The sequence below is a fragment of the Streptomyces sp. UC4497 genome (genome assembly GCF_054871485.1).
This window is the reverse complement of record NZ_JBTYHB010000002.1, coordinates 344,945-400,377: the sequence shown is the minus strand read 5'-3', so window position 1 is coordinate 400,377 and position 55,433 is coordinate 344,945. Positions and strand designations below refer to the sequence as shown.

The following is a 55,433-nucleotide window of genomic DNA, read 5'->3' as shown; positions in this document are numbered from 1 at the left end:
GGCTCGGGCATCTGTGCTTCGTCATCGGCGCCCAGTCGATCGTGGCCCGGCAGTCCGCGCCCGAGGACCAGGACCGGAACTTCGGCCACTTCACCATCGGCGCCTCTCTCGGCCAGCTCGTCGGGCCGATCGCCGCCGGAGCCCTGATCGACGGCCACGACATGGTGGGCACGAGCGCGCTCGCGCTCCTCGTGTCGGCGGGCGTCTGCGCGCTGGCCGTGACGTCCCTGTGGCGCATCGAGTCCCGTCGTACGCAGCCGGGTTCGCGTACGAAGGAGGCCTCCAGGGTCCCTGTGCACCGCATCCTGCGCACCCGCGGTGTGCCCGGCGGCATCTTCATCAGCCTCGCCGTCCTGTCGGCCACCGACATCCTCACGGCGTATCTGCCGGTGGTGGGCGAGCACCGGGGGATCGCGCCGTCCGTGGTCGGCGTGCTGCTCAGCCTGCGCGCGGGGGCGACGGTCGCCTGCCGCCTGGTCATGACCCCGCTCATCAACTGGCTCGGCAGGACGGCCCTGATCGCCACCACGTGTCTGCTCGCGGCGGTGCTGTGCGCGGGTATCGCGCTGCCCGTGCCGGTGTGGGGGCTCGGCGTGATGCTGATCGTGCTCGGCTTCTGCCTCGGGGTGGGCCAGCCGCTCTCCATGACCACGGTCGTCCAGGCCGCCCCCGCGGAGGCCCGCTCCACCGCCCTGGCGCTCCGGCTGACCGGCAACCGCCTGGGCCAGGTCGCGGCGCCCGCGTCGGCGGGCCTGATCGCGGGCGTGGCGGGGACGGCGGCGCCGTTCGTGATGCTGGGCGGGCTGCTGTTCGTGGCGGCGGGTCTTGGGGTCAGGGGCGGCTCCGGAGGCCGTCCCGCGCAGGGGAGGGCATGGGCGCCCCGGCTCCGTCGACGCGAGAAGGATCACCAGCGGAACTGACCCCGCACCCGGCACCCACTGGACCCCAGAAACTAGCGACGCTAGTTTGGCTCGGCACGTACGTGACACCCCGCACTCGCTCAGGGAGTTGTGCTCATCATGGTCCGCGCCGCTGTACTGCCCGCCGTCGGCTCCCCGCTGGAGATCGCCGACATCGACCTGCCCGAACCGGGGCCCGGCCAGGTCCGGGTGAGGCTGGCCGCCGCCGGTGTCTGCCACTCCGACCTGTCCCTGACCAACGGCACGATGCGGCTCCCGGTCCCCGCGGTCCTCGGCCACGAGGGCGCGGGCACCGTCGTCTCCGTCGGCGACGGCGTCACGCACGTGGCCCCCGGTGACGGCATCGTCCTCAACTGGGCGCCCTCCTGCGGCAGCTGCCACGCCTGCGCGCTCGGCGAGGTGTGGCTGTGCGCCAACGCCCTCGCGGGCTCCGCCAACATCCACGCGAAGCGCGCGTCCGACGGCAGTGACCTCCACCCCGGCCTGAACGTCGCCGCGTTCGCCGAGGAGACGGTCGTCGCCGCGAACTGCGTCCTGCCGGTGCCGGACGGCGTCCCGCTCATCGACGCGGCCCTGCTCGGCTGCGCCGTGCTCACCGGCTACGGCGCCGTGCACCACTCCGCCCGCGTACGGGAGGGGGAGACCGTCGCCGTGTACGGCGTCGGCGGCGTCGGCCTCGCCACGCTCCAGGCCGCGCGCATCGCGGGCGCCTCGAAGATCATCGCGGTTGACGTCTCCCCGGAGAAGGAGGCGCTGGCGCGCGCGGCGGGCGCCACGGACTACGTGGTGGCCTCCGAGACGACCGCGCGCGAGATCCGCGGGCTCACGGACAAGCAGGGCGTCGACGTGGCGGTGGAGTGCGTCGGCCGCGCCGTCACGATCCGTACCGCCTGGGAGTCCACCCGGCGCGGCGGCCGCACCACCGTCGTCGGCATCGGCGGCAAGGACCAGCAGGTCACCTTCAACGCCCTGGAGATCTTCCACTGGGGCCGCACGCTGTCCGGCTGCGTCTACGGCAACTGCGACCCGGCGCAGGACCTCCCGGTGCTCGCCGAGCACATCCGCGAGGGCCGCCTCGACCTGAGCACGCTCGTGACCGAGCGGATCGCGCTGGACGGGATCCCGGCGGCCTTCGACAACATGGTGGCGGGCAAGGGCGGCCGGGCGTTGGTCGTGTTTTAGCGGTACTCCAGCCGATGAGTTCCCGGCTGGCGGCCGGTCTGTAGGAGGAGAAGCCTGATACAGGCCGGCACCGCGCCGGATCGGGAACCAGGAGGCCCACCATGCCCGCCACCGCTCAGAAGATCCGCCCCTGTCTGTGGTTCGACGGCAAGGCCGAGGAGGCCGTCGACTTCTACATGTCGCTCTTCCCCGGCTCCGACTCCGAGATCCTGGAGGTCCAGCGCTGGGGCAAGGAGGGGCCCGGTGTGCCCGGCTCCGTCCTCACCATGGAGTTCCGGCTCGCGGGCAACGAGTACCAGGCGCTGAACGGCGGCCCCGAGTTCAAGTTCAACGAAGCGGTCTCCCTCTCCGTCGACTGCGCCGACCAGGCGGAGGTCGACCGGCTGTGGGAGCGGATCACGGCGGACGGTGGCGAGGGCGGGCCGTGCGGCTGGTGCAAGGACAAGTTCGGGCTGTCCTGGCAGATCGTTCCGCGCCGGCTCGTGGAACTCCTCGCCGACCCGGACACGGAGCGGGCCTCCCGGGTCATGGCCGCGATGATGAAGATGGGCAAACTGGACGTCGCGGCGCTCGAGTCGGCTTAAATGACCGGGGCTCCGCCAATTAAGCCCCGCTTGTGGACGAGAGCCAGCGGGGTCCGGGGCGGAGCCCCGAGGCCTCGGCCACGGCGCCGCCTGCTCAATCGCCGGGACTCGAACTGGTCAACCGAGGAAACGACCTCGCCGCGACCAAGAACACCAACGTCGTCAGTGCGAACGGCCACGTGAACATGTGGCCGCCCACCGGCGCCGCCAGCGCCCCGAACGCCGGCGCGCACACCGTCGCGGCGACCGCCCCCGCCACGGCATACGGCACCGTACGCCGCGTGGCATCGAGGAACACCCCGCACAGCGCGAGCGCGACCAGCACGGCGTTGTACGCGGACGTACCGTCGGCCAGCTGCGCGGCGGGTTCCCCGAGGGCCCACGCGGTCGCCATGCCCGCAACGTTCCCGAGGCAGGCCACGCCCGCGACCCGCGGCCCGGCCACCAGCAGCCCCGCGAGCACCAGGGCCCCCGCGTACCACTGCGGCATCAGGAAGATCTGGCCGAATCCGGCGAAGAACCCCCGCACGGCGTCGTCGAGTTGAAGCCCGGTCCTGGCCCCGGACACCGCCTGCGGGAACGCGGCGATGCCGCCCCCGCCGGTCCACACCCGCGCGAACCCGGGCGCGGCCAGCGTGATGACGCTCGCCACGAGGCAGAACGGCAGCGTCAGGGCGGGCAGCCCCCACGCCCCGAGGGCCCGCCCCGCGGCGGCGGTGGCCACGGTCGCGGCGGCGCAGCCGAGCAGGGCCACGAGCACCGAGGACAGCTGGTCGGGGTTGAGGAAGACGGCACAACTCACGCCCACGAGGCAGGCGTTGAAGCCCTCCATGCCGAGCGTGAGCCGCTCCTTCTCCACGCCGAGCAGCGCCGCGACCAGCGTGCCGACGGCCGCGCCCCCGACCCCGTAGAGCCCGTACTCCCACCCGGCGGAGAACAGGGCCGCGGCGAACAGCGCACCGGTGAGCGCGCGCGGCAGGAACGTCACCTGCCCGATCCCGCGCAGCACGCGCAGCGCGAACTGTCTACAACCGGTCGCCCAACTCTGCCCGATTTCCTGGTGAATCGCGGCATCCGCCGTCTGCGCCATGCGCCGCTCCCGTGTTACGAAGATGTTTCCCGGCCCGGCGAATGTACGTTACAGCTACTTCTGGGGAAGGCCCTGGCCGGGGGCGGAAACGCGCCACGGGGTTCGCTCAGCGCAGCGCGGTCACTCCCAGCTCGGCCCGCAGCGCCCGCTCCCCGGCCCCGGTCACCCGCACCGCCCGCTCGGAGCCGACCCGCTCGACCCACCCGGCCGCGAAGGCGTGGGCGCACAGCGCGGCGCCCGCCCGTCCCGCGAGGTGGAGCCGGCGCTCCGTCCAGTCGAGGCAGCCGCGCGTCAACGGCCGCCGCGAGCCGGGCTCCAGCGGCGCCCCGAGCGCCCGGAACCAGCCGTGCCCGGCGGCGGTGAGCGCGAACGCCGCGGCGTCGGCGTGGGCCCGCAGCAGCCCCCGCTCGACCATCGCGTCGGTGACCGTGATCCCGAGCCGGCCCGCCAGGTGGTCGTAACAGGTCCGCCCGCGGGCCATCGCGGTCCGCGCCGACGCGGCCCGCAGCGTGGGAGGCCGCTCGCCGCCGTCCGGTACGGCGTACCCGGCGAGGCCCTCCAGGAGCTGCGCGACCTGCGCGTCGGCGAGCCGCAGATACCGGTGGCGGCCCTGCCGCTCCTCGGCGAGCAGCCCGCCCGCGACGAGCTTGCCGAGGTGCTCGCTCGCGGTCGACGCCGCGACGCCCGCGTGCCGCGCCAGCTCGCCCGCCGTCCACGCCCGCCCGTCGAGCAGCGCGAGCAGACAGGCGGCCCGCGTCTCGTCGGCGATCAGCGAGGCGAGGGCGGCGAGGCGCGGAGCGCCGGGTTCCTTCGAGGCGGCCATGGCTCAAGGATGACCCCGGCACGCTTCGGTGGCCGCCGAAACATCAGTGGCCGGCGGCCGCCGAAATATCAGTGCGTCCCCGCCGCCACCTGCTCGTACTGCACCGCGAGCCCGTCGAGCAGCGCCGTGAGCCCCGTCTCGAAGGCCCGGTCGTCGACGATCTCCTGCCGCTCGGCGAGCAGGTGCGCCTGGCCGAGGTGCGGATAGTCGGCGGGGTCGTACGCCGCCTCGTCGTCGGGGAAGCCGCCCGCGAACGAGCCGAGCGCGGATCCCGTCACGAAGTACCGCATGAGCGCGCCGATGGACGTGGCCTGCGGCGGCGGCCACCCGGCGTCGACCATCGAGCCGAACACCGCGTCGGCCAGCCGCAGTCCGGCCGGGCGGCGGCCGGGCCCCTGCGCGAGCACCGGGACGATGTTCGGGTGCGCGCGCAGCGCCGCCCGGTAGGAGACGGCCCAGTCGTGCAGCGCGGTGCGCCAGTCCCGGTCGTCGTCGGTGTCGAACATCGACAGGTCGACCTGCGCGCTCACCGAGTCGGCGACCGCCTCCAGGATCTGGTCCTTCGTACGGAAGTGGTTGTACAGCGAGGGCCCGCTCACCCCCAGCTCGGCGGCGAGCCGACGCGTCGAGACGGCCGCGAGCCCCTCGGTGTCGACGAGGGCGCGGGCCGCGTCGACGATGCGATCTCTGCTCAGGAGGGGCTTGCGCGGTCGGGCCATGCGGCACATAGTAGGGCTGCAAGCCAAAAACTAGCAGTGCTAATTAACTGCTTTACGATTCGATTCACGCGGGAGTGGCCATGAACCTGGAGCTGAGCGAGGAGCAGACGGCGGTGCGCCGGCTCGCCAAGGACTTCGTGGACCGCGAGATCGCGCCGAACGTGGTGGCGTGGGACCGGTCCGAGGAGGTCGACCGGGGCATCGTCAAGAAGCTCGGCGAGGTCGGCTTCCTGGGCCTGACCATCGACGAGGAGTACGGCGGCTCGGGCGGCGACCACCTCGCGTACACGCTGGTCACGGAGGAGCTGGGGCGCGGGGACTCGTCGGTGCGCGGCATCGTCTCGGTCTCTCTCGGCCTGGTCACCAAGCCGATCCAGCAGTGGGCGAGCGAGGAGCAGAAGCGGCGCTGGATCCCGAGGCTGACGGCCGGCGAGGCGCTCGGCTGCTTCGGCCTCACGGAGCCGGGCCACGGTTCGAACCCGGCCGACCTCCAGACCCGGGCGGTACGAGACGGCGGTGCCGATGGAGACTGGGTGATCAACGGCACCAAGATCTTCATCACCAACGGCACGTGGGCCGATGTCGTCCTCCTCTTCGCCCGCACCAACGACACCCCGGGCCACAAGGGCATCTCCGCCTTCCTGGTCCCCACCGACACCCCGGGCCTGACCCGCAACACCATCCACGGCAAGCTCGGACTGCGCGGCCAGACCACGGCCGAGCTGGTCCTGGAGGACGTCCGGGTGCCGGCCTCCGCGATGATGGGCCCGGAGGGCAAGGGCTTCTCGATCGCGATGTCCGCGCTCGCCAAGGGCCGGATGTCGGTGGCCGCGGGCTGCGTGGGCATAGCCCAGGCCGCCCTCGACGCGGCGGTCGGATACGCGGGCGAGCGCGAGCAGTTCGGCAAGTCCATCGCCTCGTACCAGCTGGTGCAGGAGCTGATCTCCGACATCTCCGTCGACGTGGACGCGGCCCGCCTGCTGACCTGGCGCGTCGCCGACCTCATCGACCGCGGCGAGGACTTCGCGACGGCGGCGTCCAAGGCGAAGCTGTTCGCGTCCGAGGCGGCGGTCCGCGCGGCGAACAACGCCCTCCAGGTCTTCGGCGGCTACGGCTACATCGACGAGTACCCCGTCGGCAAGCTGCTGCGCGACGCCCGCGTCATGACCCTCTACGAGGGCACGAGCCAGATCCAGAAGCTGATCATCGGTCGCGCGCTGACGGGTGTCTCGGCGTTCTGAGTACGCGATTGAGTACGGGAGCGGATGGGGGCGGGCCCCCATCCGCTGCATGCTGTGCGGCATGAGTGACACACCGGTCAAGCAGCAGAACACCGTGGCCTTCTACGGACAGGCCGTCGCATCCTTCGTCGTCGCTCTCGCCGCGACGGCCATCGGCATCTACAGCCTCGACGTCAGCGGCTGGATCCGCGCGTTCCTGGCGATCGCCGTCCTCTACCTCACGACCTCGGCCTTCACGCTGGCCAAGGTGATCCGGGACCGCCAGGAGGCGGGCCAGATCGTGAGCCGCGTCGACCAGGCCCGCCTGGAGAAGATCCTGGCGGACCACGACCCGTTCAAGCCGGTGGCGTGACGGCTAAGCGCTCGCTCACCCCGGAGGGTAGGGTGTGGCACCAGCCCCACGGGAGGATGTGAGTGCAGCGATGACGCAGGACGAGCGCGGTGCGGACGAGGCCACGGACGAGATGCCGTGGGCCGATGTCACACCCGACGCGGCCCGGCGGCTGCTCGTCGCGGCGGTGCAGGCGTTCGCCGAGCGCGGCTACCACGCGACCACGACCCGCGACATCGCGAGCCGCGCCGGTATGAGCCCGGCCGCGCTCTACATCCACTACAAGACCAAGGAAGAGCTGCTCCTCAGGATCAGCCGGATCGGTCACGACAAGGCCCTGGCGATCCTGCGCCGGGCGGTCGAGAGCGAGGGCACGGCCGCCGAGCGGCTCGCCGAGGCCGTCCGGACCTTCGTCCGCTGGCACGCGGGGCACCACATGACCGCGCGCGTCGTCCAGTACGAGCTGGACTCGCTGGGCGAGGAGAACCGGCCCGAGATCGTCGCGCTGCGCCGGCAGAGCGACGCTGCGGTGCGGGAGATCATCAACGACGGTGTGAAGGCGGGCGAGTTCGACGTCCCCGACGTGCCGGGCACGACCGTCGCGATCCTCTCCCTCTGCATCGACGTCGCCCGTTGGTTCAACGCGGAAGGCCCCCGCACGCCGGACGAGGTCGGCGCTCTCTACGCCGACCTCGTGCTGCGCATGGTGAGCGTCCAGAGGTAGCTCAGAGGTAGTAGCGGGACACCGACTCCGCGACGCAGACCGGCTTGTCGCCGCCCTCGCGCTCCACACTGAACGCCACGGTGACCTGTACGCCGCCGGCCACGTCCGTCACGTCCGTGACCTTCGCGGTGGCGCGCAGCCGGGAGCCCACCGGGACGGGGGCGGGGAAACGGACCTTGTTCGTCCCGTAGTTGACGCCCATCTTCATGCCCTCGACCTTCATCAGCTGCGGGCCGAAGAGGGGCAGCAGCGACAGGGTGAGGTAGCCGTGCGCGATGGTCGTCTTGAACGGGCCCTCCTTCGCGCGCTCCGGGTCGACGTGGATCCACTGGTGGTCGCCCGTGGCCTCGGCGAACTGGTCGATGCGGCTCTGCTCGATCTCGACCCAGTCGCTGTACCCGAGCTGCTCGCCGACGGCGCCCTTCAGGTCGTCGACGTCCTTGAAAACGCGCGGCTCCGCCATGTCTCCGTGACCTCCCAGGTAGCTTGTCTAAGCGCTTGCTCAGACCACTCGGCACTCTAACAACGCCGCCGCGCCCGCACTAGGGTCGTCTACTCTCGGGTGGGTGCCACAGATTCCGGAGAAGATCCACGAGCTCACCGTCGGTCAGGTGTCGGCGCGCAGCGGCGCCGCCGTCTCCGCGCTCCACTTCTATGAGTCCAAGGGCCTGATCACCAGCCGCCGCACCTCCGGCAACCAGCGCCGTTACTGCCGTGACACCCTGCGCCGCGTCGCCTTCATCCGGGCCGCCCAGCGCGTCGGCATCCCGCTCGCCACGATCCGCGACGCTCTTGCCGAACTCCCCGAGGAGCGCACCCCGAACCGGGACGACTGGGCGCGCCTCTCGGAGGTCTGGCGGTCCGAACTGGACGAGCGGATCAAGCAGTTGGGGCGGCTGCGCGATCACCTGACGGACTGCATCGGGTGCGGGTGTCTCTCCCTGGAGACCTGTGTCCTGTCCAACCCGGACGACGTCTTCGGCGAGCGCCTCACGGGCTCCCGTCTGATGGGGGAGCGCCGGGAGCATCCGGCCCAGGCGTGAGCCTCGGGCCGAGGGCCCGGAAGATCGCGCTGAGCACGACCGCCGCGATCGCCCCGGCCGCGACCCCGCTGCCGAACAGGGTGCGGGCCCACGTCGGCAGCTCCGCGTACATCTCCGGAGACACGATCGGCAGCATGCCGATCACGAGGGCGAGCGCGATGACGATGCTGTCGGTGCCGTGCGAGAGGTCCGTACGGGAGAGCATCCCGAAGCCCATGACCGCGATCACCGCGTAGATGACGAGGCCCGCGGCGCCGACCACCGGCTCCGGGATCGCCGCGAGCACCCGGGTCAGCGGCGTGATCAGCCCGCACACGATCAGCAGCACACCGGCCGCCGCCGTCACGAACCGGCTGCGTACACGCGTGAGTTGGACGATGCCGATGTTCTCGGCGCTGGTCACCATTAGCGACGTACCGAAGAGCCCGGAGGCGAGCGAGACGAGCGCGTCGGCGCGGGCGATGCGCGGCACGTCGCGGCCCGCGTCGGGCGTGCGGCCCACGGCCTCACTGTTGAGGACCGTCTGCCCGGTGGCCTCGGCGAGCGAGGCGAGGGCGAAGACGAGCAGCGGGATGGCGGCGAGCAAGTCGAAGTGCGGGGCGCCGTACGGGAAGGGGTCGGGCAGCGCGAAGGTGCCGCCGTGCGCCACCTCCAGGTCGGTGCCCATGAGCGCGGCGATCACCGTGCCGCAGACCAGGCCGAGCAGCACCGCCATCTGCCGCCACACGCCCCGCAGGACAAGGAAGAACACCGCGATCACACCGAGCGTCGCGAAACCGAGGCCCGGCCCTGAGGCGACCATGGGCGCGGTCACCTTGATCATGTTGATGCCGATGAGGACGACCGTCGTGCCCATCACCAGCGGCGGGAACAGCCGGACCAGGCGCCCGTAGAAGGGGAGCACGCAGAGCAGGAACGCGGCCGCGACCAGGACGGAGCCCGAGGCCGTCGCCGGGCCGTACTCCTGCGCGATCTGCAGGAAGATCGCCACCGCGGCGCCGCCCGGCAGCATCAGGAACGGCAGCCGGGCACCCACCCGCAGCGCCGCCACCCCGAGCGACTGGAGCAGCGCGCCCACGCCGCACAGCACGAGGGTCGCGCTGAGCAGCGAGGCCGTCTGCGTCGTCGACAGCTTCAGCGTCGTCGCGATGAGGATGACGGAGGAGACGGGCGCGGCCACGCCCGCCAGCACGTGCTGGCAGGCGAGAGGGGCGAGCCGCTTGAGGGGCAGCCGCTCGTCGACCGGTGCGACTGGTGGTGCCTCGGTCGCGGTCACCGGTTCAGCCACGGCAGCTCGGCCGCGGAGTAACGGTAGGAGCGGAACACGGCGTTGGGCTCGGACGGGAAGAGCTTGCGGACCTCTTCCTCGGAGTAGCCGCCGAAGAACGGGACGATGTACTCCCAGCACAGATAGCCGTCGGCCGTGACCTCGAAGAGGCGGCCGGCGGGGGAGTCGGTGACCAGGGTGTTGCCGTTCGGGAGGCGCTGGGCGCTGCCCATGAACGGCGCGAAGAAGGACTCGCGCGCCGGGTCGTGGTACTCCCAGGCGATCTTGCCGCTGGAGCGCTCGATCTCGATGACGCGGCTGAACGGCACGTCCCAGTGCGGCCGGAAGACGCCGTTGTCGAAGACGAGGAAGTTGCCGTTCGTAAGCTCGGTGGGGCAGTGCTGCTGCGAGACGACGCCCGGCTCCGAGCGCCAGATGATGTCGCCGGTGGCGCGCTCGATGACGACGACGGCCGACACGGAGCGGAAGCTCGCGAGGATGTTCCCGTCGGCGAGCGGCAGCACGCTGTTGATGAGCGGGTAGTGCTCACGGGCGTAGTCCGGGTGCAGCGGGAAGTCCTCGCGGCCGAGGCGCTCGGAGACCTTCCACTCCCAGGTCGTGTTCCCCTCGGCGTCGACCTCGACGATCGTGTCCGCCCAGATCGTGTCGCCGTCGGGGCCGCTCGCCTCGGACCCCGGTACGCCACCGCGCACCGCGGCCGCCGCGTCACCGGTCAGCGCCTCGAGCGCCGTGTAGAGGATCCGGCCGTCGCCGTAGTGATGGGCGTCGTGGTGCTGCAGCGGGTCGCGGTGCTCGCGCAGCACCGTGCCGTCCGGGGCGATCTCCTGCATGAGGCCGCCGCGGTACTTGTGCCACATGGGAAAGAGGGCGGGCTCGTCGGGCAGTACGCCGTTGTAGGCGAGGTTCCCGTTCACGAGGATCCGCGCGTGCCGGCCGGGTCGGTTCGGGAGGTTCCACTGGTGGACGACCTCGCCGTGCAGGTCGATCAGGTACACCTCGCCGGTGCCGGTCAGCGGGGCGAAGAGCGTGTAGCCCGGGTACGCGGCGTCCTCGTCGAGGGCGAGGAGTCCGGTGCCGCGGCGGCGGCGCTGGTTCTGGTCGACACGAGCCATGGAGGCCCTCCATCCAGTGGTTAACTTTTTTAAGTATTGGTTAAGTAGTTAACCACGACGGTAGGCTGCCGGGGAACAGGGGCCGAAGCGAAAGGGCGTTACAAGTTCATGAACGTGGGACCGGGCATTCGACGCAGGCGCCGCGGCCTGGAGCTGACGCTCGCCGAGGTGGCCCGCCGCGCCGGGGTCTCCGTCCCGTTCCTCAGCCAGGTCGAGAACGGGCGCTCGCGCCCCAGCATGGGCTCGCTCCAGCGCATCGCCGACGCCCTCGACACCACAGCCGTCGAGCTCCTCGCATCCGCCGAGCCGCCCCGCCCGGTCGACGTGGTGCGCGCGGCGGAGAAGCCCGCGATGGCCGACGGCGCGCGCCCCCTCGTCCGGGGCGAACAGCGGCTGCACGCCCTGGAGTTCACCGGCGACCACGATTGGGAACGGGTCTTCCGGCACGCGGGGGACGAGGTCATGTACGTCGCCGACGGCTCGATCGAGACCGAGGTGGACGACACCCACTACGTCCTGGAGCGCGGCGACACGCTGTACTGCGCGGCCGGACTCGCCCACCGCTGGCGCCCGTTGGAGCCGGGGACGCGGGTCCTCATCGTCGGGGTCGCCGCACAGTAGGCCGCGCCGCAGTTCGCGCGGTAGTCCGCAACACCCCTTGTCGGTGGCCGTGGTTGGCGCGACCATGCGTCGCACAAGTCACGACGGGGAGGCCGAACGGCATGGCAGTGGCGATCACTTCACTCAAGTACGAGTCCGCCCGCACGGGACCGCAATCACTGGTCTACGACAACGACGGCTACCACCTGGTGCGTTTCCCCTACCAGGACGCCGAGGAGTCGTACGACCCGTGGACCATGCACGACCCGGCGGGCGGCGGCGGCTCGTCGAGGTACCCGGACGCCCGCTCGGGGCTGATATGGCCCAGCCACGACGGCTGGGGCACGCTGTCCGCGCTGGTCTTCTGGGACGCGGACACCCGCGCGAGCGAGTACCGCGCCCGCTTCGTGCGCGACCCGCTGCGTCTCTCCACCGGCTACGACTCGACCGCCACCACGGACATCTCGCCCACGGGCGGCGGCCAGTACCGCTCGTACACCTGGCAGATGTTCGTGCACCCCGGCACCCCGGTCGGCTTCAAGGTCTCCGCCCGCTCCGGGGACACCCCGCTGAAGGTGCCGATCACGCTGGCCGAGTTCAAGCTGGCGATCCAGACGGATGTGATCACGCCCTGACGCGGTCGGGGGGCGTTTTCCCACTCGTCCGCCACGCGCGCCCCACGCCTCGTAGAGTCGCCACCGTGATTGAGAACGAGGCTCCGGATTCGCACCTGCCCATGCTCGCGACACCGCAGGCCGAGCGGCTCCGGTCGCTCGTCGCCGAGAGTGTGCGGGCGCGATTCGGGGCGGAGGAGGGCCTGGTCCTCGTCGGCGACGCGGTCGAGCGCGACGGTCACCTCTTCCCGCTGGCGAACCTGGCGCTGCGGTGCGCGGAGGCGTCCGAGGCCGACTGGCCCGCGCTCGTCGCCGCCCACTTCGCGGCCCTTGCGGACGCCTCGCAAGGCGGCGAGGGCGCCGAGGAGTTGCTCGCGGGGACGTGTCTGCGGCTCGTGCCCGCGGACGCCGCCGGCCCGGCGGCGCCGGTGCACGCGCGCGAGGTCGCCGAAGGGCTGCGCCTCGCGCTCGCGCTCGACGGGCCCGACTCCGTACGCCTGTTGACCGAGGAGGACGTGGCGCGGGCCGGCGCCGACGCGCTGTGGGGCGCCGCTCAGCGCGCCCTGATCCGCGCGCCGATGCGGCACGAGGAGGTCCGGCTCGACGGGCACCCCGTCCTCTACTCCGTGTACGGCGACGCGCACTCCGTGGCGACCAAGGCCGTCGTGCTGCCCGAGGTCGTCGCGGAGGTCACCGGGCGCCGGATGCCGGACGCGGGCGCCCTCGTCGCCGTGCCCACCCGACATCTGCTCGCCTTCCACCCGATCGTCGACGGCAGCGCGGCCGACGCCCTCAACGACCTTGCCACGTACGCCGTCCGGGCTCACGACGAAGGCCCGGGACCGCTCTCGCCCCGCGTCTACTGGTGGCACGACGGGCGCCTCACCTCGCTCACCGACATCGACGACGCGGCCCGCACCATCGAGCAGCGGCCGCCGCGCGAACTCGTCGACGTGATGCAGGCGCTGCGCGCGCTCGACCGGGCGGGCCGGCTCGCCTCCGACGGGCCGCCCGTGCCCGAATCCGAGCCGGAGTCCTTCGCCGCCGCGCTCGCCCACGCCCTCGCGCACGCGGAGAGCGACCCCGACGCCGCCCGCGTCGAGACGTGGGACGCGTGGGTCGCGGCGCAGCAGCACGGATGCGCCCTGTTCGCGCACGGCAAGGACGGTGAACCCCCGGCGGAGGAAGCGGAGTTGGAGGCGGCGGCAGCAGGGGGAGACCCCGCCCGCGCCTGGCTCGACGCCTTCTACCTCACCCTCGTCACCCGCGACCGCGAGCGCACCACACGCCTGTGCCAGGTACCGCTCGACGCACTGCGCGGCAGCGCCCCGGTGGACGACTACGTGTCGCACTGGATCGACGTCCTGCAGAGCCACTGGCTGCGCCGCCCCGTCGACGACGTGGTGGACCGGCTCGTCACCACCATCAAGGCCTCGCACCCCGACACCGCGACGCTCGCGCCGAAGGACTTCCTCAACCTCGTCGACTACCAGCCCGTCGCCCTGTTCCACCGGCTGCTCACGCACGACCACGAGGCCTTCGGCGAGGCGCTCGCGGAATCCCTTGTGCAGCACGCCGGTTACTGGGGCGAGTCGGAGGCGCCGCGCGCCCGCGTGGCGCTCGGCCCGTTCGCACTCGCCTGCCTCGCGTACGACATGGACTTCCCGGTCCGCACCGATCTGCCGTACCTGCCGCGGTACTTGCTCAACCGGCAGCGCCTGGAAGGCGCGGCAAACTAGATCAGGGGGTGCGCCGAGTTCGGGGCCGCACCCCCGTCGCGCTGTACGTCACCTGGTTCCGGTGGGCCGGCCTACGCGGAGACAAGCAGCCGCGCCAGCCTGGCCTCCGCCAGTGCCATGGGTGTCAGGACGGGCCGCGGCACGACGATGCCGCAATGGGTGCACACGGGGCCCGACGAGGGTTCGTGCGCCAGATCGTGCTGCCAGACCAGGCCACTGCCCGTGCACACCGGGCAGCACGCGCCGGGGTCGCGCTCAAGTGCCGTGATGAGCCTGCGCAGCACTTCGGCCAGCGGCTCGGAGGGATGCACGGAGGGGTCGTCGCACCAGGCGACTCCGAAGCCTCCCCAGGTCAGCCGGTGCCAGTCGTCCACGCTGCCCGGGCTTCGAAGCCCGTCGTGCTTCTCCTTGCGCCTTCGCTCCGCGAAGGCGACTTCGTACGCGAGCCAGACGGCCCGCGCCTCCTCCAGCTCCTCCAGCGCCGCGACCAGGCGGGCCGGGTCGGGGGAGCGGTCCTCGGGGTCGAACCCCGCCCGGGAGCAGAGGTGGTCCCAGGTTGCTCGGTGCCCGTAAGGGGCAAATCTCTCAAGGCACTTGCGCAGTGAATAGCGCCGCAGTGCCAGATCGCTCAGCGGATCGCGCACCTGTCTCGCCAGACTTCGGAATCCGGCCATCGCCCTGCACCTCCGTCACACGTACGTCGGCGTCGCCGCAGCCATGAAGCGACGTCGCCGAGTAGACGTATCGACACGCGATTCGGATCCCTTTGAAGGCCACTGAGTCCCATCCGATTTCCGATGGGGCCCATCACCGTCACCTTCTGAGGTCGGGGAGTTCCTGTGTGGCCCCTGTTGCTTTCCGAAAACGTGACGCATGTTCATCTTCTGTCCGTGGCTAACCGTCGGTAACCTCCGGCGCCATGGGAAGCCTCATGGGAAGCCTGACGAAGAGAGTTACGGCCCTGGCGGCACTTGTGCTCACCGCCGGACTGCTCTCGCCGACGTCGACCGCTACCGCCGCCGACGAACCGACCCCGGCCGCCGACTACTGCAAGGGCCAGTGCGCGGACATCCTGCCGCCCGGAGCGAACGGCAGCGCCACACTCGCCCAGATCCTCGGCAACAAACTGCTGGGCACCCAGCCTCCGCACGCCGACGATCAACTCGGTCCTTATGACGCGCTGTCGTCCGGGTATCCGTCCCTCACCGACGACACACTCACGAACTTCTTCAACGATTCCTCCTTCGGCGTCAAGGACGATCAGGTCGGTTCCGTCACGCGTCCCCGCGAGGATGTGACGATCACCCGTGACAAGAAGAACGGCGTACCCCACATCAAAGGTTCCTCGCGCTACGGAACAGAATTCGGGGCCGGCTTCGCCGCAGGTCAGGACCGCCTCTGGTTGATCGACCTGTTCCGTCACATCGGCCGCGGCGAATTGACGTCGTTCGCGGGCGGCGCCCTCGCGAACCGGGGTCTGGAGCAGGAGTTCTGGCCGCAGGCCCCGTACACCGAAAAGGATCTCGAACAGCAGGTCGAGTCCATCAAGAAGACCGGCGGGGCCCGCGGCAAGCAGGCCATGGAGGACGCGCAGGCCTATATCGACGGCCTCAACGCCTATCGGGAGAAGTCGAAGAAGGGCCGCTACTTCCCCGGCGAGTACGTGCTCACCGGCAAGGTCGACGCGATCACGAACGTGGGCGAGATCCAGCCGTTCAAGGTGACCGACATGATCGCGCTGGCCTCCGTGGTCGGCGGACTCTTCGGCAACGGCGGCGGCGGAGAGGTCGACGCGGCGCTCTCGCTGCTCAAGGCGCAGGAGAAGTACGGCGTCCAGAAGGGCACCGAGGTCTGGGAGGCCTTCCGCGGCCGCGAGGACCCGGAGGCCGTCACCACGATCCACGACGGCACCCGCTTCTCGTACGGCGAGAAGCCGAAGAACGCGCGCGGGCAGGCGCTCCCCGACAAGGGGTCGGTGGAGAAGGAGCCCCTCGTGTACGACAAGGAGGGCTCGGCTGCGACGGAGTCGGCGGCGAAGAAGGACCCCGTCAAGGCGTCCGCCAAGCTCAAGCCGCTCCAGGGCATGAACGACGACGGCGTACTTCCCTCCGACCTGTTCACGCAGTCCGCGTCCAAGAAGGGCATGTCCAACGCCCTCCTCGTCTCCGGCAAGCACACCGCCTCCGGCAACCCGGTCGCCGTGTTCGGCCCGCAGACCGGCTACTTCGCGCCGCAGCTGCTGATGATGCAGGAGCTCCAGGGTCCCGGCATCAGCGCGCGCGGCGTCTCCTTCGCCGGCGTCGGCATGTACGTCCAGCTCGGCCGCGGCCAGGACTACGCGTGGTCCGCGACCTCGGCGACCCAGGACATCACCGACACGTACGCGGTCCCGCTGTGCGAGCCCGACGGCTCCGCGCCCACCAGACAGTCGACCTCGTACATGTACCGCGGCACCTGCACGCCCATGGAGAAGCTGGAGAAGAAGAACGCCTGGAAGCCGACGATCGCCGACTCCACGGCCGCCGGCTCCTACCGTATGCAGGTCTTCCGTACGAAGTACGGGATCGTCAGCCACCGCGCCACCGTGGACGGAAAACCCGTCGCCTACACGGCACTTCGCTCCACGTACCGCCACGAGGCCGACTCGATCCTCGGCTTCCAGATGCTGAACGACCCGACCTACGTCAAGGACGCCGCGTCGTTCCAGAAGGCGGCCCAGCACATCAACTACGCGTTCAACTGGTTCTACGCCGACTCGCGCGACATCGCGTACTACAACAGCGGCACCAACCCGGTACGCGCCAAGGACGTCGACATGTCGCTGCCGGTGCGGGGCGAACAGGCCTATGAGTGGAAGGACTTCGACCCGGCGAACAACACGTCCGCCGAGACGCCCCCGTCCCAGCACCCGAACTCGGTCGACCAGGACTACTACGTCTCCTGGAACAACAAGCAGGCCAAGGGCTTCTCGTCACCCAACTTCAGCATGGGTGCGGTCCACCGCGGCGACCTGCTGAACGACCGGGTCAAGAAGCTCACCGAGCGGGGCGGCGTCACCCGGGCCTCGCTCACCCGGGCCATGGAGGAGGCCGCCGTCACGGACCTGCGCGGCGAGCAGGTGCTGCCGGAGATGCTCAAGGTCATCCGAAGCAAGCCGCTCGGCGACCTCGACAACCCGCAACTGACCAAGGCCGTCCAACAGTTGGAGGCATGGGAGAAGGCGGGCGCCCAGCGCAACCAGACGTCCGCCGGATCCAAGACGTACGCGCACCCCGACGCCGTACGGATCATGGACGCCTGGTGGCCGCTGATGGTCGAGGCCGAGTTCAAGCCCGGCCTCGGCGACGAGCTCTACAAGTCGCTGACCTCACAACTGACCGTCGACGAGGCGCCGTCCGCCGGACACGGGCCGACCGGCTCGCACGCCGGATCGTCCTTCCAGTACGGCTGGTGGGGCTACGCCGACAAGGACCTCAGGTCGGTGCTCGGCGAGCCGGTGAAGGGGAAGCTCGGCGCCACGTACTGCGGCTCCGGCGACCTCTCGGCCTGCCGGGACGTCCTCCTCGCCACGCTGGCCGAGGCCGCCGCCAAGCCCGCCACCGAGGTGTACCCCGGTGACGACACCTGCAAGGCGGGCGACCAGTGGTGCGCCGACAGCATCGGACACCGTGCCGTCGGCGGCATCACGCACAAGAACATCCAGTGGCAGAACCGGCCCACGTACCAGCAGGTCGTGGAGTTCCCGGCACACCGCCAGTGAACCGGGGCGGGGCGGGCACACGCAGGGCACCCACAGGGAACCCGCAGAGCACGCGCAGGGTGACCTACGTAGTGATCCGCCCCGCACCGAGCACCACCCGCGCCAACTCCGCGTGGCAGATGTCGCTGTGGGCCCCCGAGGGCGGGGGCCCATGGCGCACCACCTGCGCCGCGTCCACGCTCACACAGCCCGCGCCCGGCACCCCGGCCCGCAGCACGTCCGCCAGCGTGAAGCGCACCGCGCCCTCGACCTCCTGGAAGCCGTCGTGCCCGAGCGCGCCCCAGCGCTCGCCGAGATCGGCCAGCGTCCTGTCGTCGCCCGCAAGGCGCGAGGCCAGCGGGTACATCACGCTCAGCGCCGTGTCGTGCCGCGAAAAGCACGCCACCAGCGGCCCGTCCACCCGCGCCTGCCGCCCCTTGAGTGCGCCACGGCCGGCGAACGCGTAGTGCGAGAAGGCCCCCTGAAGGAGCGTCACGGACTTCACGTTACGGACGCCCTTCGGCATCCCGGCGAGCGCGAAGGAGACGAGCCGCGCGCCGAAACTGTGCCCCACCAGATGCACGCGGACCCCGGGCGCCTCCTCGGCGAGGCGGCCGAGCGCAGGACCGAGCCCGGCCTTGCCGACCTTTCCCGCCCGCCGCTTCATCGCGAAATACGTGGCCTGGCGCAGCAGTTCGTGCGCGCCCTTCCACGCCTTGGCGAGCCCGCCGGGCAGCCGGAAGGCTTCCACCGCGCCCGGCCCCGCCGCCGTCTCCAGGGCCGCCGCGAACTCCAGGCACATGGCCCGGGTGTCCTCGTGGAGCATCGCGGGCGTGCTGTGCGGCCCGCCGTCCTCCGAGGTGTCGGCGCCGGACACCGAGGGCCCGACCCCGACCAACTGCCGTACGAGACCGCCGAACTCGTCGAAGGCGGATGCCGCGTCCGGCTGCTCCTCCAGGCGTCGCGCCAGCAGGTCCACGACGGGCTCACTGCGCGGGAAGGCCTCGGCGAGCCCCTGCCGGGTGCCCTTGTCGAGCGTGGTCCGCGGGACGGTGGCGGCCGTGGTCGAGGCGGCGGCCGACCGGTCGAAGTCCGGGATCTGCTCGTCCGTGAAGCGCATGGACGGCCACAGCACGCCCACGTAGCCGAGGGAGGCGCCGGGCGCCAGGTCGGGGAACGGCGCGAAGAAGCGGTCGTACAGGCTGTTCGCGATGGAGCGGCTGTTGTTCCAGCCGTGCGCGAAGATCACCAGATCGTGCACCTGGTGTGCTTGGCGGAGGAGTGTGGCGAGCTGCCCGGGGTCCGGATCGCCGTCGGCGTCGAACCTCAGCTCCCAGTAGGGCCGGACGTGGACTTCAGGTGCTTGACGTGGCTTGGGTGCGGACATGGCGAACCCCCGTGGTAGGCGTCGTGCGGCAACGCGTGCCGCGCATCGTCCCGCCGTACCCGGGGGTTGGCCAGATGTTCTGCCGTCAATTGACGGACGTATCAACCGAGTTGACGCTCCCGCGTCTCCGGAAGCGCCAGCACGCACAGCAGTGACACGATGGCCATGGCGCTGACGTACCAGCCCACCGACGAAGAGCCGAGCGCGCTCTGCAGTCGCGTCGCGACGAGCGGGGAGACGGCGCCGCCGAGGACGCCGCCCAGGTTGTACGCGAAGGAGGCGCCGGAGTAGCGCACCTTCGCCCCGAACAGCTCCGGCAGATACGCGCCCATCGGCCCGTACACCACACCCATGCAGAACAGGGCGCCGCCGAGCGCGAGGGCGATGAGCACCGGCTTCTCGGTGTCCATCAGCGGGAACAGGGCCAGGCCCCACACGATCGCGAGGCTCGAACCGATGAGCACCATCTTGCGCCGGCCGCGCCCGTCGGAGCGGGTCGCCGCGAGCCAGGTGCCGGCCGCGAGAAACAGGCACGCCACCAGCGACACGGCGAGCATCGTGGAGCGCGGGACGCCGAGCGTCGTCGTGCCGTAGGCGAGGCAGTACGTCGTGGCCGTGTAGAAGAGCCCGTACGCGATGATCATGCCGCCCGCGCCGAGCAGGATCTCCTTCGGGTGCCGCTTGAAGACCTCCAGCGCCGGCGCCCTGCTGGCCTCCTGCTCCGCCATCACCTTGGCGAAGACCGGCGTCTCACTGATCTTCAGCCGGACGAACAGGCCGACCGCCACGAGGAGGAACGACAGCAGGAACGGGATGCGCCAGCCCCACGACTTGAAGGCGTCGTCCGAGAGGGACTCGGAGAGCAGCCAGAAGATGCCGGTGGCGGCGAAGAAGCCCACGGACGGGCCGAGTTGGGGGAACGCGGCGAACAACCCGCGCTTGCCGCGCGGCGCGTGCTCCACGGCGAGCAGCGCGGCCCCGCCCCACTCGCCGCCGAGGCCGACGCCCTGGAGGAACCGGAGCAGCACGAGAAGGATCGGCGCCCACAGGCCGAGGGTGCTGTACCCGGGCAGCAGGCCGACGAAGGCCGTCGACAGGCCCATCAGGAGCAGCGAGGCCACCAGGACCGACTTGCGGCCGATCCGGTCGCCGAAGTGGCCGAAGATCAGCGAGCCGATCGGGCGGGCCGCGAACGCGACGGCGTACGTCGAGAACGAGGCGAGGGTGGCGTTGATCGGGGTGAGGTTCGGGAAGAACGCGGCGTTGAGGACGAGCGCGGCGGCCGTTCCGTAGACGTAGAAGTCGTAGAACTCGATGGCCGTGCCGATGAAGCTGGCCACGGCCACGCGGCGCAGGCTCTCCGGCTGAGCCCGCGCCGCCGATTCGGCCGGTTCGGCCTTGGCGAGGTCTTCCCTGGGTGAGTCGTCTTTGAGCACGAGCAGACTGTCGTTGTCCGTGTACCGTCCAGTCAATATCTCGGGATGCCCGTCCCGGATCCCGAGATGCCGGTTGCTCGGCGGCTACTTGTAGGTGAGGTACTTGCGCCGTACGCCCCGGAATGCGGCCAGCTCCTCCTGCCAGGCCCCGACGATCTCGTCCGTGGACGCGCCCGCGTCGACCATCGTGCGCACCCGCGTGGAGCCGGTGAGCCGGTCGATGGCGTTGTCGGGCCGCCAACCGAAGCCCTTCCAGGCCTTCTTGGCCGTCACCAGGAGGCCGATACCGGTGCGTACCGGCTCGAACGCCTCGCGGTCGTCGACGTGGATCTGGACGCCGCCGATCGTCTTGCCCTGGAACTTGGAGAACGTCGGCGCGAAGTACGCCTCCCTGAAGTGCACGCCGGGCAGGGCGAGTTCATTGGCGGCGGCCGCCCAGCTCGCGTCGATGCCCTCGGCGCCGAGCAGTTCGAAGGGGCGCGTGGTGCCGCGGCCCTCGGAGAGCAGGGTGCCCTCGAACATGCAGGTGCCGGAGTAGACGAGGGCCGTGTCGGGCGTCGGCATGTTGGGGCTCGGCGGCACCCAGGGCAGGCCGGATGCGTCGTAGAAGTCCCGCCGCTTCCAGCCGCTCATCAGCACCGTCTCCAGCTCGACGGGGTGCTCCAGGTACTCGCCGTTGAACAGGCGGGCCAGCTCGGTGACCGTCATGCCGTGCGCCTGCGCGATCTCGCGGCGGCCCACGAAGCTCGCGAACTTCCGGTCCAGGATGGGCCCGTAGGCGTTCCGTCCGGTGACCGGGTTCGGGCGGTCGAGCACCACGAACTTCTTGTCCGCGAGCTGCGCCGCCTCCATGCAGTCGTAGAGCGTCCAGATGTACGTGTAGAAGCGCGCGCCCACGTCCTGGATGTCAAAGACGATCGTGTCGACGCCGGACTCCGTGAAGATGTCGGCGAGCGCCTGGCCACTCTTCAAGTACGTGTCGTAGACCGGGAGTTTGGTCGCCGGGTCCTCGGTCTTCCCTTCGGAGCCGCCCGCCTGTGCCGTGCCGCGGAAGCCGTGCTCGGGCCCGAACACCGCCCTCAGGTCGACCTGTTCGTCGGCGTGCATCACGTCGACGATGTGCCGTACGTCGCGGGTGACACCGGTCGGGTTGGTGACCATGCCGACCTTCTGGCCCGCGAGCAGCGCGTAACCGCTGTCCACAAGGCGCTCGAAGCCGGTACGGAGCCGGGGGCCACCGATGCCGGGACCGCCGATACCGGGTCCGCCGCCGGGGGCGGCGCTCGCCGCCGCGCCGCCGACGCCCAAGCCACCCGCGACGCCCGCACTCGCCGCGAGCAGCCCTCGTCTCGACACGTTCATGGGTGAACCTCCGTGATCTTGGGGACTGGCGTGGCCACGCACGCTAGTCGCGGAATCCCCGCTGCGGAACGAACCGACACCCTGAAGCTCTTTCGCAGCGACATACCGACTGGTTAGTCTGCCCGGCAGGCCGGAGCTTTCGAAGGAGACCGATGGTGCACAGCTCGCAGGGACAGTCCGGTTCGATCTATGAGGCGAGGCCCTGGCTGGGCGTCCTCAACGACGCGCAGAAGGCCCCGATCACCCCGGCCGCCACCGTCGTGCACGCCTTCGCCGACGCGGTGCGCCGCGCCCCGGACCGCGCGGCCCTCGCCTACTTCGACGGCCGCCTCTCGTACGCCGACGTGGACGCGCTCTCCGACTCCGTGGCCGGCCATCTCGCCGCCCGCGGCCTGGAGCGCGGCGACCGCGTGGCGATCATGCTGCAGAACTCGCCGCACTTCGTGCTCGCGCTGCTCGGCGCGTTCAAGGCGGGCGCGGTCGTGGTCCCGGTGAACCCGATGTACAAGGCGGGGGAGGTACGGCACGTCCTGCACGACGCCGAGGTGACCGGGCTCGTCTGCTCGGACCGGGCCTGGGAGTCGTATCTGCGCGAGACCGCGGCCGACTCTCCCGTACGCATCGCCCTGACCGCCTGCGAGCTGGACCTCCAGACGCGGAACGACGAGCGGGTGCTGAACTTCGAGCGGGTCGAACCGCCGGCGTCGGACGCCGACGACCTCGTCGCGGTCGCGCACGCGGGCCACAAGGCGCCCGACGGTCGCGAACTCACCGGCGACGACATCGCGTTGATCAGCTATACGTCGGGCACCAGCGGCACCCCGAAGGGCGCCACCAACCTGCACCGCAACATCACGTACAACGCGGAGCGCCAGCGCACGGGACTCGGTCTGCCCGACGGGGCCGTCTACTTCGCGCTCGCGCCGCTGTTCCACATCACCGGCATGGTCTGCGAGCTCGTCGCCTCCTTCGCCAACGCGGGCACCCTCGCGCTCGCCTACCGCTTCGAGCCGGGCGTCGTCCTCGACGCGTTCGCCGAGCACCGGCCCGCGTACACGGTCGGCCCCTCGACGGCCTTCATGGCGCTCGGCGCGCAGCCGCAGGCGACGCGTGAGCACTTCGCGTCGTTCGACTCGATCTCGTCGGGCGGCGCCCCGGTTCCCCCGGCGCTGGTGGAGAAGTTCCGCGCCGCCTTCGGCCCGTACATCCACAACGGCTACGGCCTGACCGAGTGCACGGCGCCCTGCGCGTCCGTGCCGCCGGGTGTCGAGGCGCCCGTCGACCCGGCGTCGGGGACGCTCGCGGTGGGCGTGCCGGGGCCCGACTCGGTGGTCCGCATCGTCGACGACCACGGGAACGACGTGCCCTTCGGGGAGCAGGGCGAGATAGCGGTGCGCGGCCCGCAGGTCGTGCCCGGGTACTGGCGCCGCCCGGAGGCGACCGAGGAGGGCTTCCCGGACGGGGAGCTGCGCACCGGCGACATCGGCTTCATGGACGAGAACGGCTGGCTGTACGTCGTCGACCGCAAGAAGGACATGATCAACGCGTCCGGGTTCAAGGTGTGGCCACGCGAGGTCGAGGACGTCCTCTACGGCCACCCCGCCGTGCGCGAGGCGGCGGTCGTCGGCATCCCCGACGCGTACCGGGGCGAGAGCGTGAAGGCCTACGTGAGCCTGCGCCCGGGGGCGGAGGCGAGCCCCGAGGAGCTGTCCGCGTACTGCAAGGAGCGCCTCGCCGCGTACAAGTACCCGCGCGAGGTCGAGGTCCTCGGCGAGCTGCCGAAGACGGCCAGTGGGAAGATCCTCCGGCGGGAACTGCGTTCCCCGTCAGTACAAGGCTGAAGAACTACGGAAAGGCAGGTGGCGGCAGTGCCCAGGACGACCGACGGCGACGGCACGCCCGTCCCGCAACGACTCCTCGCGGCCGCCACCCGGCTCTTCGCCGACCGCGGCTACGACCGCACGTCGGTGCAGGAGATCGTGGAGGCGGCGGGCGTCACGAAGGGCGCCCTCTACCACTACTTCGGCTCGAAGGACGATCTGCTGCACGAGGTGTACGCGCGCGTGCTGCGTCTCCAGCAGGAGCGGCTCGACGCGTTCGCCGACCGGGACGAGCCGGTCGAGAAGCGGCTGCGGGAGGCCGCCGCGGACGTGGTCGTCACGACGATCGACAACCTCGACGACGCGTCGATCTTCTTCCGCTCCATGCACCATCTGAGCCCGGAGAAGAACAAGCAGGTGCGGGCCGAGCGGCGCCGGTACCACGAGCGCTTCCGGGCGCTGATCGAGGAGGGCCAGAAGACCGGCGTCTTCACGACCGAGACGCCGGCCGACCTGGTGGTCGACTACCACTTCGGCTCGATCCACCACCTGTCCACGTGGTACCGCCCGGACGGGTCGCTGTCCCCGCAGCAACTGGCCGACCAACTGGCGGACCTGCTGCTGCGGGCGCTGCGACCGTAGGGCCCCCGGCTCAGCCCTCCTTGAGGGTGTTCAGGCCGTGGGAGATGAAGACCGGGACCAGTTCGCCGATGCGGTCGAAGCCCGCGCCCACGGTCTGGCCCAGCGTGTAGCGGTAGTGGATGCCCTCCAGGATCACGGCGAGCTTGAACCAGGCGAACGCCGTGTACCAGGCGATCGCCGACACATCGCGCCCCGACCGCTCGGCATAGCGCTCGATCAGCTCGGCGGGGGAGGGGTGACCCGGCGCGGAGGCGGTCGTGGAGATGGGCGAGTCGGGCATGTCGAGCTGTGCGCTGTACATCGCCAGCAGGCCCACGTCGGTGAGCGGGTCGCCGAGCGTCGACATCTCCCAGTCGAGGATCGCTTTGATCCGGTCGACCCCGTCGGGATCCTGCCGTACGAGCACGTTGTCGAGCCGGTAGTCGCCGTGCACGATCGTCGGCGCGGGCGAGGCCGGCAGCTCACGGCCGAGTGCCGCCTGCAGCTCGTCGATCCCGGCGAGCTCGCGGTTGCGGGACGCGTCCAGCTGCTTGCCCCAGCGGCGCAGCTGCCGGTCGAGGAAGCCCTCGGGCCGCCCGAAGTCGCCGAGCCCGACCGCGGCCGGGTCCACCGCGTGCAGATCCACCAGCGTGTCCACGAGGCCGAGCACCGCGGCGCGCGTGCGCTCGGGCCCGAGCGGGGCCAGCTCGTCGGAGGTCCGGTACGGCGTCCCGTCCACGAACTCCATGACGTAGAACGGCGCCCCGATGACGTTCTCGTCCTCGCACAGCAGTACCGGCTCCGGCACCGGCACGTTCGTGGGGTGCAGCCCCGCGATCACCCGGTGCTCGCGCTTCATGTCGTGCGCGGTCGCGAGCACGTGCCCCAGCGGCGGCCTGCGCACCACCCACTTCGTGGCGCCGTCGCTCACCTGGTACGTCAGGTTCGAGCGCCCGCCCTCGATGAGCCGCCCGGTCAGCGGCCCGGTGACCAGGCCAGGGCGCTCCCGGTCGAGGTGGGCGCGCAGCTGGTCGAGATCGAGGCCTGGGGGATGGCTCATTGCGGTCCTCCGAGAATCCGGGCAGCGAATCCGGGCAGCGTCCGGGGCTACTTCCGCCAACAGTGCGCCCCATCATGCCGACCAGTCGGTATGGCGTCCAGGGCCTCTCGGAAACGTGATCGTTCTTACGGAGCCCTGCCGCGCGGGCACAGGGAAGGGCCCGGCGGAACACGCCGGACCCTTGCGGTGGTGCGCGGGATCAGTGGTCGTCCCAGTGCCCCTCGTGCTCGGCGTGCCGGTGGCCGTCGTGGAGGTAGTCGACGTGGTCGCCGTGCGTCACCGACTCATGGCCGCAGTCCGCGCCGTGCCGGTGCTCGTGCCCCTCGTGCGCGACGTGCCGCGCCGGCTCGCACTCGTCCCAGTGCCCGCCGTGCTGGGCGTGCAGATGCCCGTCGTGTGCGTAGTCGACGTGGTCCCCGTGCGGCACCTCCTGGTGGCCGCAGGACGGTCCGTGCGTGTGCTCGTGGGCGGGGTGTTCCTGGTGGAGGGTGGTCATGACGCTCACCTTCGGTGACGGACGGCCTGGCTGACCCTCCCAGGCTAGTCCGGAATGCCCCATATTCATGACTATGGGAGCCTCCGGCCATGAAGGCGATCAGTTACCGCTCGTACGGCGGCCCCGAAGTCCTCGAATACGGCGAGATCCCCGACCCCAAGGTCGGGCCCGACTCGGTCCTGGTGAAGGTGCGCGCCGCCGCCGTGAACCCCGTGGACCGGCACTGCCGCGCCGGGCACCTGGACGCGCTGCTCGACCCCGTCTTCCCGGTGATCCCCGGCTGGGACGTGGCAGGCGTGGTGGTCCAACCCGGCGTCGCCGTCACCGAGTTCGCGCCGGGCGACGAGGTCATCGGCTACGTACGCGAGGACTTCCTGTCCCGCGGCACCTTCGCCGAGTACGTGGCCGCGCCCGTGCGCACCCTCGCCCGCAAGCCCCGCAACCTCACCTTCGAGGAGGCGGCGGGCCTGCCGCTCGCCGGGCTGACCGCGCTCCAGGTGCTGACCGGCGGCCTTGAGGTGCAGGAGGGCGACGTGGTCCTGGTGCACGCGGCGGCCGGCGGCGTCGGTTCGTTCGCCGTGCAGCTCGCCCGGCACTTCGGCGCGCGCGTCATCGGTACCGCGAGCGAGCGCAATCACGACTACGTACGGGAACTCGGCGGGGAACCGGTCGCCTACGGGGACGGCCTTGCCGAACGGGTCCGGGCGCTCGCACCGGAGGGCGTCGACGCGGCGTTCGACACGGTGGGCGGCGAGACGCTCCGGGTCTCCGCCGAACTGCTGGCCCCCGGCGGCCGGCTCGCGTCCATCGCCGACGGCGACGTGGTCGGGCTCGGCGGCCGGTACTGCTGGGTGCGGCCCGACGCCGCCGACCTCGCCCGCCTCACGGAGCTCGCCGAGGCCGACGTGGTGACGGTGCACGTCGACGAGACGCTCCCGCTGGAGCAGGCGGCGCGGGCCCACGAGTTGAGCGAGACGGGACGCACGCGCGGGAAAGTGGTGGTCAAGGTCGACTGGGACGAGTGACCCCGCGCCCTCGTGTACTGGGATGAGCGACCCCGCGCCCTCACGCGATGAGCACCGCCGCGCACAGCGTGATCGCCACCGTGCACAGCGCGGCGGCCGCCGCCTGCCGCCGGGTCATCACGGGCGGCGCGGCCTCGTTCCCGGCGAGCCCGGTGATCCGCTGGTGGGCGACCGCCACGAAGCCCAGCCACAGCACCAGACACAGCGCCGTGGCCACGAACCGCGCGGGTCCGACGCCGCTGCTCAGCGTCGCCTTCACCGCGAGCACCGCGGCGACGGTGCCGGACAGCGTCGTACGCCGCCACGCGAGCCGCGTCCGCGCGGGCTGAAGTCCGGGGTCGCGCACGGGGCCGTCCGCCGCGCTCACCCCTCCCACCCCACGAACACGATGACGACCATGGCCACCGAGACGAGCGCCACCACCACGCCGAGCACGGCGGGGAACCTCGACACCGGCAGGTCCTCGCCGCGCCGCATCGCCAGCTCGCAGCGCACCCAGTGCCCCACGGCCCGCAGCGAGCACAGCGCGCCCGCCGCGAGCAGCGCCAGCGCGAGCCCGACGCGCCAGCCCCAGCGCAGGTCCGGCAGGAACTGGTCCACGGCGAAACCGCCACCGATCAGCGCGAGCGCGGTGCGCACCCACGCGAGGAAGGTGCGCTCGTTGGCGAGCGAGAAGCGGTAGTCGGGAGTGTCACCCTCGTCCCTGATCCGCTCCGGCGCGAACCAGAGACGGATACTGCGTACAAATTCGATCACCCGCGGCACATTACCCGTGCGCTTTCCACCGCTCGTACGCCGCGAGCCCGTCGGGCGTCCAGTCCCACTCGCCGATCCGCCGCTCCAGTTCCTCGGGGCTCAGGAAGGCGTGCCAGTCGATCTCCTCGGCCTGCGGGGAGACCGGCAGATCGAAGGTGACCTCGTAGACGTAACTCCACCAGGACTGGCCAGCGTCGCCCTCGTACAGGAACTTGAACAGCGGAGTGGGCTGCGGGAGTCCGCTCACCCCCAGCTCCTCCTCCGCCTCGCGCAGCGCCGCCTCGTCGTACGTCTCGCCGGCGCCGACCACGCCGCCGACGAACATGTCGTAGTGGGAGGGGAAGACGAGCTTGGTGGGCGTGCGGCGGTGCACGAAGATGTCGCCGGCGGGGTTCCTGGCGAGGATGAAGGCGCACCGGTGGCGCAGGTTCTTGGCGTAGGCCTCGCCGCGCGGTGCCTGGCGGACGACGTTGTCGTGCTCGTCGACGATGTCGAGAATTTCCTCAGCGGGGTTCATGCCCCGCAGGTTAGAGGGGCGCTCCCACCCGGTCCCGGCCGGTCGCGGCGGCGCCCGGCATCGCGGGGTGCAGTCCGAGCAGGACGACGCCCGCCACGATCCCGGCCAGGCCCGCCGCCTCCCACGCGAGCGCGCCCGTGTCCATCCGCAGCCGGTCGCCCAGGAAGCCGACGCCGCACACGATCCCGGCCAGCGGCTGCGCCGCGGTCAGCGCGGGCAGCGACCTCCGCAGCGGCGCCGTCTCGAACGCGCTCTGCACCAGGACGAGCCCCGTGACCCCCAGCACCGCCACGGCGTACGGCTGCCAGCCGCTGAACAGCTCCGGCCAGCCGCCCGCGGCGAACCGCTGACCGCTCACCCGCGTCAACGCGTCCTGCACCCCGTACAGCAGGCCCGCCGCCACCGCGAGCAGCGCGGGGCCCGCGCTGAGCCGCGAGCGCTTGGCGAGGGCCGCGAGGAACAGCGCCCCGCCGACCATCACGCCGATGATCAGCCAGTGCCGCAGCGGATCGGTGACCGCGCTGCCGCCATGCGGCTGACCGGCCACGATGAACGCCGTGACCCCGCCCGCGAGCAGCAGCAGCCCGCCCCAGCCCTGCCGGCCGAGCGGGGATCTCGTCTGACGGCGCGACAGCAGCAGGGCGAAGAGGAGGTTCGTGGCGAGCAGCGGCTCGACGAGGGTCACCTCGCCCTGGCCGAGGGCCATCGCGCCCAGCACCATCCCGCACACCATCAGGCCGATCCCGCCGAGCCAGCGCGGCACGCGCATCAGGTCGAGCAGCAGCCGGGGCGAGAGGAAGTCGCTGAGCGGGGCCCGCACCGCCGCGTTCTGCTGGAGGACGAAACCGATGCCCAGACAGAACGCCGCGCTCACGGAGAGGACGAGGACGACAACCGACACGCAGTCGACGATAGCGGCCCGCGCGGCCACCCGCGCGCGAGCGACCGCCACCTCATTCCGTGCTCCTTCCGCTTGTCCGAACTCACCTGCTGTTTCCGCGAGTTGGTGAGGTGCGTCACCGACGGCCCTTGACGCGGACACCTCCGTACCGGTTTGCTGTGCTTGATCATCGTCTTACCGTCCATCTCACCCACATCTGAACAGTCGTAAGGACCCCGCCGCGGTGCCCCCACCTCCGCCTCCGCTCGGGCGCTCCCGCAAGAAGCCCGCGCACACCCCTCCCTTCGGCGACCCCGCACTCGACGACGCCGAACTCGTCGCGGCCCGCTCCGCGCTCGCCCGCGGCCGCTGGACCGAGGTCAGATCCCTGCTCCGCGCCACCGGCTCCGACTGGGACCTGCGCGGCCACCGCGTCCTGGGCCTCGCCGGCGAACCCACGGCCCGCGTCTGGGCCCGCGACTGGCTGCTCGCCGAACCCGACTCCACGGACGCCGTCGTCCTGCTCGCCTGCGCGAGCGTGCTGCGCGCCGTCGAGGGCCACGACCGCCCCGAGAAGGCGCGCGCGGCCTGCGCCGAGGCGTCGGAGCTCGTGCCCGACGACCCGACGCCCCTGCTCGGACTCATGCTCCTGGAGCGGGAGTTGGGCAGCGAGGAGGATGTCGTGCGGCTCTTCGACGAGGTACGCCTGCGTCATCCCGGGCACCACCATGCGCACCACCTGATGGTCGCGCGGCTCGCCGAGCGGCGCGCCGACGTCGGGCAGGACCCGCTGCACGAGGTGTACGACTTCGCGTCCTGGGCGTCCGAACAGGTCGCGCCCGACTCGCCGTTGGCGCTGCTCCCGGTCGTCGCGCACGCCGAGCGCTACCGGGTGCTCGCGCGCGTGGGCGTGCTCTCCGACGACCCGAAGGCGTCCGGGCACTGGTCGGGGCGGCGCGCCCGGCTCGTCCTGAAGGCCGCGTTCGACTGGTGGTTGGAGTGGGGCGCCGCGCGCGACCGGTCCGGCGCCTCGCACCCGCGCGGCCGCATCGACCTCAACTACCTCGCCCACGCGAAGTATTGCGAGGGCCGCCCCGCCGAGGCGGCCGCCCTGTTCCACCGGATCGGCCGGCACAGCACGCCGTACCCCTGGTCGTATCCCGACCGGGACCCGTACGAAGCGTTCCGGGTCGCGCGCAGCGCCGCGCTCGGCTCGGTGTAGAGCACCGACGTACAGCAGCCAACAGCCAAGCCCCACCGCACCACACTCCACCTCACTTCACTGCACGAAGGAAGGGACGTCCCCCAATGAGCGCGAGCGAGCGACCGCCGGAGGCCACGGCGGATCCGGCCATTCACACGTATCTGGGCGAGACGAGCGCGCTCCGCGCCGGGCGGCTCGGTACGGCGGGGCTGCTGCTCTCCGTGCTCGCCGCGACCGGGCCGCTGATGGTCGTCGCGGGCGTCATGCCGACCACGTTTGCGGTGATGGGAGTGGTCGGCATGCCGCTGCTCTTCCTCCTCCTCGGCGTCGTGCTCGCCCTCTTCAGCGTCGGCTACGCCGAGTTGAGCCGGCACGTGCACAACGCCGGTGCGTTCTACGCGTACATCGCCCGCGGCCTCGGCCCGACCGCCGGCGCGGCGGCGGCCCTCGTCGCGCTCGTCGCCTACAGCTCGCTTCAGGTCGGCATCTTCGGTCTGTTCGGCTACGAGGTCGCGGGCCTCGCCGACCAGTATCTGAGCCTCGAACTGGCTTGGTGGATACCGGCGTTGGTGGCCGTACTCGCCGTCGGCGCGCTCGGTCTGCTGAAGATCGACGTGAACGCGAAGGTCCTCGGCGTGCTGCTGCTGATCGAGGTCGCCGTCGTGGTCGTCTTCGACATCGCGGCCATCGGCGACCCCGGACCCCAGGGACTGTCCCTGCACGCCTTCAACCCGGAGACGCTCTCGGGCGTCGGGCTCGGCACGGCGCTGTGCTTCTGCATCGCCGCGTTCACCGGCTTCGAGCAGGCCCCCGTGTACGCGGAGGAGACCAGCAGGCCGCACGTCCTGGTGCCGCGCGTGATGTTCCTCGCGGTCGGCGGTGTCGCCCTGTTCTTCGCGTTCAGCTCGTGGGCGATGACGGTGGCGACGGGGCCCTCGGGCATCGTGGGCGCGGCGCAGAAGCAGTCGGCGGGCCTCCTCTTCGGTCTGACGGAGGACCGGCTGGGCGGCGCGTTCACGGACGTCGTCCACGTCCTGTTCGTGACGGGCATGTTCGCGGCGCTGCTCAGCTTCCACAACGTGGTGGCGCGGTACGCGTTCGCGATGGGGCGCGAGGGGCTGCTGCCCGCCGGGTTCGGTCGGACGAACACGGCGACCGGCGCGCCCGGCAAGAGCTCGGTGCTGCAGTCGGTGATCTCGCTGATCGCGGTCGTCGGCTTCGCGATCGCCGACGACGGCCCGTTCGGCGACCCGACGGCGCCGGTCCTGCACCTGTTCACCTGGGGCGGCAACGTGGGCGCGCTCGGCGTCATCCTCCTCATGGCCACGGCGTCCCTCGCGGTCATCGTGTTCTTCGCGCGCCGTGGTGCCGCGGCGGCGCAGGCCTGGCGCCTCGTGGCATCCGGCGTGGCGGGCCTCGCCCTCCTGGTGATCGCCGGCTACACGGTCAAGGACTTCGACGTCCTGGTCGGCTCGGGCCCGGACTCCCCACTCAACTGGATCCTCCCCGGCATCATCGTCCTCGCCGCCCTGGCCGGCACGGCCTACGGCCTCATCCTCCGCCGCCGCAACCCCCAGTCCCACGCCCGCATCGGCCTGGGCAACGAGGCCTTCCAACTGGACCAACGTTCAAGCGCTTCCGGCGGTTGAGCATTTCAAGCCCCGCTTTTGTACGAGAGCCCGCGGGGTCCGGGGCGGAGCCCCGATCTTTTCAGCCCCGCCGGCGATTGAGGCGCGGGGTCCGGGGCGGAGCCCCGCGAGCGCAACCACAAGTGACGAAACCCTGACGGGCGGCCGGAACCCCTGGTATCCGGCCGCCCGCGGTGCTCGAATCAATACGTGACACCGAACCAAGGCCCCCCGGTAGGACGACGGCTGGTCCTCGGAATGCTGGGCGCAGGCGCCCTCACCGTGGCCGCCGCCCCCGCCCTCCAACACGCCTTCGAGCGCGTCGCCCAGAAGGACCCCACCGGCCTCACGGGCGTACTGCCCAACGGCGGCGGCTTCCGCTACTACTCGGTCGCCGCCTCCGTCCCCCACAAGAGCGCGGACACCTACCGCCTCAAGGTCGACGGCCTGGTCGAGACCCCGTCGACGTACACCCTCCCCGAACTGAGGGCGCTGCCCCAGACCCGCCTCGTCCGCGACGTCCAGTGCGTCACGGGCTGGCGGGTCCCGCACACGCCCTTCGAAGGCGTACGGCTCTCGCGGATCCTGGACGCCGCGGGGGTGCGCCCCACCGCGAAAGCCGTACGCCTGACCTGCTTCGACGGCACGTACAGCGAGAGCCTCACGCTCCAACAGGCGCGCCGCGCCGACGTGCTGGTGGCGCTGCGCATGCAGGACAAGGACCTGAGCCACGCACACGGCGGCCCGGTGCGCCTCTACGCGGCCCCCATGTACTTCTACAAATCGGCGAAGTGGCTCTCCGGCATCACCGTCACCGACGACGTACAGCCGGGCTACTGGGAGGAGCGCGGCTACGACATCGACGCCTGGGTCGGCCGCTCGAACGGACGCGACGATGAGCCCACGAACTGAACAACTCACGGCCACCGTCCGCCGTTTCACGCGCGCCGAACGCTGGGTGCACCGCGCCACGGCCGCCCTGATGGGCGTGTGCGTCGTGACGGCCGCCTGCCTCTACGTACCGCAGCTCGCCGAACTCGTCGGCCGCCGCGCCCTCGTGGTCACGCTGCACGAATGGTCCGGCCTGCTGCTGCCGGTGCCCTTCCTGGTCGGCCTCGTCTCCCGCGCCTTCCGCGCGGACCTGGGCCGGCTCAACCGGTTCGACCTCCACGACAAGGCGTGGCTCCGCGCCGTCCTGCACCGGCGCCCCGGCCACCGCCCGGCGGGCAAGTTCAACGCCGGGCAGAAACTGTGGGCGGCCTGGCTCGCCGGCGCCGTCCTGGTGATGCTCGGCACGGGCCTGCTCATGTGGTTCACGCACCTCGCCCCGCTCACCGTGCGCACCGGCAGCACCTTCGTGCACGACTGGCTGGCGCTGGCCCTCGGCATCGTGCTCGCCGGACACATCGGCATGGCGGTCGGCGACCCCGAGGCGCGCAAGGGCCTGCGTACGGGATTCGTGGACCGGGACTGGGCCGCGCGGGAGCACGGCGAGTGGCTCGACGAACCCTGACCAGGCCACGCGAAGAGGGCGCCCCCGCCGACCGGCGGGGGCGCCCTCTTCGCACAAGGCTGGCGGTCGATCCTCGGCTAGATCACCAAGGACAGCAGCAGCACCAGCGCACCGGCGACCACGGAGATGATGGTCTCCATGACCGACCAGGTCTTGACGGTCTGGCCGACGGTGAGCCCGAAGTACTCCTTGACCAGCCAGAAACCGGCGTCGTTGACGTGGCTGAAGAACAGCGAACCCGCGCCGATCACCAGGACGAGCAGCGCCGTGTGGGTCTCCGTCATGTCGGCCGCGAGGGGCGCGACCAGACCGGCGGCCGAGACCGTGGCGACCGTCGCCGAACCCGTGGCGACGCGGATGACGACCGCGATGAGCCAGGCGAGCAGCAGCGTCGGGAGCCCCCAGTCCTTGGAGATCTCCATGATCATCTCGCCGACACCGGAGTCGACCAGGGTGCCCTTGAAGCCACCGCCCGCGCCCACGATGAGCAGCACGCCCGCGATCGGGCCGAGGGACTTCTCGGTGGTGGAGAGGATCTTGCCCTTGGTGAAGCCGGCCGGGCGGCCGAGGGTGAACATGGCGACGACGACGGCCGCGAGCAGCGCGATCATCGGGTTGCCGACCACGTCGAAGACGCGCTGGACGGTGGCGTCCGGGTTGTCCACGATGACGTCGACCAGGGCCTTGGACAGCATCATCACGACGGGCAGCAGGATCGTCGCCACGGAGGCGCCGAAGCTCGGACGCTTCTCCAGGTCGTCGGAGGCACGCGCCGGGATCATCTTCTCGGGGGCCTGGACGTCGACCCACTTGGCCGCGTACTTCGAGAAGACCGGGCCCGCGACGATGACCGTCGGGATGGCGACGAGGATGCCGAGCGCGAGCGTGAGCCCGAGGTTGGCGTCCACCGCGTCGATCGCGACGAGCGGGCCGGGGTGCGGCGGGATCAGGCCGTGCATGACGGACAGACCGGCGAGGGCCGGGATGCCGATCCGCATCAGCGAGTAGTTGCCGCGCTTGGCGACCATCAGGACGACGGGGATCAGCAGGACGATGCCGACCTCGAAGAAGAGCGGCAGGCCGATCACGGCCGCGATGAGCACCATGGCCCACGGCATGGCCTTGCCACCGGACTTGCCGGCCTTGGCGAGGATCGTGTCGACGATCTGGTCGGCGCCGCCGGAGTCGGCGAGCAGCTTGCCGAGGATCGCGCCGAGCGCGATCAGTACGCCGACACCGGCGACGGTGTCACCGAGTCCGGCGCTGAAGCTCTCGATCACCTTGTCCAGCGGCGCACCGGCGAACGCGCCGAGCGCGAGCGAGCCGATGGTCAGCGCCAGGAAGGCGTGCATCTTGAACTTGGTGATGAGGAGGACGATGACGGCGATTCCCGCGAGCACGGCGATCCCGAGCTGGGCATGGCCCGCGGACGTGATCGGCTCGACGGTGTCCGCTGCCAGCATCTCGACGCTGAGTCTGGTCACGGTCTTATCCCTTGAACGAGTGGGGGGAGGGGGAGAACTTGCCGGTGTGGGGGGTTACGCGGTCGCGGCGGGGGAGTCGAGCTCGGCCAGGGCCGCGGTGGCCCGGTCCGCGATCTCCTCGGGCGATCCCGCGACATCGACGGCCACGCCCGCCTCGTCCGCCGCGAGCGGCTGGAGCGTGGCGAACTGCGAGTCGAGCAGCGACGTGGGCATGAAGTGCCCCTCGCGATGCCCCATCCGGTCCTCGATCAGCTCGCGCGAGCCGGTGAGGTGGACGAAGACGGCGCCGGGGGCCTCGGCCCGCAGGCGGTCGCGGTAGCTGCGCTTGAGGGCGGAGCTGGAGACCACCCCGCCGAGTCCCGCGCGGCTGTGCGCCCAGCGGCCGATGGCGTCGAGCCAGGGCCAGCGGTCCTCGTCCGTCAGGGGGGTGCCGGCCGACATCTTGTCGATGTTGGCCTGGGGGTGGAAGTCGTCGCCCTCGGCGTAGGGAACGCCGAGTCGTTCGGCGAGCAGGGGACCGATCGTTGTCTTGCCGGTTCCTGCGACGCCCATGACCACGACGACGTGGGGGGTGCTCATCGGGTACTGCCTCGCTTCGCTGTCTTCGTCGACATCGCTGTGACACCACACTGAAACTCAATAGGTCTGATTAATTCAAGGGGGTGTGACGTATAAGTCAGACCATTGGACTCGGGGCTAGGGTATTCCCATGACCACAGAGGGCAGCCGGGGCCTCCATGCCCGTGTACTGGACAGCCTCGGTCCCGCGATCACTGCGGGCGAGTACCCCGCGGGCAGCGTGTTGCGTACGGACGAGCTCGCCCAGCGTTTCGAAGTGTCCCGTTCGGTCATGCGGGAGGCGGTGCGCGTCCTGGAGTCGATGCACCTGGTGGCCTCGCGGCGCCGGGTCGGCGTGACGGTGCGGCCTGCCGAGGAGTGGAACGTCTACGACCCGCAGGTCATCCGCTGGCGCCTCGCGGGCGCCGACCGCCCCCGCCAGCTGCGCTCGTTGACGGTGCTCCGCTCGGCGGTCGAGCCGGTCGCCGCGGGTCTTGCCGCGCGCAGTGCGAGCGCGGAGCAGTGCGCGGCGCTGACCGAGTGCGCGCTCGGCATGGTGGCGACGTCACGGGGTCAGCAGCTGGAGGCGTACCTCGGCCACGACATCGAGTTCCACCGGATCGTCCTGAACGCGTCCGGCAACGAGATGTTCGCCCACCTGGGTGACCTGGTGGCGGAGGTCCTCGCGGGCCGCACCCACCACCAGGTCATGTTCGAGGACCCGGACCCGGCGGCGGTCAGCCTGCACGTCAAGGTCGCGGAGGCGGTACGGGAGCGGAACGCGGAGCGCGCGGAGGAGCTCACGCGCGAGATCGCGGTGGGCGCGCTGCACGAGCTGGACATCCTGGCGCCCTGAACTCCCGTACGGGGAAAGGGGGTTGCGGGCGGGGGCTACTCGATGAAGTCCCCGTCGACGTACACCCACGCCCCGTCCACCCGGGAGAACCGGCTGCGCTCGTGCAGCTCGCCGCCCTTGTAGCGGGCGCGGAAGGTGACGGTGCCGTGCTGATGAAACGCGGACCCGTCGACCGCCTCCACGATCTCAAGCCCGGTCCACTGGGGTGCATCGGCGAAGTCGATACCCGGCGGCCGCGTGTCCGGATGCCAAGTACGCATCAGATACGCCCCGTCCTGCCGCACGAACGCGGCATACCGGGACCGCATGAGCGCTTCGGCGGTGGGCGCGGCGGCGTCACCGCGGTGGTAGCGACCGCAGCACTCGTCGTACGCGGAGGGGAGCCCGCAGGGGCAGGTGGGGGCGGTGCGTGACATGCCGCCGATATTAAGCCCCTGCGGCGATTGAGCAGCGGGGCCCGGGGCAGAGCCCCGATCTTTCCAGCCCCGCCGGCGATTGAGGAGCGGGGCCCGGGGCAGAGCCCCGCGTCGTCAACCACGGCCGAGCGTGCCCTCACGAAACCCGGCCGGCGTAGCCCCTACGTGTTGCTGGAAGAACTTCGAAAAGTTCGCCGAGTCCGCAAACCCGACCGCAACCCCGATCCGCCCCACCGGCAACTCCGTATGCGCAAGCATCCGCTTGGCCTCCAGGATCACCCGCCGATCGATGAACGCCTTCGGCGTGAGCCCCGTCGCCGCCCGCACCGCACGGACCAACGTCCGCCGCGAGTACCCCAGTTCATCGGCGTACGCGCTGACACTGTGGTTGGAGGTGAACCCCTGCTCGACCGCCGTACGGAACCGCGAGAACGTCGTGTCCTGCTGCGGCTTCCCGTCCTCCGCCTCCGCCGCGGCCTGCGCCGACACATGCGCCACGCGCAGCATCAGGGCCGTCAGGGTGTGCCGCAGCACCGACGTGTGCAGGCTCAGCGGCAGCGTAACCGTGTCCAGGTACTCGCGCCGCAACTGCTCCAACGAGGCGTCCAGCGCGGCGAGTTGATCCGGATCGGGGTGCAGCAGCGGCGGCCGGTCGTAACGGTAGAGCCCTGTTGCCTCGACGATCGCGCGCGGCAGGAAGCCGGGTTGCATGGTCAGCGCCGTGCCGACATACGCGTCCTCCGCGGAAAACCCGTGCACCTGCCCCGGCCGGATCCACAGGATGTCCCCGGCCCCCACCTCGTACTCGGTGAAGTCGATCATGTGGCGGACGGGGCCCTCGCGGAAGAACAGCAGGACGTGGAAGTCGATGCGGTGCACGCGCCGCGACAGGCCGACGCCACCCGCCCACGGACCCTCGGAGCCCATCGGCCCGACCTGTATCCCGACGCCGGACAGGCTCGCGCTCGGGTCGAACGGATAGGTGCGGATGTGCGCTCGATTTTCAGCCGGCGCCCGCAGATGTGCGCTCGTCTGTGAGGGGTCCTGCTCCGTCATCCACTTTCCTTGACTTCGACCGATGTGCGTGTCCCATTTTCACCGAACGCTGGCACGGGGGCACCTGTCGAGCGAAAAGTATGACCTTTACATTCGTAGGTGGTTCGACCTGGGACTTTGGTCCCGGTCGGGCGGTGCCTTTTGGTACCTCGGCAGGACAACGGATGTGAAGGAAGCTGGACAGATGAGCACGCAGACACCGGACGGACTCGACCCCTTCGAGAAGCCCTTCGAGTGGACCGAACGCGACCAGCGTGCCGTCGACACCGCGCGCCTCCTGGCGGCGGACGCCGTGCAGAAGGTCGGCAACGGACACCCCGGTACCGCCATGAGCCTGGCCCCGGCCGCGTACACCATCTTCCAGAAGGCCATGCGGCACGACCCGGCCGACCCGGAGTGGACCGGCCGCGACCGCTTCGTCCTGTCGCCCGGCCACACCAGCCTCACCCTCTACACCCAGCTCTTCCTCTCCGGTTACGAGCTGGAGCTCGACGACCTGAAGGCGTTCCGCACGCAGGGTTCGAAGACGCCGGGCCACCCGGAGTACGGCCACACCGCCGGTGTCGAGACCACGACCGGTCCGCTCGGCCAGGGTGTCGCCAACGCCGTGGGCATGGCGATGGCCGCCCGCTACGAGCGCGGCCTGTTCGACCCGGAGGCCGCCGAGGGCACCTCCCCCTTCGACCACACCATCTGGGCGATCGTCTCCGACGGCGACCTGGAGGAGGGTGTCTCCGCCGAGGCCTCGTCGCTCGCGGGCCACCAGAAGCTCGGCAACCTCGTCTTCGTCTACGACGACAACCACATCTCCATCGAGGGCGACACCGCGACCGCCTTCTCCGAGGACGTCCTCAAGCGCTACGAGGCGTACGGCTGGCACGTCCAGCGCGTCACGCCCACCGCCGAGGGCGACGTCGACCCGAAGGCCCTGTACGAGGCGCTCGCCGCCGCGAAGGCCGTCACCGACAAGCCGTCCATCATCGCGATGCGCACGATCATCGCCTGGCCGGCCCCGACCGCGAAGAACACCGAGGCCTCCCACGGCTCCGCGCTCGGCGCCGAGGAGATCGCCGCCACCAAGCGCGTCCTCGGCTTTGACCCCGAGCAGTCCTTCATCGTCGAGGACGAGGTCATCGCCCACACCCGTGGCGCCCTCGACCGCGGCGCCGAGGCGCACGCCGCCTGGGACAAGCAGCTCGCCGAGTGGCGGAACGCCAACCCCGAGCGCTCCGCGACCCTCGACCGCGTGCTCGCGGGCCGCCTCCCCGAGGGCTGGGAGGACGCCCTGCCGTCCTTCGAGACCGGCACGAAGGTCGCCACGCGCGCCGCGTCCGGCAAGGTCCTCCAGGCCCTCGGCCCGGTCGTCCCCGAGCTGTGGGGCGGCTCCGCCGACCTCGCCGGCTCCAACAACACCACCATCGACAAGACCAGCTCCTTCCTCCCGAAGGGCAACCCGCTGGCCGAGGCCGACCCGTACGGCCGCACCGTGCACTTCGGCATCCGCGAGTTCTCGATGGCCGCCGAGATGAACGGCATCGCGCTGCACGGCAACACCCGCATCTACGGCGGCACCTTCCTGGTGTTCTCCGACTACATGCGCAACGCCGTCCGCATGTCGGCCCTCATGCAGCTCCCGGTCACCTACGTGTGGACCCACGACTCCATCGGTCTCGGTGAGGACGGCCCGACCCACCAGCCCGTCGAGCACCTCGCCGCGCTGCGCGCCATCCCCGGCCTGAACGTGGTCCGCCCGGCCGACGCCAACGAGACCGCCATCGCCTGGCGCGAGATCCTCAAGCGCGGCACCGAGAAGCCGGCCCCGCACGGCCTGGCGCTCTCCCGTCAGGGCCTGCCGACGTACGAGGCCAACGACGACGCGGCCAAGGGCGGTTACGTCCTGGTCGAGGCCTCGAAGGAGACCCCGGACGTCGTCCTGATCGCCACCGGCTCCGAGGTCCAGCTCGCCGTCGCCGCCCGCGAGCAGCTGGAGGCCGAGGGCGTCGCCACCCGCGTCGTGTCGATGCCGTCCGTCGAGTGGTTCGAGGAGCAGGACGCCGAGTACCGCGCCGCCGTCCTGCCGCCGTCGGTGAAGGCCCGCGTGGCGGTCGAGGCAGGCATCGGTCTGACCTGGTACCGCTACGTCGGTGACGCCGGCCGCATCGTCTCCCTGGAGCACTTCGGTGCCTCCGCCGACGCGGGCACGCTCTTCGCCGAGTTCGGCTTCACCGCCGAGAACGTCGCCGACAAGGCCCGCGAGTCGCTCGCCGCCGCCCGCGCCTGACCCCTTCGTACTGAGCCACACCGAAAGAAGATGAAACAGAACATGAGCAACGCCGTCGCACCCCTCAAGTCGCTGTCCGACGAAGGCGTTTCCATCTGGCTGGACGACCTGTCCCGCACCCGCATCGAGTCCGGCAACCTCGCCGAGCTCATCGCGGACCAGCACGTCGTGGGCGTCACCACGAACCCCTCGATCTTCCAGGCCGCCATCGGCAAGGGCGAGGGCTACGAGGAGCAGCTCGCCGACCTGGCCGTCCGCAAGGTCACCGTCGACGAGGCCGTCCGCATGATGACCACGCAGGACGTGCGCGCCGCCGCCGACATCCTGCGCCCGGTGTACGACGCCACGCAGGGCCGTGACGGCCGCGTCTCCATCGAGGTCGACCCGCGCCTGGCCCACAACACCGAGGCCACCATCGCCGAGGCCAAGCAGCTCGCCTGGCTCGTCGACCGCCCCAACGTGATGATCAAGATCCCGGCGACCCTCGCGGGCCTCCCGGCCATCACCGAGGTCATCGGCCTCGGCATCTCGGTCAACGTCACGCTGATCTTCTCCCTCGACCGCTACAAGGCCGTCATGGACGCCTACCTGGCCGGTCTGGAGAAGGCCCACGAGCGCGGCATCGACCTCGCCACGATCCACTCGGTCGCCTCCTTCTTCGTCTCCCGCGTCGACGCCGAGATCGACAAGCGCCTCGACAAGATCGGTACGGACGAGGCCAAGGACGCCAAGGGCAAGGCCGCGCTCGCCAACGCCCGTCTCGCCTACGAGGCGTTCGAGCAGGCCTTCGCCGCCGAGCGCGCCACCAAGCTGGAGGCCGCCGGCGCCAACAAGCAGCGCCCGCTGTGGGCCTCCACCGGCGTCAAGGACCCCGCGTACAAGGACACCCTGTACGTCGACGAGCTGGTCGCGCCCGGCACCGTCAACACCATGCCCGAGGGCACCCTGAAGGCGACCGCCGACCACGGCGAGATCACCGGTGACACCATCACCGGCCGCTACGAGCAGGCCCGCGCCGAGCTGGCCGCCGTCGACGCGCTCGGCATCTCGCTCGACGAGGTCACCCAGCAGCTCGAGGACGAGGCCGTCGCCAAGTTCGAGGTCGCCTGGAACGACCTGCTCTCCACCGTCTCCTCCCGCCTGACGGAGGCTGAGTCCAAGTGAGCTCCACCGCTTGGCAGAACCCGCTGAGGGACCCCCGCGACCGCCGTCTGCCGCGCGTCGCGGGCCCCTCCGGGCTCGTCATCTTCGGCGTCACGGGCGACCTGTCCCGCAAGAAGCTGATGCCGGCCGTCTACGACCTCGCCAACCGCGGCCTGCTGCCGCCGGGCTTCTCGCTCCTCGGCTTCGCCCGCCGCGAGTGGGAGGACCAGGACTTCGCGCAGGTCGTCCACGACTCGGTCAAGGAGCACGCCCGCACCCCCTTCCGCGAGGAGGTCTGGCAGCAGCTCGCCGAGGGCATGCGCTTCATCCCCGGCGACTTCGACGACGACACCGCGTTCAAGCAGCTGCGCGAGTCCGTCGACGAGCTCGACGAGAAGCGCGGCACCAGCGGCAACTACGCGTTCTACCTCTCCGTACCGCCCAAGTTCTTCCCCAAGGTCGTGCAGCAGCTCAAGAAGCACGGCCTCGCGGACGCGCCCGAGGGCTCCTGGCGGCGTGCCGTCATCGAGAAGCCGTTCGGCCACGACATGGAGTCGGCGCGCGAGCTGAACGCGATCGTGCACGACGTGTTCTCGCCCGAGCAGGTCTTCCGCATCGACCACTACCTCGGCAAGGAGACCGTCCAGAACATCCTGGCGCTCCGCTTCGCCAACCAGATGTACGAGCCGATCTGGAACCGGTCCTACGTCGACCACGTGCAGATCACGATGGCCGAGGACATCGGCATCGGCGGCCGCGCCGGCTACTACGACGGCATCGGCGCTGCCCGCGACGTCATCCAGAACCACCTGCTCCAGCTGCTCGCCCTCACGGCGATGGAGGAGCCGGCCGCGTTCGACGCCGAGTCGCTGGTCAACGAGAAGCTCAAGGTCCTCAAGTCCGTACGGCTCCCCGACGACCTGGAGAAGTCCACCGTCCGCGCGCAGTACGCGGCCGGCTGGCAGGGCGGCGAGAAGGTCCCCGGCTACCTCCAGGAAGACGGCATCGACCCCAAGTCGAAGACCGACACCTACGCGGCCGTGAAGCTGGGCATCGACAACCGCCGCTGGGCGGGCGTCCCGTTCTACCTGCGCACCGGCAAGCGCCTCGGCCGCCGCGTCACCGAGATCGCCGTCGTCTTCCAGCGCGCCCCGCACTCCCCGTTCGACCACACCGCCACCGAGGAACTCGGCCAGAACGCGATCGTCATCCGCGTTCAGCCGGACGAAGGCATGACGGTGCGCTTCGGATCCAAGGTGCCGGGTACGTCGATGGAGATCCGCGACGTGTCCATGGACTTCGCCTACGGCGAGTCGTTCACCGAGTCCAGCCCGGAAGCGTACGAGCGGCTGATCCTGGACGTGTTGCTGGGCGACGCCAACCTCTTCCCGCGCACGGAAGAGGTCGAGGAGTCCTGGCGCATCCTCGACCCCATCGAGGAGCACTGGGACAAGGTCGGCAGGCCCGCCCGGTACGCCTCGGGCAGCTGGGGCCCGAAGGAAGCGGACGAGATGCTCGCACGAGACGGACGGAGCTGGCGCAGGCCATGAGGATCGACCTGACCGACACCACGGCAAGCAAGGTCAACAAGGCGCTCGTCGAAGGGCGCCGCGCCATCGGGACCCCCGCCGTGGGCATGGTCCTGACGATGGTCATCGTCACGGACGAGGAGAACGCGTACGACGCGACGAAGGCCGCCCAGGAGGCGTCTCGCGAGCACCCCTCGCGCACCCTCGTCGTCATCCGGCGCACCAAGCGCCTGCCCCGCGACCGCCAGGGCAACCGGCTCGACGCCGAGGTCCGCCTCGGCTCCGAGGCCGGCACCGGCGAGACCGTGGTGCTGCGCCTGTACGGCGAGGTCGGCAAGCACGCCGACTCCGTCGTCCTGCCGCTGCTGCTGCCCGACGCCCCGGTCGTCGTGTGGTGGCCGGTGGACGCCCCGGAGAACCCCGCCAAGGACCCGCTGGGCGCGCTCGCCCAGCGCCGGATCACCGACGCGTACGCCGTCGAGGACCCGGTCGCCGCGCTCGCCCAGCGCTCGACGTCCTACGCGCCCGGCGACACGGACCTCGCCTGGACGCGCCTGACTCCCTGGCGCTCCATGCTGGCGGCCGCGCTCGACCAGGCCCGCGCCGACATCGTCTCCGCGGCCGTCGAGTCCGAGGCCGACAACCCCAGCGCCGAACTGCTCGCGCGCTGGCTCGGCGCCCGGCTCGGCGTCAAGGTCGAGCGGGTCACCACGGAAGGACCGGTCGTCACCGCGGTCCGCCTCGGCACGCCGACCGGCGAGATCCGCATCGACCGCCCCGAAGGACCGCTCGCCAAGCTGACCCTCCCCGGCCAGCCCGAGCGCACCCTCGCCCTCAAGGTCCGCTCCACCGCCGAGCTGATCGCGGAGGAACTCCGCCGCCTCGACGCCGACGAGATGTACGCCGTGGCCCTGCAGGCAGCCGCCCACGGCAAAGTCACCAAGGAGTCCGTTCAACATGCCTGACAGCAACCCGTTCCTCACCCGCCGCCCGCAGTGGACGGCCCTTGAGGACCACCGCGCGAAGTTCAACGGCACGCACCTGCGCGACCTGTTCGCGAAGGACGCGGCCCGTGCCGAGCGCTACACGCTCGACGTCGGTGACCTGCACATCGACTACTCCAAGCACCTGATCACGGACGAGACCCTCGCCCTGCTCCAGGAACTGGCCACCGCCACCGACGTGTTCGGGCAGCGCGACGCCATGTTCCGCGGCGAGAAGATCAACACGACCGAGGACCGCGCCGTGCTGCACACGGCCCTGCGCGCCCCGGCCGACGCCGTGATCGAGGTCGACGGCGAGAACGTCGTGCCGAAGGTGCACGAGGTCCTCGACCAGATGGCCGTCTTCGCGGACAAGATCCGTTCGGGCGAGTGGACCGGCCACACCGGCAAGCGGATCAAGAACGTCGTCAACGTCGGCATCGGCGGCTCGGACCTCGGCCCGGCCATGGCGTACGAGGCGCTGCGCCCGTTCACCGCCCGCGACCTGACGTTCCGCTTCGTGTCGAACGTCGACGGCGCCGACCTGCACGAGGCCGTCCGCGACCTCGACCCGGCCGAGACGCTGTTCATCATCGCGTCCAAGACCTTCACGACGATCGAGACGATCACCAACGCGAAGGCGGCGCGCTCCTGGCTGCTGGCGGCGCTCGGTGACGACGCGGCGGTCGCGAAGCACTTCGTCGCCCTGTCGACGAACGCCGAGAAGGTCTCCGAGTTCGGCATCGACACGGCCAACATGTTCGCGTTCTGGGACTGGGTCGGCGGCCGCTACTCCTTCGACTCGGCCATCGGCCTCTCGCTGATGATCGCGATCGGCCCGGACGCCTTCCGCGAGCTGCTCGACGGCTTCCGCCTGGTCGACGACCACTTCCGCACCGCCCCGGCCGAGGCGAACGCGCCGCTGCTGCTCGGCCTCCTCGGCGTCTGGTACGGCAACTTCCACGGCGCCCAGTCGCACGCGGTGCTGCCGTACTCGCACTACCTCTCCAAGTTCACTGCGTACCTCCAGCAGCTCGACATGGAGTCCAACGGCAAGTCCGTGGACCGCCAGGGCCGCGGCGTGGAGTGGCAGACGGGCCCGGTCGTCTGGGGCACCCCCGGCACCAACGGGCAGCACGCCTACTACCAGCTCATCCACCAGGGCACGAAGCTGATCCCGGCGGACCTCATCGGCTTCGCGAAGCCGGTCGACGAGCTGTCCGACACCCTCGCGGGCCAGCACGACCTGCTGATGGCCAACCTGTTCGCGCAGGGCCAGGCCCTCGCCTTCGGCAAGACTGCCGAGGAGGTGCGCGCCGAGGGCGTCGCCGAGGAGCAGGTCGCCCACCGCACGTTCAAGGGCAACCACCCGACGACGACGATCCTCGCGCGCGAGCTGACCCCGTCGGTCCTCGGCCAGCTCATCGCCCTCTACGAGCAGAAGGTCTTCGTCCAGGGCGCCATCTGGAACATCGACTCCTTCGACCAGTGGGGCGTCGAGCTCGGCAAGGTCCTCGCCAAGCGCGTGGAGCCCGCCCTCACCGAAGGCGCCGAGGTCCCCGGCCTCGACGCCTCGACGCAGTCCCTGGTCGGCACGTACCGCGCGCTGCGCGGCCGCACCTCCTGAACACCCGCAACCTGAAGGTAAGTGAATCTGACATGGCATCGATGCAGCTGGGTCTCATCGGTCTCGGCAAGATGGGCGGCAACATGCGCGAGCGCATCCGCCGCGCCGGCCACACCGTCATCGGCTACGACCGCAACCCCGAGGTCTCCGACGTCGCCTCCCTCCAGGAGCTCGTCGAGAAGCTCGAGGGCCCGCGCGTGGTCTGGGTGATGGTCCCGGCGGGCGCCGCGACGCAGTCCACGGTCGACGAGCTCAAGGAACTGCTCTCCGAGGGCGACATCGTCGTCGACGGCGGCAACTCCCGCTGGACGGACGACGAGAAGCACGCCGCGGAGCTCGGCATCAAGGGCATCGGCTTCGTCGACGCCGGTGTCTCCGGTGGCGTCTGGGGCCTGGAGAACGGCTACGCGCTCATGGTCGGCGGCTCCGAGGAGAACGTCGCCAAGGTCAAGCCGGTCTTCGACGCCCTCAAGCCCGAGGGTGACTTCGGCTACGTCCACGCGGGCAAGGTCGGCGCCGGCCACTTCTCCAAGATGGTCCACAACGGCATCGAGTACGCGATGATGCAGGCCTACGCCGAGGGCTGGGAGCTCCTGGAGAAGGTCGACTCCGTGGACAACGTCCGCGAGGTCTTCCGCTCCTGGCAGGAGGGCACGGTCATCCGCTCCTGGCTGCTCGACCTCGCCGTCAACGCGCTCGACGAGGACACCCACCTCGACAAGCTGCGCGGCTTCGCCGCCGACTCGGGCGAGGGCCGCTGGACCGTCGAGGCGGCCATCGACAACTCGGTGCCGCTGCCGGCGATCACCGCGTCGCTCTTCGCGCGCTTCTCCTCCCGCCAGGAGGACTCGCCGCAGATGAAGATGATCGCGGCGCTGCGCAACCAGTTCGGCGGCCACGCCGTCGAGTCCAAGTAGGCGACACACACGAAGCCCGCCGGACCTCGCGGTCCGGCGGGCTTTTTGGTGCGTCTACTGGTCGGCGGTACGCCAGACCTTCGCGTCCAGCGTGACGTTCTTGCCCTCCGTCTTGCCCCGGAGCGTCAGCAGCCCGACGTTCCCCGAGCCGGCGACCAGGCACAGGCGCTGGCCCACCGGCAGGTCGTAGACCCAGTAGGAGTCCTTGGCCGCATGAGCATTGCGGCACGCGTCGAGCGTGGCCGGCTGCCCGGCGGGGAGCAGCGCGAGCGAACTCCCCGATGTGGTGCCGGGCGCCAGTACCGCGCCGTTGCTGTAGACGGCGTAGGTCAGATCCTCGGTCGACTGTCCGTCGTCCGGCTTGGCCCGCACCGGATCGTCCGCGAGATACAGGTCCTGGCTGTCCGTCATCACGATGCCGTTGTACGTCGACGGGAGCGGGGGCCCCGAGGTCGGGGGCCCGCTCGTGGGGGCCGACGGGGGAGCGGACGTGGGGTCCGCGGCCGAGTCCGAAGGGGTGGGCGCCGCACCTGACTTGGACGCCTTCGGCGACTTCGAGGCGCTGGGGGAGGCGGACTTCGACGCGGACGCCGACTTGGACGCGGAGCGCGTTGCCTCGGGCTGGCTGGAGACCGCAGGCCCTGCCGCTCCGTCGGCCTGCTGCCCGCCGGGCACGAAATACAGCGCGGCGGCCGCGCCGCACGCGACCAGCACGACCCCGGCGGCCGCCATCAGCCAGGCACGCGAGCGTCCGCGCCGGGGCTCCGTGCTCACGGCGGCGGTCTCGGCGCCGAGGGACGCGACGGGGGCGGCGGGCGATGGGCTGTCGGGGGCCGTGGCCGGATGGCCCTGCTGCCCCGGCCCGACGGGCGGTTCCTGGGAGAACGCGACCGGCGGTCCGAACACACCGGCGGGGGCGGCAGGGCTCCCGGGTGTCTCATCGGGACCCGTAGCACCGCGCGGCGGCGTCGCATGCCCCGTCGGCTCCGCCCCGGTCACCCGCGCCCCCTCGGCACGCGCCGCGATCCCCTCGGCGACCTCCCCGGGAAGCCAGGCGTCCGTCGCGGGCCCGGGACCGCCGGGCAGCGACTCACGGATCACCTGGACCGTCTCGATGACCTCCCGCACCGTCGGCCGGTCATCGGCCGGCTTGCTGAGGCAGCGGGATATCAACTCCCGCAGGGCGTCCGGGACCTTGGACAGATCCGGCTCCTCGTGCACGACCCGGTACAGCACCGCGTGCGGCTCGCCCTCCCCGTACGCGGTGCTCCCGGTGGCGGCGAACACCGCGGTCTGGCCGAGCGCGAACACATCGGCCGAGCCGCTCGCGGAGCCGCCGAGCACCTGCTCCGGAGCCATGTACGCGACCGTGCCCACGGCCGACCCGCTGCGCGTCACGGACGTCGCGTCCGCCGCCCGGGCCACACCGAAGTCGATGACGCGGGGCCCGTCGGAGGCCAGCAGCACGTTCGACGGCTTCAGGTCGCGGTGCACGATCCCCGCGTCGTGCACCGCCTGGAGCGCCTCCGCGATCCCGGCCGTCATCCGCAGCACCGTGTCCACCGGCAGCGGCCCGTGCTCGCGCACCGCCTCCGCGAGCGAGGGCCCGGGCACGTACGCGGTCGCGCACCACGGCACCGGGCTCTCCGTGTCACTGTCGACGACCGGCGCCGTGTAGAGCCCGTGCACCTTGCTCGCCGCGGCGACCTCGGTACGGAATCTGCGGCGGAACTCGGGGTCCTCGGCCAGCTCGGGTCTGATCACCTTGACCGCGACGGCCCGGCCGCCCGGCGTGTGCGACAGATAGACGCGCCCCATGCCACCGGAGCCGAGCCCCGCGACCAGGCGGTATCCGCCGACCGTCCGCGGATCCTTGTCGTCCAGCGGACGGAAACCGCCGTTGCCGGGCTCCCTGTTCGCCCACACGTCCCGCTGCACCCCCAGGTTGCGTCGAACGTCCATTGCATCACGTGACGTAACGCACCCCTCCGTGGGTGCCCGGGCAACGCAAAAGACCCCAGAGTCATCTGGGGTCTTTCTCTGTGTCCGAGGGGGGACTTGAACCCCCACGCCCGATAAAGGGCACTAGCACCTCAAGCTAGCGCGTCTGCCATTCCGCCACCCGGACAAGGTGTCTGCCGCCTGTGTGCGGGGCGTTTCCCGCGGCGACACAGAGAACATTACCAGGGATTCGGAGTGCCTCGATCAGCCCCCCGGCCCGGTGGCCCCGCCTGTGAACGGCACGTGACGAGAGGCGCCCGGCCTTGGGTCCGGGGGCCGGGGGAGAGAGGATGAGAGATATCCACGGCAAGAGAGGAACCAGCGTGAGCGAGCCGAGCACGGGCAGGGCGGTCTCCGGGCAGGACGAGGTCGTCGACCTCTGCCGCGAACTGATCCAGATCGACACCAGCAACTACGGCGACCACTCGGGCCCGGGCGAGCGCAAGGCCGCCGAGTGGACGGCGGAGAAGCTCGCCGAGGTCGGCCTCGAACCGAAGATCTTCGAGTCCCACCCCGGCCGCGCCTCCACGGTCGCCCGGATCGAGGGCGAGGACCCCTCGCGGCCCGCCCTCCTCATCCACGGCCACACCGACGTCGTCCCGGCGAACGCGGCGGACTGGACCCACCACCCGTTCTCCGGCGAGATCGCCGACGGCTGTGTCTGGGGCCGCGGCGCCGTCGACATGAAGGACATGGACGCGATGACCCTCGCGGTCGTCCGCGACCGGCTGCGCACCGGCCGCAAGCCCCCGCGCGACATCGTCCTCGCCTTCCTCGCCGACGAGGAGGCCGGCGGCGTCTTCGGCGCCCGCCACCTGGTGCGCAACCACCCGGACCTCTTCGAGGGCGTCACCGAGGCGATCAGCGAGGTCGGCGGCTTCTCCTTCACGGTGAACGAGCAGCGCAGGCTCTACCTCGTCCAGACCGCCGAGAAGGGCATGCACTGGATGAAGCTGTCCGTGGCCGGCACCGCCGGGCACGGCTCCATGATCCACCGGGACAACGCGATCACCGAGCTGTCCGAGGCCGTCGCGCGCCTCGGCCGCCACAAGTTCCCGGTCCGCGTCACCAAGACGCTCCGGCACTTCCTCGACGAGCTCGGCGACGCCCTCGGCACCGAGCTCGACCCGGAGGACATGGAGGAGACCATCGCCAAGCTCGGCGGCATCGCCAAGCTGATCGGCGCCACGCTCTCCAACACCGCGAACCCCACGCAGCTGAACGCCGGTTACAAGGTCAACGTGATCCCCGGTGAGGCCACCGCCAATGTCGACGGCCGCTTCCTGCCCGGACACGAGGACGAGTTCCTCGCCGACCTCGACCGGATCCTCGGCCCGAAGGTCAAGCGTTCGGACGTGCACGCGGACAAGGCCGTCGAGACCACCTTCGACGGGGCGCTCGTCGAGGCCATGAAGACCTCGATCGAGGCCGAGGACCCGATCGGCAAGGCCATCCCGTACATGCTCTCCGGCGGCACGGACGCCAAGTCCTTCGTGGAGCTCGGCATCCGCAACTTCGGCTTCGCGCCGCTGCAGCTGCCGCCCGAGCTGGACTTCGCCGGCATGTTCCACGGCGTCGACGAGCGGGTGCCGGTGGACGGCCTCAAGTTCGGCGTGCGGGTCCTGGACCGCTTCATCGACGCGTCCTGACGTCAACCCGGCACAAGGTCAAGAATCGTTCGCACGTGCGTAATGGACCGGAAAGAGTGAAAGGCGCCGGGCGCTCGTAGCCCCATCAGTTCTTCCTCGTTACAGGGAGTGCAGTCCGCGGCTGGGACTGCATTGCCAACTAGGAGGAATAATGCTCAAGAAGGTCGTCGCCGCTGCGGCAGCCACTGGTGGTCTGGTTCTCGCGGGTGCGGGCATGGCCGTCGCCGACTCCGGCGCTCAGGGTGCTGCCACGCAGTCCCCCGGCGTCGTTTCGGGCAACGTCATCCAGGTCCCGGTCCACGTGCCGGTGAACGTGTGCGGCAACACGGTCTCTGTGATCGGGCTGCTGAACCCTGCCTTCGGTAACACCTGCGCCAACGACTGACACGTTGTTGTGCCTCACCCCTTGAGGGTTTGAGCCCACGGCCCCGGAGTGCGACCCATGCACTCCGGGGCCGACGGGTTGGACACGGTTCCAGGGCAAGACTTAATAAGGCAAGGCAGGGAAACCTATGCGACAGGTCATGCGCAAGGGCCTGATCACCGTGGCGGCCGCGTCCGGCGTACTCGCCGTCACCGGTGGCTACGCGCACGCGGACTCGAGTGCGAACGGAAGCTCGTCGGACTCGCCGGGCGTCCTGTCCGGCAACTCCGTCGAGGCGCCCGTGGACGTCCCGGTGAACGTCTGCGGCAACACGATCAACGTCGTCGGACTGCTCAACCCGGCGTCGGGCAACGGCTGTGACAGCTCGGGCGGCGGCGACAAGGCCGGCGATCAGTCCTCGGACGGCGGCGCGCAGTCCGGAGGCAGCACCAGCGACTCGCCCGGTGTCGGCTCCGGCAACCACGTGTCGCTCCCGATTCACGTGCCGGTGAACGCGTGCGGGAACTCCGTCGGCGCCGGCTCGGTCGGCAACGGGACGACCGGCAACGGCTGCTCCGACGACGGCGGGAGCAGCGGTACCAGCACGCCCCCGGCGGACTCGAACACCCCGCCCTCGCGTGCCGGGGACCCGGGCGTGGACACCGGTGCGGACTCTCCCAACGTTCCGGGCGCGCAGACCGTCGACATGCCCAAGGGCGAGTCCCAGCTCGGGCAGACGGGCAGCCCGAGGGCGGCGACCGGCGAGCTCGCGGAGACCGGCAGCTCGGTGCCGCTCGGTGCCGCCATCCCGCTCGCCGGGGGTGCGCTGCTCGCGGGCGCGCTGCTCTACCGGCGGGCGAACGCGGCGGCGTGACATCAGGCTCTACGAAACGGAGCGGGCCCCGCACGGACGGGGCCCGCTCCGTTTTCGTTTCCTGCTCGGGTCTTCAGGCAGGCCCCGAGGGCCCGCCTTGCCCTCAGGTCACCATGTGGCCCGCACCTGGCGGATGATCCGTCGGCGCAGGCGCACGCGGCGACTGCCGTCGCGGCGCAGGCTCAATCGGTCCAACTCCCAGTGTCCGTACTCTGCATGGTCCGTCAGCAGACGTGTCGCGTCCTTGCGGGAGACCCCGCGCGGTACGTACACGTCGACAAATTCGTATTCCGGCATCGCATCTATTGTGCGGGCAGCGGCCCGGTACGGATAGCGTCTGCACTATGTCTGATGCTGCGCAGCCCACCGCTGCCGAGGTACGCGCCGCCGCCGAGGCGGTCAAGGCTGCGCTCGACGTCCATTTGGCGGCGGTCGAGCGCCGGTCGGGAGAGGACGATCCGGCCGTCTACGAAGCGTTCAACGAACTGGCCGCCGCGGCCGAGGAGTACGACGAGCTCCTCTACGACCGCTACGACGAGGTCACCCCCTTCGAGATCCCCGGCAGCGAGGACTCGCTGCCGCCGTACGCGGGACCGGAGGAGCCGAACGCGCTGAGCGTGCTGATCCGACGCGACTACGCCGTGGTCGAGCCGCAGCGTCTGCTCTCGCAGGCGGGGCGGGTCGCCGACCTGGAGGCGGAGCCGGAAGCGGAGGCCCCGAACGGGGCGGGCAGTAGTGTGCACGCCGCGCTCGGTGTCCTCTTCGGCGAGTTCGAGCCCGACGAAATCGCCTCCCGGCACAAGGAGTTCGGCCTGGAGGAGGGCGACTCCACGCTCTGGGTCACGGCCTCGGACGACCCCACGGATCCCGGTGAGTGGCTGGAGGCCCCGTTCGAGCAGGTCGACCCGCAGCGGGTGGTGTGCCGCTTCGATGTGAGCGCGGTCTTCGACGACGACGAGTTCGGTCCCGACGACGACGAGCCCTCCGGGCCGGACGAGCCATTGGAGGACCCGGACCGCTGACACACCCGCCGCCTGGGGCGCATCGGGTGGCCGCCGCCCGCCTTGGGCAATCTGCCGCCTTGGGCGGCAGGGTGGGCAAGGCGGCACCCCGGTGCCGCGGCTACGTGCCCGGGACCTGGGCGCGGACCAGGTTGCGCAAGCGTGTCGTGCGCGGCTTCGCCGGGATCTCGGCCACCGCGCGCGGCAGGGCCGCGTCCGCTCCGTGCACCACCGAGAGGTGCCGCTCGCCGCGTCCGAAGGCCGTGTAGACCCAGGGGCGACTGAGCGCCTGCGTGGCATCGCCGGGCAGTACGACCACGGCCGCGGGCCACCGGACCCCGACGGCCTGGTGCCCGGTCACGGCCCACCCGTGCCGCACGGCCCCCTGCTCCACCTGCTCCTTCGGTACGAGGACGGGGGCGCCGTCACACTCGAGGCGCAGGCCCTCCGCGTCCGCCCCCACGACCACGCCGGGCCGGATCCGCCCGCGCCCGGTCACGTACACCGCCCGGTCACCGGGGTCGAAGCCGCCGAACCGCCCGGGCCCCGGGTTGAGCCGCTCCTTCAGCGCCACGTTCAACGCCCGCGTCCCCGCGGCGCCCCCGTGCCCCGGCGTGATGACCTGCGTCTGCTCGGCCGGCACGCCGATCGCCCGCGGCACCGAGTCCGCGACGAGCTGCACGGTGCGGTGGATCGCCTCGGCCGGGTCCCGCACCGGAACGATCACCACCTCCTTGCCGGGCGCCTCCACCTGGTTCAGCTCACCGATGCCGATGCCGGAGACCAGCTCGCCGATCGGCCCGAAGTCCGGCGTGCGGGAGACGACGCGCGGGCAGATCCCCGCCGCGGCGACGTCCGCGAAGACCCGGCCCGGGCCCGCCGACCACAGCGTCCCCGGGTCTCCGCTGAGCACCAGGCACGTCCCGTCGGCGAGCAGCTCCACGAGCATCGCGGCGTCGCCCACGTCCAGTTGCGGCGCGTCCAGGACGACCAGGAGGTCGAGGGCGAACGCCCCGTCCCGGTCGAGCCCGGGGCCCTCCGCCTGCGCGAGCAGGCCCGCGACGGTCGCGGTGGCCGTCTCGGGCGCGTCCGGGCCGAGGAGTTCGGCGACGCGGCGCCGACCGTCCGCACCGTGCGCCGCGACGCACACCCGCAGGCCCAGCTTGCCCGCGGCGGCCGCCGCGGCGACCGGCTCGGCGCGGGCCGCCTCGCCGCCGGTGTGCAGCACGAGGCGGTGCGCGGCGATCGCCCGGATCAGCTCGGCCGTCGTGCCGCGCTCGGCCCCGGCGGCCTCCTCCAGTCCTGCGGTGGCCGAACCCTCGTCCTTGGGCGCGGCGTTGAGCAGCCGGGCGAGCCCGTCGGCGAGGCTCTCCTCGGCGAGCGCGTACCGCTCGAGCCCGACCAGGACGCGTACGGGCCGCTCCGCCTCTTCCTCCTCGCCGTCCTCATCGGCGGCGGGCGCGGGGGCGGGCGCGTCCTCCAGCGGGTCGTGGAAGATCAGCGCGTCGCCCTCCGCGACGGCGCTCTGCACGGCTTCCTCTGCATCGGGCACCCCTTGCTTGCCGAGCGCTTCGGCGAGCACCGGCAGATCGAGGGCGGTGTGCCCGGCGTTCGCGGCCTGCTCGAGCAGCCATACGGTGACGGCGCGGCCCCGCCGCTCGTCGTCGGGACCGCACTCCGCGCCGAGCAGCTCCCGCGCGAACCCGTCGGCCTGCTCGGGGCGCACCCCGCTCACCCGCAGCAACTGCCAAGGATCCGCCCGCAGTTCGTCGCCCGCGCCCTCGCCCAGAGCCGCGGCGGCCGCGCCGGCCAGCGATTCGGGGGCGCCGCCCTCGGCGAGCACGGCCCGCACCGAGTCGACGGCATCCGGGTCGGGGCCCGCCTGAACGGCGGCCTGCGGCCTGCGCACGGGTTCGGCGGGGGAGGCGGCCGGGGCGTCCCGCCGCGGCTCGGGCTCGGGCCGCGCGAGCACGGGGGCGGCGACCGGCTTCTCCCCGCTCTCCACCGCGCGCACGGCGGCCAGCAGGTCGGCTGCGGTCCCGCTCAGCTTCGTCCCGGCGTCGATCGGCCCTTCCTTGGCGGCCTTCCGCTCCGCGATCCGCTCCCGGAACTCCCGCTGAGCCGCCAACTCGGCCTCGGCCTCGGACACCTCGGCGCCCTTCTGGGCACCATCCTCCGAAGCAGCTTCGGCACCGTCCGCGCCGACCTCGCCGTCGGCGGCCTCCGCGTCGACCTCGTCCGGCGCCGCCTCCGCGTCGGCGGCCTCCGCTCCTGCGTCAGCGGGCTCCGCCCCTTCGGCGCTTTCCGCCGCGCCGTCGACCCGGCCTTCCAAGGCCTCGGCATCGTCGGCCCCGGCCGCCGCGGCTTCGGGTTCGCGGTCCTCCGCGCCATCGGTCCCGACCACCGCTTCGGCGTCGTCGGCCCGGCTCGCCAAGGCCTCCGCGCCATCGGTCCCGGCCGCCGTCTCGGCGTCGTCGGTACCGGCCGACCCGGCCTCGGAGGTGGCAGCCCCGGCCCCGGTGCCGTCCGCCGACACCGGCTCCGCCTCCGCGCTCGCGGCGGCAGCCGGATCCGTGTCGGGGCGGGCCCCTGACTCGTTCTCCGCGGCAGCGGACTCCGTACTCACAACGTGCTCCAGTCCTGATCGGGATAGCGGTGCACGGGCGCCGACACATCGTCGAGCGCCTGGCAGATCTCGTCAGGAAGACTAAGGGCCTCCACTGACAATGCCTCCGTGAGCTGCTGCGCGTTGCGCGCGCCGACGATCGGCGCGGCCACTCCCGGCCGATCCCTCACCCACGCGAGGGCCACCTGCAACGGCGTCACGGCGAGCCCGTCCGCCGCCGTGGCGACCGCGTCCACGATGTGCCCGGCCGCCTCGTCGAGGTACGGCTCGACGAACGGCGCCATGTGGTCCGAGCCGCCCCGCGAGTCGGTCGGCGTGCCGGAGCGGTACTTGCCGGTCAGCACCCCGCGGCCCAGCGGCGACGAGGGCAGCAGGCCTATACCGAGGTCCAGCGCCGCCGGCAGCACCTCGCGCTCCACGCCCCGCTGCAGCAGCGAGTACTCCATCTGCGTACTGGCGAGACGGGTGCGCGCACCGGGCACGGCGAGCTGCCACGTACCGGCCTTGGCCAGCTGCCAGCCGCAGAAGTTCGAGACGCCCGCGTAGCGCGCACGTCCGCTGCCGACCGCGATGTCGAGGGCCTGGAGCGTCTCCTCGAGCGGGGTCCCGGGATC

Annotated in this window: 53 protein-coding genes and 1 tRNA gene (2 of these 54 running past the window's edge); 29 read left to right on the top strand and 25 right to left on the bottom strand. The window is 71.3% G+C overall.

All coding sequences use genetic code 11. The features are described 5' to 3' along the window. The 3 genes from ACYSUO_RS04570 to ACYSUO_RS04560 all read left to right on the top strand — a co-directional run. Positions 1-920, top strand: partial view of an MFS transporter gene (locus ACYSUO_RS04570; RefSeq protein WP_461774666.1) — the 3' portion only. Its footprint begins 307 nt before the window's first position; the window shows 920 of its 1,227 coding nt (coding positions 308-1,227); its start codon lies off the left edge, out of view; it ends in the stop codon at positions 918-920. Positions 921-1,019: 99 nt separating this feature from the next. Next, entirely contained in the window at positions 1,020-2,102 is a 1,083-nt protein-coding gene (locus ACYSUO_RS04565) for a Zn-dependent alcohol dehydrogenase (protein ID WP_461774665.1), read from the top strand. A 101-nt stretch (positions 2,103-2,203) separates the two neighbouring features. Next, positions 2,204-2,686: a VOC family protein gene (locus tag ACYSUO_RS04560; RefSeq protein ID WP_461774664.1), complete on the top strand. Its 483-nt coding sequence runs from the start codon at positions 2,204-2,206 to the stop codon at positions 2,684-2,686. 94 nt (positions 2,687-2,780) lie between these two features. Here the strand turns inward: ACYSUO_RS04560 and ACYSUO_RS04555 are convergent, their stop codons facing one another. The 3 genes from ACYSUO_RS04555 to ACYSUO_RS04545 form a co-directional block, all read right to left on the bottom strand. Then, complete coding sequence (locus ACYSUO_RS04555; RefSeq protein WP_461774663.1) at positions 2,781-3,776, bottom strand: urea transporter; 996 nt, start codon at positions 3,774-3,776, stop codon at positions 2,781-2,783. A 106-nt stretch (positions 3,777-3,882) separates the two neighbouring features. After that, on the bottom strand, positions 3,883-4,599 hold the full coding sequence (locus ACYSUO_RS04550; protein ID WP_461774662.1) for an ArsR/SmtB family transcription factor: 717 nt from the start codon (positions 4,597-4,599) through the stop codon (positions 3,883-3,885). Between the two features lie 68 nt (positions 4,600-4,667). Beyond that, a complete protein-coding gene (locus tag ACYSUO_RS04545; RefSeq protein WP_327664109.1) occupies positions 4,668-5,318 on the bottom strand; it encodes a TetR/AcrR family transcriptional regulator in 651 nt (216 codons plus the stop codon). Between the two features lie 80 nt (positions 5,319-5,398). Between ACYSUO_RS04545 and ACYSUO_RS04540 the strand changes: the two genes are divergently transcribed. The 3 genes from ACYSUO_RS04540 to ACYSUO_RS04530 all read left to right on the top strand — a co-directional run bounded on the left by ACYSUO_RS04540 (position 5,399) and on the right by ACYSUO_RS04530 (position 7,614). Beyond that, positions 5,399-6,559 (top strand): acyl-CoA dehydrogenase family protein, encoded by a 1,161-nt coding sequence (locus ACYSUO_RS04540; RefSeq protein WP_461774661.1) that lies wholly within the window; start codon positions 5,399-5,401, stop codon positions 6,557-6,559. A gap of 61 nt (positions 6,560-6,620) precedes the next feature. After that, the gene (locus ACYSUO_RS04535) at positions 6,621-6,911 is read left to right on the top strand and encodes a YiaA/YiaB family inner membrane protein (RefSeq protein WP_327664110.1); all 291 of its coding nucleotides are present in this window, start codon (positions 6,621-6,623) and stop codon (positions 6,909-6,911) included. Between the two features lie 70 nt (positions 6,912-6,981). Continuing rightward, positions 6,982-7,614 carry a TetR/AcrR family transcriptional regulator gene (locus tag ACYSUO_RS04530; RefSeq protein WP_461774660.1) on the top strand — a complete coding sequence of 211 codons (633 nt, stop codon included), beginning with the start codon at positions 6,982-6,984 and terminating at the stop codon, positions 7,612-7,614. 1 nt (position 7,615) lies between these two features. Here ACYSUO_RS04530 and ACYSUO_RS04525 read toward each other — a convergent pair whose 3' ends face one another. Continuing rightward, entirely contained in the window at positions 7,616-8,077 is a 462-nt protein-coding gene (locus tag ACYSUO_RS04525; RefSeq protein ID WP_327669801.1) for a MaoC family dehydratase, read from the bottom strand. Positions 8,078-8,180: 103 nt separating this feature from the next. Here ACYSUO_RS04525 and soxR point away from each other — a divergent pair, with 103 nt between their 5' ends. After that, on the top strand, positions 8,181-8,657 hold the full coding sequence (gene soxR, locus ACYSUO_RS04520) for a redox-sensitive transcriptional activator SoxR (RefSeq protein WP_461774659.1): 477 nt from the start codon (positions 8,181-8,183) through the stop codon (positions 8,655-8,657). Here soxR and ACYSUO_RS04515 read toward each other — a convergent pair. Together ACYSUO_RS04515 and ACYSUO_RS04510 are read right to left on the bottom strand one after the other, a co-directional pair. Next, positions 8,605-9,933: a uracil-xanthine permease family protein gene (locus tag ACYSUO_RS04515; RefSeq protein WP_461774658.1), complete on the bottom strand. Its 1,329-nt coding sequence runs from the start codon at positions 9,931-9,933 to the stop codon at positions 8,605-8,607. The two genes, soxR and ACYSUO_RS04515, sit on opposite strands and share 53 nt — an antisense overlap. After that, positions 9,930-11,057 (bottom strand): aryl-sulfate sulfotransferase, encoded by a 1,128-nt coding sequence (locus ACYSUO_RS04510; protein ID WP_461774657.1) that lies wholly within the window; start codon positions 11,055-11,057, stop codon positions 9,930-9,932. Before ACYSUO_RS04510 ends, ACYSUO_RS04515 begins: the two co-directional genes overlap by 4 nt. 108 nt (positions 11,058-11,165) lie before the next feature. On the opposite strand from ACYSUO_RS04510, the gene ACYSUO_RS04505 reads away from it, so the two are divergent. The 3 genes from ACYSUO_RS04505 to ACYSUO_RS04495 all read left to right on the top strand — a co-directional run bounded on the left by ACYSUO_RS04505 (position 11,166) and on the right by ACYSUO_RS04495 (position 14,010). Continuing rightward, on the top strand, positions 11,166-11,678 hold the full coding sequence (locus ACYSUO_RS04505; protein ID WP_461774656.1) for a helix-turn-helix domain-containing protein: 513 nt from the start codon (positions 11,166-11,168) through the stop codon (positions 11,676-11,678). A gap of 101 nt (positions 11,679-11,779) precedes the next feature. Further along, positions 11,780-12,292 (top strand): hypothetical protein, encoded by a 513-nt coding sequence (locus ACYSUO_RS04500; protein WP_461774655.1) that lies wholly within the window; start codon positions 11,780-11,782, stop codon positions 12,290-12,292. Positions 12,293-12,357: 65 nt separating this feature from the next. After that, positions 12,358-14,010 (top strand): immunity 49 family protein, encoded by a 1,653-nt coding sequence (locus ACYSUO_RS04495; RefSeq protein WP_461774654.1) that lies wholly within the window; start codon positions 12,358-12,360, stop codon positions 14,008-14,010. 71 nt (positions 14,011-14,081) lie between these two features. On the opposite strand, the gene ACYSUO_RS04490 is transcribed toward ACYSUO_RS04495, so the two are convergent. Further along, the gene (locus ACYSUO_RS04490) at positions 14,082-14,684 is read right to left on the bottom strand and encodes a hypothetical protein (protein ID WP_461774653.1); all 603 of its coding nucleotides are present in this window, start codon (positions 14,682-14,684) and stop codon (positions 14,082-14,084) included. Between the two features lie 257 nt (positions 14,685-14,941). Here ACYSUO_RS04490 and ACYSUO_RS04485 point away from each other — a divergent pair, with 257 nt between their 5' ends. Then, positions 14,942-17,770, top strand: a complete 2,829-nt coding sequence (locus tag ACYSUO_RS04485) for a penicillin acylase family protein (RefSeq protein ID WP_461774652.1) — start codon at positions 14,942-14,944, stop codon at positions 17,768-17,770. Between the two features lie 64 nt (positions 17,771-17,834). On the opposite strand, the gene ACYSUO_RS04480 is transcribed toward ACYSUO_RS04485, so the two are convergent. The 3 genes from ACYSUO_RS04480 to ACYSUO_RS04470 all read right to left on the bottom strand — a co-directional run bounded on the left by ACYSUO_RS04480 (position 17,835) and on the right by ACYSUO_RS04470 (position 21,934). Beyond that, entirely contained in the window at positions 17,835-19,136 is a 1,302-nt protein-coding gene (locus ACYSUO_RS04480; protein WP_461774651.1) for a serine-threonine protein kinase, read from the bottom strand. A 101-nt stretch (positions 19,137-19,237) separates the two neighbouring features. Beyond that, a complete protein-coding gene (locus ACYSUO_RS04475) occupies positions 19,238-20,572 on the bottom strand; it encodes an MFS transporter (RefSeq protein ID WP_461774650.1) in 1,335 nt (444 codons plus the stop codon). Between the two features lie 84 nt (positions 20,573-20,656). Beyond that, positions 20,657-21,934: an exo-beta-N-acetylmuramidase NamZ family protein gene (locus tag ACYSUO_RS04470; protein ID WP_461774649.1), complete on the bottom strand. Its 1,278-nt coding sequence runs from the start codon at positions 21,932-21,934 to the stop codon at positions 20,657-20,659. Between the two features lie 152 nt (positions 21,935-22,086). On the opposite strand from ACYSUO_RS04470, the gene ACYSUO_RS04465 reads away from it, so the two are divergent. Together ACYSUO_RS04465 and ACYSUO_RS04460 are read left to right on the top strand one after the other, a co-directional pair. After that, complete coding sequence (locus tag ACYSUO_RS04465; RefSeq protein WP_461774648.1) at positions 22,087-23,775, top strand: class I adenylate-forming enzyme family protein; 1,689 nt, start codon at positions 22,087-22,089, stop codon at positions 23,773-23,775. Between the two features lie 27 nt (positions 23,776-23,802). Next, complete coding sequence (locus ACYSUO_RS04460) at positions 23,803-24,396, top strand: TetR/AcrR family transcriptional regulator (RefSeq protein ID WP_461774647.1); 594 nt, start codon at positions 23,803-23,805, stop codon at positions 24,394-24,396. A gap of 10 nt (positions 24,397-24,406) precedes the next feature. Here ACYSUO_RS04460 and ACYSUO_RS04455 read toward each other — a convergent pair whose 3' ends face one another. Both ACYSUO_RS04455 and ACYSUO_RS04450 read right to left on the bottom strand, forming a co-directional pair. Next, positions 24,407-25,435: a phosphotransferase family protein gene (locus tag ACYSUO_RS04455; protein ID WP_461774646.1), complete on the bottom strand. Its 1,029-nt coding sequence runs from the start codon at positions 25,433-25,435 to the stop codon at positions 24,407-24,409. A 199-nt stretch (positions 25,436-25,634) separates the two neighbouring features. Next, a complete protein-coding gene (locus tag ACYSUO_RS04450) occupies positions 25,635-25,931 on the bottom strand; it encodes a hypothetical protein (protein ID WP_426904724.1) in 297 nt (98 codons plus the stop codon). An 89-nt stretch (positions 25,932-26,020) separates the two neighbouring features. On the opposite strand from ACYSUO_RS04450, the gene ACYSUO_RS04445 reads away from it, so the two are divergent. Next, on the top strand, positions 26,021-26,956 hold the full coding sequence (locus ACYSUO_RS04445) for an NADP-dependent oxidoreductase (RefSeq protein ID WP_461774645.1): 936 nt from the start codon (positions 26,021-26,023) through the stop codon (positions 26,954-26,956). A gap of 40 nt (positions 26,957-26,996) precedes the next feature. Here the strand turns inward: ACYSUO_RS04445 and ACYSUO_RS04440 are convergent, their stop codons facing one another. From ACYSUO_RS04440 to ACYSUO_RS04425, 4 genes are read right to left on the bottom strand one after another with little or no spacing between them, the layout of a single operon-like run. Continuing rightward, on the bottom strand, positions 26,997-27,332 hold the full coding sequence (locus ACYSUO_RS04440; protein WP_461774644.1) for a DUF202 domain-containing protein: 336 nt from the start codon (positions 27,330-27,332) through the stop codon (positions 26,997-26,999). Then, positions 27,320-27,712, bottom strand: coding sequence for a YidH family protein (locus ACYSUO_RS04435; protein ID WP_426904730.1), 393 nt, complete (start codon positions 27,710-27,712; stop codon positions 27,320-27,322). Before ACYSUO_RS04435 ends, ACYSUO_RS04440 begins: the two co-directional genes overlap by 13 nt. Before the next feature lie 10 nt (positions 27,713-27,722). Continuing rightward, entirely contained in the window at positions 27,723-28,229 is a 507-nt protein-coding gene (locus ACYSUO_RS04430) for an NUDIX hydrolase (RefSeq protein ID WP_461774643.1), read from the bottom strand. A gap of 10 nt (positions 28,230-28,239) precedes the next feature. Beyond that, a complete protein-coding gene (locus ACYSUO_RS04425; RefSeq protein ID WP_461774642.1) occupies positions 28,240-29,130 on the bottom strand; it encodes a DMT family transporter in 891 nt (296 codons plus the stop codon). A 223-nt stretch (positions 29,131-29,353) separates the two neighbouring features. On the opposite strand from ACYSUO_RS04425, the gene ACYSUO_RS04420 reads away from it, so the two are divergent. The 4 genes from ACYSUO_RS04420 to ACYSUO_RS04405 all read left to right on the top strand — a co-directional run bounded on the left by ACYSUO_RS04420 (position 29,354) and on the right by ACYSUO_RS04405 (position 33,454). After that, entirely contained in the window at positions 29,354-30,331 is a 978-nt protein-coding gene (locus ACYSUO_RS04420; protein ID WP_461774641.1) for a hypothetical protein, read from the top strand. Positions 30,332-30,417: 86 nt separating this feature from the next. After that, a complete protein-coding gene (locus ACYSUO_RS04415; protein WP_461774640.1) occupies positions 30,418-31,962 on the top strand; it encodes an APC family permease in 1,545 nt (514 codons plus the stop codon). A 237-nt stretch (positions 31,963-32,199) separates the two neighbouring features. Then, positions 32,200-32,853, top strand: coding sequence for a molybdopterin-dependent oxidoreductase (locus ACYSUO_RS04410; RefSeq protein ID WP_461774764.1), 654 nt, complete (start codon positions 32,200-32,202; stop codon positions 32,851-32,853). Then, the gene (locus ACYSUO_RS04405) at positions 32,837-33,454 is read left to right on the top strand and encodes a cytochrome b/b6 domain-containing protein (RefSeq protein ID WP_327664130.1); all 618 of its coding nucleotides are present in this window, start codon (positions 32,837-32,839) and stop codon (positions 33,452-33,454) included. Before ACYSUO_RS04410 ends, ACYSUO_RS04405 begins: the two co-directional genes overlap by 17 nt. A gap of 77 nt (positions 33,455-33,531) precedes the next feature. Here the strand turns inward: ACYSUO_RS04405 and ACYSUO_RS04400 are convergent, their stop codons facing one another. Beyond that, positions 33,532-34,938, bottom strand: a complete 1,407-nt coding sequence (locus ACYSUO_RS04400) for a GntT/GntP/DsdX family permease (protein WP_461774639.1) — start codon at positions 34,936-34,938, stop codon at positions 33,532-33,534. Positions 34,939-34,992: 54 nt separating this feature from the next. Next, positions 34,993-35,517 carry a gluconokinase gene (locus tag ACYSUO_RS04395; RefSeq protein ID WP_426904746.1) on the bottom strand — a complete coding sequence of 175 codons (525 nt, stop codon included), beginning with the start codon at positions 35,515-35,517 and terminating at the stop codon, positions 34,993-34,995. Between the two features lie 130 nt (positions 35,518-35,647). Between ACYSUO_RS04395 and ACYSUO_RS04390 the strand changes: the two genes are divergently transcribed. Then, positions 35,648-36,352 carry a FadR/GntR family transcriptional regulator gene (locus tag ACYSUO_RS04390; protein ID WP_461774638.1) on the top strand — a complete coding sequence of 235 codons (705 nt, stop codon included), beginning with the start codon at positions 35,648-35,650 and terminating at the stop codon, positions 36,350-36,352. Positions 36,353-36,387: 35 nt separating this feature from the next. Here ACYSUO_RS04390 and ACYSUO_RS04385 read toward each other — a convergent pair whose 3' ends face one another. Both ACYSUO_RS04385 and ACYSUO_RS04380 read right to left on the bottom strand, forming a co-directional pair. Beyond that, a complete protein-coding gene (locus ACYSUO_RS04385; protein ID WP_461774637.1) occupies positions 36,388-36,768 on the bottom strand; it encodes a YchJ family protein in 381 nt (126 codons plus the stop codon). Positions 36,769-36,882: 114 nt separating this feature from the next. Further along, positions 36,883-37,824 (bottom strand): helix-turn-helix domain-containing protein, encoded by a 942-nt coding sequence (locus tag ACYSUO_RS04380; protein ID WP_461774636.1) that lies wholly within the window; start codon positions 37,822-37,824, stop codon positions 36,883-36,885. Between the two features lie 184 nt (positions 37,825-38,008). Between ACYSUO_RS04380 and tkt the strand changes: the two genes are divergently transcribed. The 6 genes from tkt to gnd are packed head-to-tail and all read left to right on the top strand — an operon-like array spanning position 38,009 to position 46,304. Further along, complete coding sequence (gene tkt, locus ACYSUO_RS04375) at positions 38,009-40,105, top strand: transketolase (protein ID WP_461774635.1); 2,097 nt, start codon at positions 38,009-38,011, stop codon at positions 40,103-40,105. A 30-nt stretch (positions 40,106-40,135) separates the two neighbouring features. Next, on the top strand, positions 40,136-41,269 hold the full coding sequence (tal, locus tag ACYSUO_RS04370; protein ID WP_461774634.1) for a transaldolase: 1,134 nt from the start codon (positions 40,136-40,138) through the stop codon (positions 41,267-41,269). Next, positions 41,266-42,798 (top strand): glucose-6-phosphate dehydrogenase, encoded by a 1,533-nt coding sequence (gene zwf, locus ACYSUO_RS04365; protein WP_461774633.1) that lies wholly within the window; start codon positions 41,266-41,268, stop codon positions 42,796-42,798. The genes tal and zwf overlap by 4 nt, the downstream gene beginning before the upstream one ends. Next, on the top strand, positions 42,795-43,742 hold the full coding sequence (gene opcA / locus ACYSUO_RS04360; protein ID WP_461774632.1) for a glucose-6-phosphate dehydrogenase assembly protein OpcA: 948 nt from the start codon (positions 42,795-42,797) through the stop codon (positions 43,740-43,742). The genes zwf and opcA overlap by 4 nt, the downstream gene beginning before the upstream one ends. Then, positions 43,735-45,387, top strand: a complete 1,653-nt coding sequence (gene pgi, locus ACYSUO_RS04355) for a glucose-6-phosphate isomerase (RefSeq protein WP_461774631.1) — start codon at positions 43,735-43,737, stop codon at positions 45,385-45,387. The genes opcA and pgi overlap by 8 nt, the downstream gene beginning before the upstream one ends. 11 nt (positions 45,388-45,398) lie before the next feature. After that, positions 45,399-46,304, top strand: coding sequence for a phosphogluconate dehydrogenase (NAD(+)-dependent, decarboxylating) (gene gnd, locus ACYSUO_RS04350; RefSeq protein ID WP_461774763.1), 906 nt, complete (start codon positions 45,399-45,401; stop codon positions 46,302-46,304). A gap of 54 nt (positions 46,305-46,358) precedes the next feature. On the opposite strand, the gene ACYSUO_RS04345 is transcribed toward gnd, so the two are convergent. Both ACYSUO_RS04345 and ACYSUO_RS04340 read right to left on the bottom strand, forming a co-directional pair. Beyond that, entirely contained in the window at positions 46,359-48,266 is a 1,908-nt protein-coding gene (locus tag ACYSUO_RS04345; RefSeq protein WP_461774630.1) for a serine/threonine protein kinase, read from the bottom strand. A gap of 81 nt (positions 48,267-48,347) precedes the next feature. Then, positions 48,348-48,432 (bottom strand) — tRNA-Leu (locus tag ACYSUO_RS04340). A 196-nt stretch (positions 48,433-48,628) separates the two neighbouring features. Between ACYSUO_RS04340 and ACYSUO_RS04335 the strand changes: the two genes are divergently transcribed. From ACYSUO_RS04335 to ACYSUO_RS04325, 3 genes are all read left to right on the top strand, one after another. Then, on the top strand, positions 48,629-49,954 hold the full coding sequence (locus ACYSUO_RS04335; RefSeq protein WP_266721412.1) for a M20/M25/M40 family metallo-hydrolase: 1,326 nt from the start codon (positions 48,629-48,631) through the stop codon (positions 49,952-49,954). Between the two features lie 151 nt (positions 49,955-50,105). Beyond that, a complete protein-coding gene (chpH, locus tag ACYSUO_RS04330) occupies positions 50,106-50,339 on the top strand; it encodes a chaplin ChpH (protein ID WP_426904767.1) in 234 nt (77 codons plus the stop codon). 127 nt (positions 50,340-50,466) lie between these two features. After that, the gene (locus ACYSUO_RS04325) at positions 50,467-51,192 is read left to right on the top strand and encodes a chaplin (protein WP_461774629.1); all 726 of its coding nucleotides are present in this window, start codon (positions 50,467-50,469) and stop codon (positions 51,190-51,192) included. 108 nt (positions 51,193-51,300) lie between these two features. Here ACYSUO_RS04325 and ACYSUO_RS04320 read toward each other — a convergent pair whose 3' ends face one another. Next, positions 51,301-51,489 (bottom strand): DUF5703 family protein, encoded by a 189-nt coding sequence (locus tag ACYSUO_RS04320; RefSeq protein WP_111666225.1) that lies wholly within the window; start codon positions 51,487-51,489, stop codon positions 51,301-51,303. 47 nt (positions 51,490-51,536) lie between these two features. Here ACYSUO_RS04320 and ACYSUO_RS04315 point away from each other — a divergent pair, with 47 nt between their 5' ends. Next, positions 51,537-52,214, top strand: a complete 678-nt coding sequence (locus ACYSUO_RS04315) for a hypothetical protein (RefSeq protein WP_461774628.1) — start codon at positions 51,537-51,539, stop codon at positions 52,212-52,214. A 100-nt stretch (positions 52,215-52,314) separates the two neighbouring features. On the opposite strand, the gene ACYSUO_RS04310 is transcribed toward ACYSUO_RS04315, so the two are convergent. Both ACYSUO_RS04310 and ACYSUO_RS04305 read right to left on the bottom strand, forming a co-directional pair. Next, positions 52,315-54,819: a helix-hairpin-helix domain-containing protein gene (locus ACYSUO_RS04310; RefSeq protein WP_461774627.1), complete on the bottom strand. Its 2,505-nt coding sequence runs from the start codon at positions 54,817-54,819 to the stop codon at positions 52,315-52,317. Next, a protein-coding gene (locus ACYSUO_RS04305; protein WP_461774626.1) for an aldo/keto reductase crosses the window boundary here: on the bottom strand, positions 54,816-55,433 show its 3' portion. 366 nt of this gene lie beyond the right edge of the window; only the last 618 of its 984 coding nucleotides appear in the window; its start codon lies off the right edge, out of view; its stop codon occupies positions 54,816-54,818. The genes ACYSUO_RS04310 and ACYSUO_RS04305 overlap by 4 nt, the downstream gene beginning before the upstream one ends.

Bases quoted from the DNA above. Each gene is read 5' to 3' on its own strand.
- ACYSUO_RS04565 (WP_461774665.1), top strand. From the start codon at position 1,020: ATGGTCCGCGCCGCTGTACTGCCCGCCGTCGGCTCCCCGCTGGAGATC.
- ACYSUO_RS04560 (WP_461774664.1), top strand. From the start codon at position 2,204: ATGCCCGCCACCGCTCAGAAGATCCGCCCCTGTCTGTGGTTCGACGGC.
- ACYSUO_RS04555 (WP_461774663.1), bottom strand. From the start codon at position 3,776: ATGGCGCAGACGGCGGATGCCGCGATTCACCAGGAAATCGGGCAGAGT.
- ACYSUO_RS04550 (WP_461774662.1), bottom strand. From the start codon at position 4,599: ATGGCCGCCTCGAAGGAACCCGGCGCTCCGCGCCTCGCCGCCCTCGCC.
- ACYSUO_RS04545 (WP_327664109.1), bottom strand. From the start codon at position 5,318: ATGGCCCGACCGCGCAAGCCCCTCCTGAGCAGAGATCGCATCGTCGAC.
- ACYSUO_RS04540 (WP_461774661.1), top strand. From the start codon at position 5,399: ATGAACCTGGAGCTGAGCGAGGAGCAGACGGCGGTGCGCCGGCTCGCC.
- ACYSUO_RS04535 (WP_327664110.1), top strand. From the start codon at position 6,621: ATGAGTGACACACCGGTCAAGCAGCAGAACACCGTGGCCTTCTACGGA.
- ACYSUO_RS04530 (WP_461774660.1), top strand. From the start codon at position 6,982: ATGACGCAGGACGAGCGCGGTGCGGACGAGGCCACGGACGAGATGCCG.
- ACYSUO_RS04525 (WP_327669801.1), bottom strand. From the start codon at position 8,077: ATGGCGGAGCCGCGCGTTTTCAAGGACGTCGACGACCTGAAGGGCGCC.
- ACYSUO_RS04510 (WP_461774657.1), bottom strand. From the start codon at position 11,057: ATGGCTCGTGTCGACCAGAACCAGCGCCGCCGCCGCGGCACCGGACTC.
- ACYSUO_RS04505 (WP_461774656.1), top strand. From the start codon at position 11,166: ATGAACGTGGGACCGGGCATTCGACGCAGGCGCCGCGGCCTGGAGCTG.
- ACYSUO_RS04500 (WP_461774655.1), top strand. From the start codon at position 11,780: ATGGCAGTGGCGATCACTTCACTCAAGTACGAGTCCGCCCGCACGGGA.
- ACYSUO_RS04490 (WP_461774653.1), bottom strand. From the start codon at position 14,684: ATGGCCGGATTCCGAAGTCTGGCGAGACAGGTGCGCGATCCGCTGAGC.
- ACYSUO_RS04485 (WP_461774652.1), top strand. From the start codon at position 14,942: ATGGGAAGCCTGACGAAGAGAGTTACGGCCCTGGCGGCACTTGTGCTC.
- ACYSUO_RS04480 (WP_461774651.1), bottom strand. From the start codon at position 19,136: ATGTCCGCACCCAAGCCACGTCAAGCACCTGAAGTCCACGTCCGGCCC.
- ACYSUO_RS04470 (WP_461774649.1), bottom strand. From the start codon at position 21,934: ATGAACGTGTCGAGACGAGGGCTGCTCGCGGCGAGTGCGGGCGTCGCG.
- ACYSUO_RS04465 (WP_461774648.1), top strand. From the start codon at position 22,087: ATGGTGCACAGCTCGCAGGGACAGTCCGGTTCGATCTATGAGGCGAGG.
- ACYSUO_RS04455 (WP_461774646.1), bottom strand. From the start codon at position 25,435: ATGAGCCATCCCCCAGGCCTCGATCTCGACCAGCTGCGCGCCCACCTC.
- ACYSUO_RS04450 (WP_426904724.1), bottom strand. From the start codon at position 25,931: ATGACCACCCTCCACCAGGAACACCCCGCCCACGAGCACACGCACGGA.
- ACYSUO_RS04445 (WP_461774645.1), top strand. From the start codon at position 26,021: ATGAAGGCGATCAGTTACCGCTCGTACGGCGGCCCCGAAGTCCTCGAA.
- ACYSUO_RS04430 (WP_461774643.1), bottom strand. From the start codon at position 28,229: ATGAACCCCGCTGAGGAAATTCTCGACATCGTCGACGAGCACGACAAC.
- ACYSUO_RS04415 (WP_461774640.1), top strand. From the start codon at position 30,418: ATGAGCGCGAGCGAGCGACCGCCGGAGGCCACGGCGGATCCGGCCATT.
- ACYSUO_RS04410 (WP_461774764.1), top strand. From the start codon at position 32,200: ATGCTGGGCGCAGGCGCCCTCACCGTGGCCGCCGCCCCCGCCCTCCAA.
- ACYSUO_RS04405 (WP_327664130.1), top strand. From the start codon at position 32,837: ATGAGCCCACGAACTGAACAACTCACGGCCACCGTCCGCCGTTTCACG.
- ACYSUO_RS04395 (WP_426904746.1), bottom strand. From the start codon at position 35,517: ATGAGCACCCCCCACGTCGTCGTGGTCATGGGCGTCGCAGGAACCGGC.
- ACYSUO_RS04390 (WP_461774638.1), top strand. From the start codon at position 35,648: ATGACCACAGAGGGCAGCCGGGGCCTCCATGCCCGTGTACTGGACAGC.
- ACYSUO_RS04385 (WP_461774637.1), bottom strand. From the start codon at position 36,768: ATGTCACGCACCGCCCCCACCTGCCCCTGCGGGCTCCCCTCCGCGTAC.
- ACYSUO_RS04380 (WP_461774636.1), bottom strand. From the start codon at position 37,824: ATGACGGAGCAGGACCCCTCACAGACGAGCGCACATCTGCGGGCGCCG.
- tkt (WP_461774635.1), top strand. From the start codon at position 38,009: ATGAGCACGCAGACACCGGACGGACTCGACCCCTTCGAGAAGCCCTTC.
- tal (WP_461774634.1), top strand. From the start codon at position 40,136: ATGAAACAGAACATGAGCAACGCCGTCGCACCCCTCAAGTCGCTGTCC.
- opcA (WP_461774632.1), top strand. From the start codon at position 42,795: ATGAGGATCGACCTGACCGACACCACGGCAAGCAAGGTCAACAAGGCG.
- pgi (WP_461774631.1), top strand. From the start codon at position 43,735: ATGCCTGACAGCAACCCGTTCCTCACCCGCCGCCCGCAGTGGACGGCC.
- ACYSUO_RS04345 (WP_461774630.1), bottom strand. From the start codon at position 48,266: ATGGACGTTCGACGCAACCTGGGGGTGCAGCGGGACGTGTGGGCGAAC.
- chpH (WP_426904767.1), top strand. From the start codon at position 50,106: ATGCTCAAGAAGGTCGTCGCCGCTGCGGCAGCCACTGGTGGTCTGGTT.
- ACYSUO_RS04325 (WP_461774629.1), top strand. From the start codon at position 50,467: ATGCGACAGGTCATGCGCAAGGGCCTGATCACCGTGGCGGCCGCGTCC.
- ACYSUO_RS04320 (WP_111666225.1), bottom strand. From the start codon at position 51,489: ATGCCGGAATACGAATTTGTCGACGTGTACGTACCGCGCGGGGTCTCC.
- ACYSUO_RS04315 (WP_461774628.1), top strand. From the start codon at position 51,537: ATGTCTGATGCTGCGCAGCCCACCGCTGCCGAGGTACGCGCCGCCGCC.